The organism is Nonomuraea cavernae, from assembly GCF_040655715.1.
Taxonomy (GTDB): Bacteria; Actinomycetota; Actinomycetes; order Streptosporangiales; family Streptosporangiaceae; genus Nonomuraea; species Nonomuraea cavernae_A.
Window position 1 is genome coordinate 395,556 of the sequence record NZ_JBFAKL010000001.1, and the last position, 56,978, is coordinate 452,533.

Genomic DNA, 56,978 nt, shown 5'->3' on the forward strand with positions numbered 1-56,978 from the left:
GCTTCCCTCCGAAGACGACGATTCCCTCATCGATGAGGTGTGGGGGAGCAGCAGCGAGCACCCCAGCGGGCCTTCTGCCGAAGGGCACGAGGAGTTGCGCTTCTCATTGGCCGGCGTCGCGCTGAAGTTCTCCATGCTCGCCGAGAACGACCGCCTCACCTTGCCTGCCTTTGGGCAGGGCGGTGATTGGATCGTGAAACTGCCCGACCGGACTTATGCCGAAGTGCCACGCAACGAGCACGCCATGATGTCCCTTGCCGCAGCCGTGGGGATCGACGTTCCGGAGGTGCGGCTCTACCAGCGCGACGAGTTGGATACGCTGCCGTCACGAATGTGGCCAGGAGCGGAGACTTTGGCCTACGCCGTGCGCCGCTTCGACCGCGACAACGATCGGCATCCCATTCACATGGAGGATCTCGCCCAGGTACGAGGGGTGTATCCGAATGAGAAGTACCTCGGCAACTACGAGACGGTGGCCGCGCTGATCTATCGCCGTCGGGATCTCGACGGGTTGCGTGAGTTCGCCCGGCGGCTCGCCTTCAACGTTCTGATCTCCAACGGGGACGCTCATCTCAAGAACTGGTCGCTCCTGTATCTCGATCCACGGGTGCCGAGCCTGTCTCCCGCTTATGACCTGGTGTGTACGTCTGCGTACATGGGAGGCAACGAGACTTTGGGGATGAAGTTCGCGGGCTCCCGCCGTTTCGACGCGGTCACGGTCCGGACCTTCGAACGACTGGAGCGCCGCCTCGGCGCCGAAGGCGCGGCACTCGCCGACGTCGTGTCAGATCTCGTGAAGAACATTTCCGTGGCCTGGGCACAGCAGTCCGAATCCCTTACCGAAGCACCTCTGATCCGGGAAGCCGTCTCCGCAAGCATCCAGAGGCGGAGTCGAACACTGCTGAAGACCTGAGGCTGACCGCTGGAGTACGTGAGCACGGGGGCCGGCGGCGGACCGGGGATCAGGCCCGGATCTGAAACTGCGCGAAGCACACCACGGCGTTCGTGTGGTCACGCAGGCCGGCGGCCAGAAGCAGATCCCGCTGGGTGTGCAGGATCCGGTAGCGGGGATGGGCCGGCACCACGCCCGGGATGACCACGATGAGCCATCTGCCGGACGTCTCCTTGCGCTTGACGTACTCGATGACGGGGCGGACCACCGTGTGGCGGGGGCTCTCGATGACCTCCAGGTTGACGCCCGGGTGCCAGTCGTCCCATTTCCTGCGGATGTCCTCGGTGGTCTCGGAGCTGTCGGAGGCGGCGACCGCGATGACCTCGTGGCCGAAGGCCAGCGCCGTGCTGAGCGCCTTCTCCGTCAGAGCGCTGACCGTGTGCGCCGGGCTGATCGGGACGATGACCAGCGCGGACGCCGGATCGGGAGCGTGCGGCACCGGCTGGGGCCTGCCACGTTGGAGCGCCTCGTCGACCTTGGTGTAGTAACCCTCGATCCGGCTGAACATCAGCATGAGCAGGGGCACCACCACCACGACCACCCAGGCGCCCTCGGTGAACTTCGAGAAGAGCAGCACCAGGGCGGCGATGGCGGTGATCACGGCGCCCACACCGTTGAGCGCCACCTTGCCCACCCACCTCGGCGGGCGCCGTATCGTCCAGTGGCGGACCAGTCCGACCTGACTGATGGTGAACCCGATGAACACCCCGATGGCGAACATCGGGATGAGCCGCTGAGTGTTGGCATCGACGGCGATCAGGAGCACCGCGGCCGTGATCGCCACCGCGGCGACGCCGTACCGGTGGACGGGCCGCTCGGCGCGCAGCGAGAACAGATGGGGCAGGCGGTTGTCCTTGGCCAGCAGGCTCATCAGCACCGGCAGGCCACCGAAGCTCGTGTTCGCCGCCAGCCCGAGCGCGAACGCGACGATGATGTTGGCCGCGTAGTACAGCCAGCCCGTGCCGTAGGCGCCGGCCGTGAGCTGGGCGAGGATGGTGACGTCCGCCCGGGGGACCACGCTGTCACGCCGGATGAGGACGGCCAGCCCGACCAGCATCGTGGCCAGCAGCGCGCCCAGCATCAGCTCCGTCCGCTGGGCACGCCGGACCCTCGGCCGGCGGAACATCGGCACGCCGTTGGCGATGGCCTCGACCCCGGTCAGGGCCGAGCATCCGGAGGAGAACGCCTTCAGGATCAGCAGCACGCTGACCGCCTCGTAGGCCGGCAGCGGCTCTGGTGTCCCGACCACCGCCGCCGGTTGGGTCCGCAGCAGGCCCACGACCACGATGCCGAGGATGGCCGCGATGAACAGCAGGGTGGGCAGCAGCAGCACTTTCGCGCTGTCCGCGAGGCCGTAGAGGTTCACCGCGGTCAGCACGGCAAGCCCGACCAGGCAGGTTTCGAGGAGGTGCGGGGCCAGGACGGGGAACGCGGAGGCGAGGCTCGCGGCGCCCGCCGTCAGGCTGACCGCCACGGTCAGGATGTAGTCCACGATGAGCGCGGCGGCGGCAAGCAGGCTGACCCGCTGACCAAGGTCCTGCTTGGCCACCGCGTACGAGCCGCCGCCGTTCGGATAGGCGGCGATCACCTGACAGTAGGACGTCACCAGGATGACGAGCAGGAGGGCGATGACGATGGTGATCGGCAAGGTGTAGCCGATGGCCGCGCTGCCCGCGGCGACCAGCACGATGGCGATCGCCTCTGGACCGTAGGCGACGGAGCTGAGCGCGTCGAGGGACAGGGCCACCAGCCCCTGCAGGCTGGTCAGATGCGCCCGGTCACCCTCGCCATGCCGAAGCTGGACCTTCGGCCCCCGCCTGCTGGCCAGCGGCCCGCTCGTTGTGGCGACCGCGCGGCCAGCCGGCAGAACCCGGTGTCCCGCGTGGCCGGCCGGATCCCCCGTCCGCAAAGCCCCGCCCGATCCATATTCGTACGCCCCGAACTCCCCCGAGGCCCTATACCCGCCTTCCGACCTTGGCTACCAGCGGAAACGTGGTCCGGCGACTCCGGCGACCGCGCCGATCACCTCTCGCAGCGAGCCGAACGTGTGGGCGGGCACCATCAGGTCGCAGTACGGCAGAGCGGCCGCCATGCTCGCCACGCGCGGTTCGAAGCCGGGGGCCGCGGCCCGGGGGTTCATCCAGATGACCCGGTGCGCCCGGCGGCTCAGCCTGGCCATCGCGACGCCCAGTTCCTCGGGCGGGTCGCCGTCCCAGCCGTCCGAGCCGACCAGCACGATCGCGCCCCTGACCTTCGCGCCGTGGTGCGACGACAACAGCGCCCGCACGTTGGTGGCGATCCGCGTCCCGCCGAACCGGTCGGTCACCCGCTCGGTGGCCAGCTCGACCGCCGAGGCCGCCGAACGGTGCGCGAGCACGGGCGTCAGCCGGGTCAACGTCGTCGCGAACGCGAACACCTCCGCGTCCACGGTCACCGCCAGCGCTCGCATCAGATGCAGGTACGCCGATGCCTGCGCCCGCATCGACTGGCTCACGTCACAGAGCATGACGACCCGCCTCGGCCGTACGACCGGCTGCTTCCTGGCCAGCCGGAACGGCTCCCATCCGGTACGGCGCGACCGGGCCAGCGTCGCCCGCACCGCGATCGCGCGCCCCCGCGGCGACACCCGGAACCTCCGGGCCCGCCGGGTCGGCCAGTTCGCCACCGCCTCCTCCAGCCAGCGGCCGAGCAGCTCGCACTCCCGCTCGTCGAGCTGCTCGAACGGCACGTCGGCCAGCCCCTCGGCGGCGCTCGGCAACAGCTCGGGCACGCTCGCCGGGCCGTCCGAGTCCTCGGCCCCGGCAACCACCGCGGGCAGCGTCGTCCACGGCAGGCCGCCCGCGTCGTCGCCTCCGGCGTTGGCGTCCGGCAAGGGGACGAACGCGTCGTCCGCGCCGTTCGTCCTGGCGAGCGGCCGACGCCGGGCATGCGGGTCGAGCGCGGGGCCCGTCGCCTCGAAGATCGCCGCGAACGCCTCGTCGAAGAGCTCGATCTCGGAGTGTCGCCGGACCAGGCTGATGCGGGCCGTCCAGTACAGCTCCGGCAGCGACCTGGGCTGCGCCACGTCGATCGCGCGGACGAAGTCCTCGACGCCGGTCAGCCCCACGGGCACGCCCCGCTGCCGCAACCGCGCGGCCAGCGAGGCGGCGAAGGCGGCCCGATCGACGCCCGGCAGCATCGCCGGGCGCGTGGGGCGGCTACTCGACAAGGGTCCAGACGACGATCACGGCCACGATGACGACCACGATCCCGACGACGAGCGGTATCACCCTCTTGTACACGGACCCGCCCGCGACACTCATGATGTCGAGCGGCTCCACCTCATCCTGATCGATGAACCGCCTCCCACCCGCACCCTGCGCGGCGGCGTCCTCACCCCGCGCGGCGGCTGGCGCGGCACCTTCACCCTGCGCGGCGACAAGGGCCGCCGGGGAGGCGGTCGCGGGCCTTCGGAGCCCGGCGGCGGAGGGCGACTCCGCAGCCGACGCCGCAGCGGTGTCACCCGACGCGGCGGACGACTCGGCGACGGGCGCCGTCGCGCTGTCGGCGGCGGCCAACGCCGCCGCGTCGTCCGCCGTCGCCGACACGGCGGCACCACCGACCGGGTCCGTAGCAGAGGCCGGGGCCGTGACGGGAGCCGGGTCCGTAGCGGGAGCCGGGTCCGTGACGGGGGCAGAGGCGGTGAGTTTGGATTCGAGGCAGGTGACGAACTGGCCGAGGAGTTTGGTGGAGACCTCCTTGATCATGCCGCTGCCCAGCTGGGCGATCTTGCCTGAGATCTTGAGGTCGGTGTTCACGGTGACGACGGTGTGGTCGCCGTCTGCGCGGAGGTGGGCGGTGATGACGGCGGAGGCGTTGCCCGCGCCCCGGGAGTCACGGCCCTTGGCGTCGATGATGGCCCGGTGGTTGACGGCATCCTTCTCCAGGAACCTGGCCGTACCCGCGTACTGCGAGACGACTGGGCCGACCTTCACCTTGATCTTGCCCGTGTAGACCTCGTCCTCGACGCCGGTGAGCTGGGCGCCGGGCATGCAGGGGGCGATCGCCTCCAGGTCCGTGAGCACCTCCCAGGCTCGTTCGACGGGCACGCCGACCGTGAACTCGTTGTCGATCTTCATCTGGTGTCTCCTCAGGTCAACTGGTCGAGCGCGGCGGTGATGACATCGCGGTCGTCCAGGGTCTTCGCGACGGTGCTCAGCGTGCGCAGGACGTCCTCCCTGACCAGTTCGGTCGCGCCGAGCGAGGACAGCGCCGAGACCCAGTCGATGGTCTCCGCCATGCCCGGCGCCTTGTCCAGGTCGAAGCGGCGGATCCGGCCGACGAAGTCGGTGGCCGAGCGGATGAGTGCCTCGTTCGCGCTGGGCACCGTACGGCGCAGGATCTCGACCACGCGCTCGGGGGCCGGGAAGTCGATCCAGTGGTAGAGGCAGCGCCTGCGCAGCGCGTCGTGCAGGTCGCGGCTGCGGTTGGAGGTCAGGACGGCGATCGGGCGGCGTTCGGCGGTGAACGTGCCCAGCTCGGGGATGGTGATCGACGCCTCGCCGAGGAACTCGAACAGCAGCGCCTCGAACTCGTCGTCGGCGCGGTCGATCTCGTCGATCAGCAGCACGGGCGGCTGCGGGCCGCGGTGCCTGATGGCCCGCAGGATCGGGCGTTCCTGGAGGAAGTCCTCGGTGAACAGGTCGGCGTCGTTCAGCCGGTCGTGACGCGCCTCGGCCAGGCGGATGGCCAGCATCTGCCGCTGGTAGTTCCACTCGTACAGGGCTTCGCCGGCGGTCAGTCCCTCGTAGCACTGCAGCCGGATGAGCGGGGTGGACAGGGCGCGGGCCAGTGCCTTGGCGGCCGTGGTCTTGCCCACGCCGGGTTCGCCCTCCAGCAGCAGCGGCCGGCCGAGGCTGAGCGCGAAGAACAGCGCCGCCGCGGTGCCGTCGTCGACCAGGTAGTCGAGCTCGTCGAGGCGATGCCTGATGTCGTCGGCCCCGGTGAACGCAGGGCTCGTGAGGCCGCCGCTTTCCGCCACTTCCTTACCGCCCTGCCGCCCGCGCGAAATGATCACGGCAGCCGGTGCCGCAGAACCAGACGTCCTCGTCGTCCACGACCAGATGCGGCGTGCCCGCTGAGACGGTCACGCTCATCCCGCACACGGGATCGACCACGAGCACAGGCGCCCCGATGGAGCCCAAGGGCGCGTCCCCACCGACCGCCCCGGACGCCCCGGACGGACCGGACCCGACCGACCCGGGTGAGCCGGGTGAGCCGGGTGAGCCGGGTGAGCCCGGCGGGCCCGGCGGAGCGAGGTCGCCGGTGCGGACGGTGGCGACGATCTCGGCGAGGATCGACAGGGCGATCTCCGGTGCCGTGCGGGCGCCGATCCGAAGACCGGCCGGTGAGTGGACCCGCCGCCGTTCGTCGTCCGTCAGCCCCATCTCGTCGAGCACGGCGGTGCCGCGCCGGTGGCTGGCCACGAGACCGATGTAGTCGGCGCCCGCGTCGAGGGCGGCCCGGATCGCGGCCTGTTCGTCGCGACCGTGGCTGGCCACCACGACCGCCGAGGCGCCATCGGGCGACTGCCCCTCCGCGGCCCGCCGTACCGTGAAGTCGACCGTCGCGGCGAGGTCGGCGAGGCTCATGGCGATCGGCGAGTCGCCGGACACCCAGAGCACCGGCGGTGGCAGCAGCGGCTGCAGGAAGATCTCCAGGGCGCCGCCCGACAGGCAGGGGTTCACCACGACCCGCGCGCCCGGCGAGTCGGGGAAGTCCTGCTCGTCGGAGGGCAGGACGCGCAGCAGGACGGTACGCCCGTCCTGGAGCGCGCCCAGGGCGGCGGTGCGGACCGAGCTCTCGGCGCACTGCCCGCCGACGAACCCCTCGATGGACCCGTCAGGCAGGATGATCGCGTCGTCGCCCGGGCTGACCGCCGTCGGCAGCTGCGCCCGGACCACGACCGCGTGGACGAAGGGAACCCGGTCGGCGACCAGTTCCTCCATCCGTTTGCTGGACCGCATCGCGTCTTTCCTGTCAGATCGGCGGCGCCGGCACGCCGCGCATGGCGTCCCACACCCGCGAGGGGGTGAGCGGCATGTCGGCGTGGCGGACGCCGTACGGCTTGAGCGCGTCGACGACCGCGTTGACGATGGCAGGCGGGGAGCCGACGGTGGCCGACTCGCCGACCCCCTTGGCGCCGATCGGATGGTGCGGTGAGGGGGTGACGGTGAAGCCCGTCTCCCAGTCGGGCACCTCCAGCGCGGTGGGGATGAGGTAGTCCATCAGCGAGCCGCCGAGGCAGTTGCCGTCCTCGTCGAACGCGATCATCTCCATCAGCGCCATGCCCACGCCGTCGGTGAGGCCGCCGTGCACCTGACCTTCGATGATCATCGGGTTGATCCGGGTGCCGCAGTCGTCGACCGCGATGAACCGGCGCACCTTGACGTGGGCGGTGCCGGGGTCGATGTCGACCACGCAGATGTAGGCGCCGTGCGGGTAGGTGAGGTTGGAGGGGTTGTAGCAGATCTGCGCCTCCAGGCCGCCCTCGATGCCTTCGGGCAGGTCTCCGGCGCCGTGCGCCCGGAACGCGATCTCCTGGATGGTGACCGACTTGGACGGGTCGCCCTTGACGTGGAAGGAGCCCTTGGTCCAGTCGAGGTCGGCGACCGACACCTCCAGCATGCCCGAGGCGATGATCCGCGCCTTGTCGCGGACCTTGCGGGCGACCATGGCCGCCGCCGCGCCCGACACCGGCGTCGAACGGCTGCCGTAGGTGCCGAGGCCGAAGGGCGTCTGGTCGGTGTCGCCGTGGACCACCTCGATGTCGTCCGGCGGGATGCCGATCTCCTCGGCCACGATCTGCGCGAACGTGGTCTCGTGGCCCTGTCCCTGGCTCTGCACCGACAGCCGGACGACCGCCTTGCCGGTGGGATGGACGCGCAGCTCACAGCCGTCGGCCATGCCGAGGCCGAGGATGTCCATGTCCTTGCGCGGCCCGGCGCCGACGGCCTCGGTGAAGAACGCGACCCCGATGCCCATCAGCTCACCCCGGGCCCGCCGCTCGGCCTGCTCCGCGCGTAGTTCGTCGTAGCCGGCCAGGCGCAGGGCCTCGCGCATGGTGGGCTCGTAGTCGCCCGAGTCGTACACCCACCCGGTCTTGGTCGTGTAGGGGAACTGGTCGGGCTGGATGAAGTTCTTCATCCGAAGCTCGACCGGGTCCATCTCCAGCTCGTACGCCAGGCAGTCGACGATGCGCTCGACCAGGTAGACGGCCTCGGTGATGCGGAACGAGCAGGCGTAGGCCACCCCGCCGGGCGCCTTGTTGGTGAAGACGGCCGTCATCTTGCAGTAGGCGGCCTCGATGTCGTAGCTGCCGGTGAAGACGCCGAAGAAGCCCGCCGGGTACTTGGTCGGCGCGGCGACGCCGTTGAAGGCGCCGTGGTCGGCCAGCACGTTGGTGCGGATGGCCAGGATCCGGCCTTCCCTGGTGGCCGCGATCTCGCCGCGCATGATGTAGTCGCGGGCGAAGCCGGTGCTGGTGAGGTTCTCGGCGCGGTCCTCGACCCACTTCACCGGCTTGCCGGTCACGATCGAGGCGACGATCGAGCACACGTAGCCGGGGTAGATCGGCACCTTGCCACCGAAACCGCCGCCGATGTCGGGCGAGATGACCCGGATCTTGTGCTCGGGCAGGCCGGCGACCAGCGCGTACAGCGTGCGGTGGGCGTGCGGCGCCTGGGTGGTCGACCAGAGGGTGAGCCTGCCCTCGACCCGGTCGTAGTCGGCGACGGAGCCGCAGGTCTCCATCGGCGCGGGGTGCACGCGCGGGTAGACGAGGTCCTGGCTCACGACGACGTCGGCCGAGGCGAACACCGCCTCCGTCGCCGCCTCGTCGCCGGTCTCCCAGTCGAAGCAGTGGTTGTCGGTCTTGCCCTCGAGGTCGTCGCGGATGACGGGGGCTCCGGGGTCGAGCGCGGTGCGGGCGTCGATCACCGGGTCGAGGAGGTCGTACTCGACGTCGATCAGTTCGAGGGCGTCGCGGGCGGAGTAGCGGTCCTCGGCCACCACGAAGGCGACCTCCTGGCCCTGGAAGCGGACCTTGTCCGTGGCGAGCACGGCCTGCACGTCGTTGGACAAGGTCGGCATCCAGGCCAGGCCCTGCTCGGCCAGGTCGGCGCCCGTGACGACGGCCTTGACCTTGGGGTGCGCCTGCGCCGCGCTGACGTCGATGCTGACGATGCGGGCGTGCGCGACCGGGGAGCGCAGGATGGCCAGGTGCAGCATGCCGGGCAGCTGCACGTCGTCGACGTAGCGGCCCCGGCCGCGGATGAAGCGCGGGTCCTCCTTGCGCAGCATCCGGCCGTAGCCGAGCGGCTTCTGGTCGTTGTTCTCGAATCCGGCGGGCCGGTGGTCGGTCGCGGTCATGGGGTCGCTCCGCTGGTGACGTCGGTGGCGGGCACCTGAGCGGTGGCCTCCTGATCGGCCGCCCCGTGGGCGGCGGCCTCGTGGGCGGCCGCCTCGTGGGCGGCCGCCTCGTGGGCGGCGGCCCACCGCACGGAGCGGACGATGCTGGCGTAGCCGGTGCAGCGGCAGATCTGGCCGGAGATCGCCTCGCGGATCTCGCCCTCGGACGGGTCGGGGTTGCGGTCGAGCAGCGCCCTGGCCGTCATCATCATGCCGGGGGTGCAGAACCCGCACTGCAGACCGTGACACTCCATGAAGCCGCGCTGGACGGGGTCGAGCTCGCCGTCGCGCTCCAGCCCTTCGACGGTACGCACCTCGTGGCCACCCGCCATGGCCGCGAGCACGGTGCAGGACTTGACCGGTTCGCCGTCGAGCCACACGACGCAGGTGCCGCAGTTGCTGGTGTCGCAGCCCCAGTGGGTGCCGGTCAGTCCGAGGTGGTCACGCAGGAAGTGGATGAGGAGCAGCCGCCCCTCGATCTCCCTGGTGACCTCCTCACCGTTGACGTTCATGGATACGTGCATGTCACACCCTCCCGTTGAGCCGGGCGACGGAGCGGCGCAGGGCCCGCCTGGTGAGCTCCAAGGCGAGATGGCGTTTGTAGTCGGCGCTGCCGCGCATGTCGGTGGCGGGGTCGCAGTGCCGCGCGGCGAGGTCGCCGGCCAGCTGGTAGACCTCTTCGGACGGCTCCCGGCCGCGCAGCGCCTCGGAGACGGCGGGCAGCCCGGTGGTGTTGGGGCCGACGGCGGCGAGGCCGACGCGGGCGTCGGAAATGACGCCGCCGTCCAGCCAGACGGCCGCCCCGGCGGACACGATCGCCCAGTCGCCCGCGCGCCGCTCGACCTTCTCGTACGCGCTGGACCCGTTGCCCCGGATGGGGACGCGGATCTCGACCAGCATCTCGGCGTCGCCGACCGCGGTCTCGTAGGGGCCCCGGTGGAACTCCTCCATCGTGACGACCCGTTCGCCGCCGCTGTTGCGGATCACGCAGCTGGCCCCGAGCGTGGTGCACACCGCGGACAGGTCCTCCGACGGGTCGGCCTGGCAGAGCGAGCCGCCGAGGGTGCCCCGGTTGCGGACGACGGGGTCGGCGATGACGCGCTCCGCGTCGCGGAAGATGGGGAACGTCTCGGCGAGCGCGTCGGACTCCAGCAGCTCGCGGTGCCGGGTCATCGCGCCGATGCGGATCTGGGCCGGCTCCACCTTGATGTAGCCGAGCTGGGCGTGCAGATCGTTGATGTCGATCAGATACTCGGGCGTGGCGAGCCGGAGCTTCATCATCGGGAGCAGACTGTGGCCGCCCGCGACGAGTCTCGCGGAGTCTCCGAGCCGCTCCAGGAGCCCGATCGCGTGATCGACGCTCGTGGCGCGTTCGTACTCCAATGGCGCTGGAACCTGCATCCAACACCCCTTCGCTGGTCGTGGAGGCCAAGTGGACCGCCGCGAACCGGGGATGTCAACGCCCTCCTAAGGTTTCACTTAATGAGGTCGTTCAGCGCCTTACTCGGTTCCGACATAGCGGGAAAAGTCGTCACATAAAAGCACTTCAAACCGTGATAAACCAGGCGCCCGTCGGAGTTAGAGATCCTTGTAGGCTCTCGCGCGTGACAACGGCCCCCTCCCGACTGCCGCCCCGGCTCTGGACCGCGGTGATCGTCCTCGGCTTCGTCGGTCAGGTGGCCTGGACCGTCGAGAACATGTATCTCAACGTGTTCGTCCACGACACGATCAGCGACGACCCGCGCGTCATCGCGGCCATGGTGGCGGCCAGCGCGGTGGCCGCGACGCTGGCGACGCTGGTGATCGGCGCCTCCTCCGACCGGACCGGCAGGCGCAGGGTGTTCGTCTCGGCCGGATACGTGCTGTGGGGTCTGTCCACCGCCGCGTTCGGACTGGTCACCGTCGACGCCCTCGCGGAGGCCGGCCCCGTGGCCGGCGCCGTCACCGCCGCCGTGCTGACGGTGATCGCGCTCGACTGCCTGATGTCCTTCCTCGGGGCCGGCGCCAACGACGCCGCCTTCCAGGCGTGGGTCACCGACGTGACGCGGCCCGACAACCGCGGCCGGGTCGAGTCGGTCCTGGCGATCATGCCGCTGGTGTCGATGCTGGCCGTCTTCGGCGCCCTCGACCCCCTCACCCGGGCCGGCGAGTGGCAGCTGTTCTTCCTGCTCGTCGGCGGTGCCATCACCCTGGTCGGCCTCGCCTCCTGGTTCCTCGTCCGGGACCGGCCGCACCTCGTCCGCCAGCGGGGCGGCTACCTCGCGTCCGTGGTGCACGGCCTGCGCCCCTCGGTGATGCGCGCCAACCCGCCGCTCTACCTCGCGCTGTCCGTCGCGGCGCTCTTCGGCATCTCCACGCAGATCTATCTGCCGTACCTGATCATCTACGTCCAGCGCTACCTGCACATCGAGGCGTACGCCGTCGTCCTCGGGGTGGTCCTGACCGGCGCCTCGATCGTCAGCGTGGTCGCCGGCCGGTTCATCGACCGCGTCGGCAAGGTGCGCTTCCTGCTGCCGGCGATCGGGGTGTACGGGCTCGGTCTGCTGCTGATGTGGGCCGTGCGCGGCATGGTCCCCGCCATAGCCGCCGGGCTGGTGCTCATATCCGGCCTGATGCTGGTCATGGCGCCGGTCGGGGCGATCATCCGCGACCACTCGCCCTCCGACCGGGCCGGACACGTCCAGGGGCTGCGGATGGTCTTCGGCATCCTCATCCCGATGGTCGTCGGCCCCTTTCTGGGCGCGCTGGTGATCAGGGGCGCCGACGAGTACTACGAGGACCTGGGCGTGCTCAAACAGGTGCCCACCCCGGCCATCTTCCTGGCCTCGGCCGCCATGCTGGTGCTGGTCGTGCCGATCGTGCTCGCGCTGCGCAGGAGGCAGGCCACGTGAACCCGCCCACGCCCTGGGGCGCCGGCCTCGACCCCGACGCGATCCTGCCCGAGTATCCCCGGCCGCAGCTCGTCCGCGACAGCCACCTCAACCTCAACGGCCGCTGGGAGTACGCCATCACTCCCGCCGGCACCCCCGCCGGCCAGGAGCCGGCCGAGTACGACGGCGTCATCCTGGTGCCGTTCTCGCCGGAGTCGCCCCTGTCGGGCGTCGAGCGGCAGCTCCAGCCCGACCAGACCCTGTGGTACCGGCGCACGCTCACCCTCCCCGACGGCTTCCGGCCCGGCGACGGCCGGCCGGTCCGGGTGCTGCTGCACTTCGGCGCGGTGGACCAGACCTGCCGGGTGCTGCTCAACGGCGTCGAGGTGGGCGCCCACACCGGCGGCTACCTGCCCTTCACCTGCGACCTCGGCGACGCCCTGACCGAGGGCGCCAACACCCTGGTCGTGGAGGTGCGCGACCTGTCCGACACCGGGCACCACGCGCGCGGCAAGCAGCGGCTGAAGCGCGGCGGCATCTGGTACACCGCCCAGTCGGGCATCTGGCAGACCGTCTGGGCCGAGTGCGTGCCGGACCTGCACGTGGAACGGCTGACCCTCATCCCGCACCTCGACGACTCCTGCGTCGAGGTGACCGTGCACGCCTCGGGAGCGGGCGACGCCGACGTCGAGCTGCGCGCCGCCGGGACCACCGTGGCGCGCGTCACCGTCCCGGCGGGCAGCCCTGTCCGCCTGCCCGTCCCCGACCCGAGGCCGTGGACCCCGGAGGACCCCTTCCTGTACGACGTGACCGTACGCCTCGGCGACGACCGGGTGGACGGCTACGTCGGGCTGCGTTCGTTCACCGTGGGCCCCGACGCGAACGGCGTGCCCCGGCTGATGCTCAACGGCGCCCCCTACTTCCACGCCGGCATCCTGGACCAGGGCTACTGGTCCGACGGCATGTACACCGCGCCGTCGGACGAGGCCATGGTGCACGACATCGCCACGATGAAGCGCCTCGGCTTCACCATGCTGCGCAAGCACATCAAGATCGAGCCGCTGCGCTGGTACTACCACTGCGACCGGCTCGGCATCCTGGTCTGGCAGGACCTGGTCAACGGCGGCGGCCACTACCACCCACTGGTGATCACCGCGCCCGCCGTCACGCCGCTGCGGCTCAGCGACCGGCGGCACCGGTGGTTCGGCCGTGCCGACGAGGACGGCCGGGCCCGGTTCCGCGCGGAGCTCCACGAGACCGTGGAGCACCTGCGCAACGTGGTGAGCCTGGCCGTGTGGGTGCCGTTCAACGAGGGCTGGGGCCAGTTCGACGCGGCGGAGATCGCCGCCGAGCTGGCCGAGCTCGACCCCACCCGTACGATCGACCACGCCAGCGGCTGGCACGACCAGGGCGCGGGCGACCTGCGGAGCCTGCACGTCTACTTCCGCCGCTTCCGGGTGCCGCGCCGCCGCGACGGCCGGGTCCTGGTGCTGTCGGAGTACGGCGGCTACGGCCTTCGGGTGGAGGGCCACACGTTCAACGACCGCACCTTCGGCTACCGCAGGCACGACACGGCCGAGGAGCTGGGCGAGGCGTTCGAGCGGCTGCACGAGGAGCAGATCGCGCCGGCCATCCCCCTCGGGCTGAGCGCGACCGTCTACACCCAGCTCTCCGACGTCGAGGACGAGCTGAACGGCCTGCTCACCTACGACCGCACGGTGCTCAAGCTCCCGGAGGAACTGGTCCGCCGGGTCAACGCCCGCCTCCGCCTGAGCTGACGGCCCGGCCGTCCACGAAGGACCACCGGGCCCGGCGACCGCGAGGGGCCGCCGGGCCGGGCTCCGTGCTACACCACGGCTCCGCTGCCCTCGCGGGACCGCGACACCCGCGGCTTGGGCGGCTCGGGCGGCGGCTGCTTGCTGAACCTCTCCAGCTCGATCGCCAGCGGTCCGGCCACGAACGACGAGGACGCGGTGCCGGCCACGATGCCGATGATGAGCGCGATGGCGAAGTCGCGCAGCGAGTCACCGCCGAAGACGGCCAGCGCGGCCAGGATGAACAGCGCGCCCAGGCCGGTGTTGACGGTACGCGGCACGGTCTGCAGGATCGCGCCGTTGACGACCTGCCCGAACGGCGCCTTGCGTTGGGCCGCCCACATCTCCCGCACCCGGTCGAACACCACCACCTTGTCGTTGACCGAGTAGCCGATGATGGTCAGCATCGCCGCCAGGAAGACGCCGTCGATCGGCTTGCCCATCCAGGCGAAGGCGCCGACCACGGCGGCCGTGTCCACCACCAGCGCCAGCACCGCGGCCGTGCCGAACGTCCACCTGAACCTGACCGCCAGATACAGCAACTGGGCGGCCAGGGCCACGCCCAGCGCGATGAGCGCGTTGCGGCGCAGCTCCTCGCCAAGGCTGGGGCCGATCAGCTCGTCGCGCTGCTTGTTCACGTCGCCCACCTCGGCGTCGAGCGCCTTCTCGATGGCGACCACGTCGTCGGAGGTGATCTGCCCGGTGCGCACCGAGATGGCGTCGCCCGACGACTGCACGACCGCCGTGGGATGCCCGGCGTCGGCCACGACCTGCCGGGCCGTCTCGGCGTCGACCGGCTGCTGGGTGGCGAACTCGACGATCCGGCCGCCGGTGAACTCGACCCCGAAGTTCAGGCCCTGGAATGAGAGCCCGGCGACGGCGGTGGCGAGCACCGCGACGGAGACGGCCAGCCAGAGCCGGCCGCGCCGCATCAGGTTGAAATTGTGCTTGGTGATCCAGGTCCTGACCCGGCCGACGTCGCCGAGTCCCGACATGCGCGGGCCGACCCGGTTGATGATCAGCTGGGTGAGGGCCCGGGTGATGATCATCGCCGAGATCAGCGAGGCGAGCACGCCGATGGCCAGCGTCACGCCGAAGCCCCGTACCGGCCCCGAGGCCAGCCAGAACAGCAGGCCCGCCGCCACCAGCGTGGTGATGTTGGAGTCGGCGATGGCGCTCCAGGCGTTCTTGAACCCTCGGTCCAGGGCCGATCTCAGCCCCCGCCGTGGCGACGCGGCGTACTCCTCCCTGGCCCGCTCGAAGACCAGCACGTTGGCGTCCACCGCCATGCCGATGGCCAGCACGAAGCCGGCCAGACCCGGCAAGGTGAGCGTCGCCCCCAGGGCGATGAGCGCGGCGTAGGAGATCAGCCCGTACGCGGCCAGCGCGATCGCGGCCATCAGCCCGACCAGGCGGTAGATCGCGATGATGAACAGCGCCGTCAGGATCACCCCGGCGACGCCCGCCTTGGCGCTCGCCTCGATGGCCGCCGAGCCGAGCGTGGGGCCGACGGTCCGCTGCTCGATCATCTCCAGCGGCACCGGCAGCGCGCCGCCCTTGATCAGGATGGCCAGGTTCTGCGCCTCCTCCGAGGTGAAGGAGCCGGTGATCTGGGTGGAGCCGCCGGGGATGCCGCCACGGCAGGGCACGGACGGATCGACCTGCGGCGAGGAGATGATCTCCTTGTCGAGCACGATCGCGACCCGGCGCTTGGGATCGCCGACCGCCTCGCAGGCGGCGGCGCCGGTCAGCTTCTGCCAGGCGCCGGCCTCACGGAAGTTGACGGTGACGAACCAGCCGGGCCCCATCTGGGGGTCGGTCCCCCCGGCGGCGTCGGTCACCCCGTCACCGGTGATCGCGACAGGGCCGAGCGAGAGCCGCTGCCCGGACTCGTCCGCCAGTGCCTCCTTGTCGTCGGCCTTCGCCTCGCCGGTGACCGAATGGAAGGTGAGCTGCGCGGTCCGGCCGATCACCTCGGCGGCCTGGCGCGGGTCGAGCACGCCGGGCAGCTCCACGATGATCCGCTGCTCGCCGGACCGGACCAGCGTCGGGTCGACCACGCCGAGCGCGTCGGCCCGGCGCCGGAGCACGTCGAGAGCACGGTCGGTGGCCTCGGAGTCGGCCTTGACCGTCGGAGTGTCGCGGGTCTCGAAGACCAGCTGGGTGCCGCCGCGCAGGTCGAGGCCGAGGACTGGCGACATGGTGAAAGCGATCAGAAATGCGGTGGCCACGATGACGCACGCGGCCAGCGCGCGCCACAAAGGCGCACGTGACATGGGAGCCTCCACGGGCTTCGGATGAGAAAGGGGACGTCAGAGCGTCGTGGAGGGTGGTGCGCGAGCGGGGGCGACCCGGTGGCCCGGTTGTGAGGGGACGACCTCGCCGACGCGCCCGGCCGGCACGGACCGGAGGTCAATGCTGAGCCAGGAGGTGACGGGCAGCACGGCGATGGCGCCCGCCACTGCGTGCCCGCCCGTGTGGGCGTGTATCCGGGGCACGCCGTCGTCCGGGATCAGGCCGCCGAACGCGAAGTCGGTCTGCCAGAGCCCGATCGGAGCGGAGACGACCTTGCCGTGACCGGCGGCGTCGGCGGTGTGGCCGCCGACGAACACGAACATGGACAGCAGAAGGAGCAGCGCGGCAGACAGCCTGATGCGCATGATCCCTCCCTCGACCGGTCCGGCCAACCGTACCCCTGCCGTCAACCTACCCGGGGTATTAGCACATGCCTTTCCGCGCAGGCTGGGCTATGGTCGAGCTCATGGGCAGGTCGTGGCGGGTTCCACGCCGGTCCACCGCCTTCACGGTCGCGGTGGGCCTCCTTCTGCTGTCCATGTTCCTGGCCGTGTCCACCCCTGCCTGGGCCGGGGGTGATCCCTCGCGCCGCTCGGCCGACGTGATCGGGTCCGGAGACTGGATCGCCCAGCCGTCGGGCATGCCGTCGGCCTTCGCCGGCGCGCGCGAGCACCTGCCCTCCCTGTGGCCGCCGATCCGCCGCGCGTCGCGATCGGAGGCGCCCCACCTTCCGCTGCCGGCCGCCACGGACACCGGCTCGATCCGCAGCCCTCAGCAGTTCGCCTACCGCTCGGCCGACTCGCGCAGTCCTCCGCTGACCTAGCCGTTTCCCGCACATTTCCCTGCCCGCGCAGGCCCATGGCCGGCGGGCGCTTCGCGCATGCCCGCACCCGATCACGAACGGCTCCCGCGAGCGCCCGCCTCCACGTGCTGCCCTCCCTCGCGGCGCGGGTGACCACCGGCTGAGACGTACCTTCCGGAAGGACCTCACATGATCACCGAACTCAGCAGCATCCAGATCCAGACCCTGCGCGAGGAGCTGCGGGAGCAGCTGCGGCGCCGGGAGACCCAGCTGGACAGCCTCAAGTCGTCGGCGGACAGCGGCAACGGCGCCGATCTGGGCTGGCAGGACCTGATGGCCGCCATAGCCGCGGCCGATCGGGCGATCAACGAGACCCAGCAGGCCCTCGACCGGCTGGACGACGGCGGCTACGGCCGCTGCGCCCACTGCGAGGCCGCCATCCCCTACGAGCGGCTGAAGATCCGCCCGCTGTCGCGCTACTGCATCACCTGCCAGCGGCGGCACGAAGCCGCCTGACCGAGCCGGCCCGGCCGCCCGCGAGCGGGGCGGCCGGGGAGCCGGCGCGCGAAGATCACCGGCCTGGCCCGGACCCACCGGACCGTTCCTAGACCGTTTGCATGGACTACGCCTAGTCACCGCAGGCAAGGCCTCAAGGCATCCGACTTCATTTGGGGTGTTCTGCGATGATCTCTGCCCGGCGAGTTCTCGGCCGGCTGGCCTACGGTTCCCGCTACGACCGCCTGCCCTTGGGGCAGCGGGTCTACGTACGTCCTGGCGAGCGGTTCGCCCGCCAGGTCCAGTGGCGGTGGCGGCTGCGCCGGGCGCCGGTCCTGTCCCTGGAGGACTACGCGGCGACGCGGGAGCTCGGCGAGATCGAGGAGTTCCTGAGCTGCATGATGTGCGGCGAGCCACGGCAGCAACCGCTGTTCGAGCCGACGGGCGACAAGGGCTGGCGCTACCACGTCGTCCGGTGCCCGTCGTGCGGGTTCCTCTACCGCAACCCCAACGTGCGGCCCGAGCGGCTCGGCGATCTCTACTCCTCCGGCTACAGCGGCTTCCTCACCGGCGCCTACGCGGCCAACCGGCAGCGCCGCTACCAGCTGACCATGGAGGCGTTCTCCCCCGTGCTCGACCAGGGAGAGGGGCGGCGGCTGCTCGACTTCGGCTCGGGGGTGGGACTGTTCCTGGAGCTGGCCGAGCAGCGCGGGTTCGACGCGTGCGGGGTGGACCTGTCGCCCGACTCCGTCGAGCGGGCCAACGCGCGGCTCACCCGGGCGCGGGCCTACCACGGCGCGCCCGAGGACGTGCCGGAGATCGCGGCGGGCGGGTTCGACGTCATCACGCTCTGGTCGGTGCTCGCGCACCTGCCGAGGCCGCTCGACGACTTCCAGAGCTTCCGCGACCTGCTCGCGCCCGGCGGCGTGCTGCTCATCCTGACCGTCAACGCCCGATCGCTGCAGCTCAAGACGTTCGGGTCGGCGTGGAGCGGCTTCACCAAGAACCACCTGATGTTCTACTCGTCCGAGACGCTGCCGACGCTGCTCCGCCGTACGGGATTCGCCGGGGTCGCGTACGTCCCGCACTACGGCGACACGATCGAGGCGGGCACCGCCCGGATGCCGGGCCCGCTGCAGTGGCGCCTGCGCCGCGCGGTCGACGCGACCGACGGCGGCAACATGATGCGCGCCCTGGCCTTCGCCGACGAGGAGGCGATCGCCCGCTGGGGCGACGGGCTGAAGGTGCACCGGCTGCGGCGGGCCGGCCTGCCGTCCGCGCCGGCGGGTCCGCGTGACCTGAGCGACTCCAGCGAGATGGCCACCTGAGGGGGGCCGCCGAAGGACTCAGAGCCGTAGCCGGTCGGCGGCGGGGCCGTGCCATTCGGTCAGCAGGACCGTGGCGTCGTCGTCGAGCTGGTCCTGGTGATACTTCATGACGCTCTTGACCAGCCGTCGCAGGGTCTCGGGCACGGGCAGGCTGGCGGAGCTGTGGCGGATCATGAAGTCGATGAACCTGTGTAGGCCGAACTCCCCGCCGATGCGGCCGCCCGCCTCGATGACGCCGTCGGTGAAGAACAGCACCCGGTCGCCCGGCTCCAGTTGTTCCTGGCAGAGGGTGATGGGCAGGCCCAGGTCGAGCCCGAGCGGGTGGGAGGGCGGGCACTCCAGGACGGTGGCCCACCGGCCGCCGCGGATGACCACCGGCGGGTGGTGGCCGCGGTTGATCCAGGTGAGCTGGCCGGTGCGCACGTTCAGCTCGGCCATGATCGCGGTGACGTAGCGGGGCATCCGCCCGAACTCCTCGATCAGCACGTGCTCGATCGCCTCGCTGTTGGCGACCAGGCCCATGTACTGGCGGCGGTGGTTGCGGCAGGCCGCCATGGCCAGGTTGGCGGTCAGCCCGGCGGCGACGTCGTGGCCCATGGCGTCGAAGACCGCCAGGTGCGCGATGTCGCCGGCCAGGGCGTAGTCGTAGGCGTCGCCGCCCACCTCGTAGGCCGGCTCCATCACCGCCGCGATCGTCACGTCCTCGGTGGCGAACGTCAGCGGCGGTGTCAGCTGCCACTGCATCTCGGCGGCGACGTGCATCGGCTGCGAACGCACCAGCCGGGCGTAGGAGTCGCTGTGCGTGCGCATGCTGACCAGCATGAGCGCCACCAGGGAGGCCAGGTGGCGCATGACCTCCTCAACGCCTTCGTCCGCGTCGGCGACGGTGACCCGCAGCAGGCCGAGCCGTTCGGTGCCGTCCAGCAGCGGCACCCACCAGCCGGCCGGCCCCTGCTCGGTCGCCGGCGTGGGGAGCACCCGCACCTCCTGGAACGCCCGCCCGGCCAGCGTGGCCTCGACCCGCAACTCGGCCAGGGGCCCTCCGGCTTCCTGGTGCGCGTCGTCGCCGCGCCCGGTCACCAGGCGCAGCACGCGCTGCTGCAGGTCCACCAGGTAGACGCTCACCTCGTCGAGGCCCGCGAGCGCGGCGTGCTTCTGGACGAGCTCCGGCAGCTGTTCCAGCGTGGCCAGGTGGCTGTCGTCCAGCAGCCCGGTGAGCATGCGGAGCACGTCATGGTCGGCGATCATCGCCTGGTCCTCCCGATGGTCGTACAACCTCGGTCCTCTACCCGACGCGGCGACGTACCATCCCGTAACACACCGCGAGAGACGTCCGTTTTGCCCCCATACAGGAAGATATTGGGTGAATCTTTCCATCAAGCGATTGACCGGGAATCGGCTCGGCAACTACCTTCTGCGACATGACATCCGCCGACGACCACGGGCAGGCCACTCTCATCCTGAAGGTCGCCACACAGCTGTTCGCGGCACTGGGCTACGACGGCACCTCCACCCGGGTCATCGCCGACGCGGCGGGCCTGAACATCGCCACCGTCAACTACCACATGGGCGGCAAGCGCGAGCTCTACCTGGCCGTGATGGAGCGGGCCCACCGCGCCGAACGAATGATGCTGGAGGCGTCCCTGGCCGACCTGTCGGGCGCGAACCCCGTCATGGCGATCCACCAGGTGGTCGACGACTACCTCGACTTCTGCGTGGAGAACCCAGAGGTGCCCGCGCTGTGGATGCACCGCTGGCTGTCCGACGCCAGCGACCTGACCGAGCTGGAACACCAGTACGTGCAGCCGCTGATGTCGGCGGTGCTGGAGGCACTGCGGCCGGTGGTCGCGGCCGGTGTGATCGACTCCTCGGCCGACGTGGAGTACGCCGTGTGGACGGTCGTCTGGTGCGTCCACGGCTTCGCCAAGGGCGGCGTGCTCGACGGGCAGGGCAACCGCCACGGCCCCGATGACCGGGTCGAGCTGCGCCGCTTCCGCGCCCACCTGCACCAGACGGTGCACCGCATGCTCCGCCTGCCGGGCGACGCCCCGTGAGCACGGAGCGGCTAGTCAAGGAGAACGTGTGAACCTGCCCGAAACCGGCGCGACCGTCGAGGAGCTGCTGGCCGAGGTCGCCCGGCTCAAGGAGCACGACCTGCCCGTACGAGGCGGCCAGGTCACGGCCTACGTCTACGACACCGGGCGCGGCGAGGTGCACGAGGCCGCGGCCCGTGCCTACTTCGAGATGCTGGAGGTCAACTGCCTGGACCCGACCGCCTTCCCGAGCATCGTCGAGATGGAGAAGCAGGTCGTCGGCGCGGTGGCCGGCCTGCTCGGCGGCGGCCACGGCATCTTCACCAGCGGCGGCACCGAGTCGATCATGCTGGCGGTGAAGGCGGCCCGCGACGCGGCCGGACGCGAGCGGCCCAACCTGGTGCTGCCCGTCACCGCCCATCCCGCCTTCCACAAGGCGGCCCACTACCTCGGGGTGACCGTCCGCCCAGTGCCGGTGGACCTCGGCACCTACCGGGTGCCGGTGCCCGGGGTCAAGGAGGCGATCGACGAGGACACCGTGCTGGTCGTCGCCTCCGCGCCCTCCTACCCGCAGGGCGTCGTGGACCCGATCGAGGAGGTGGCCGCCGTGGCCGCCGCCGCGAACGTGCCCTGTCACGTCGACGCGTGCGTGGGCGGCTGGCTGCTGCCGTGGTTGCGCGAGGCGGGCGCGGACGTGCCGCCGTTCGACCTGTCGGTGCCGGGCGTCACCTCGCTCTCCTGCGACCTGCACAAGTTCGGCTATGCCCCGAAGGGCGCCTCGGTCCTGCTGTTCGCCGACCCGGCGATGCGCCGCAAGGCGTACTTCGCGTCGGCCGCCTGGCCCGGTTACACGATCATCAACGCCACCGTGCAGAGCTCCAGATCGGCCGGTCCGCTGGGCGGCGCGTGGGCCACCCTGCGCGCGCTGGGCCGGGAGGGTTACGTGGAGCTCGGCCGGTCCACGCTGCGGGCGGCCGCCCGGTTACGTGAAGGGATCGCCGAGATCCCCGGCCTGGAGGTGCTCGGCGAGCCGGACTCGTCGCTCATCGCCTTCCGCGGCACCGACGTCGACGTGTTCACGCTGGCCGACGAGGCCCGCGCCCGGGGCTGGTTCCTGCAGCCGCAGCTGTCCTACGCCGGCATTCCGGCCAATCTGCACATCACGGTGACCGGGGTGACGCTGGCCGGGGTCGAGGCGATGCTCCAGGTGATCGCCGAGTCGGCCGAGGCGGCCCGGCTGCGCGGCCCCGCCGAGCTGCCCGAAGGGCTGGTCGACCTGATCGCCGGGCTCGACCTGGAGTCCCTGGACGACGCCACCTTCGCCGAGCTGGCCGCCTCCGTCGGCGTGGACCTCCGGCCGGGCGCCGGCCAGCCGGAGATGGCCGTGGTCAACGCCGTGCTCGACGCACTTCCGGCCGCGACCCGCGAGGCGGTCCTGGTGAGGTTTCTGTCCGTGATCTACCAGTAGGGCGGCCGGGCCGGTCATCGGGACCGACTCCGGCGAGCGGGTGCCGCCCGGCCCGGTCGCGCGGATGGGTGGCCGCACCTCGGTGAGGTTCGGCCACCCATCCGCTTCGGGTGACGGTCAGGTGCGGCGCCAGCGCGACTCGCCGAAGCAGTAGCCGGCGAAGAGCACCAGGCCGAGGGCGATCAGCACCAGCAGCCACGGCCCGACCGGGGTGTCGGCGAAGGCCCGGAGCGCGTGGTCCATGCCGCCGGCCTTGTCCGGGTCGTAGGTGATCGCCGCCTGGACGACGAAGATTCCGGCCAGCCCGGCGATGGCGCCGCGGGCGATGTAGCCGGCCATGCCGAGCCGCTCCATGACCGAGCGGGCGCGCGCCGACATCTGGCCGAGGTTGAGCTCCTCGAGGAACTTCTTCTTGATCCCCGAGTAGATCCAGTAGACGCCCACGCCGATGACGGCGAGGCCGACGACGCCGACGATCAGCTGGCCGCCCGGCAGTTCGAGCAGCTTCGCGGTCACGTCCTGGGACTTCTCGTCGTCGGACGTGGCCTTGCCGGACAGCAGCATCGTCAGCAGCGTGACGAAGACCAGCACGTACACACCGGTCCGCACCGCCGCCTCGGCGCGGTCAGCGGTTTTGAGACCGCCGAACAGCGCTTCCGTGGCCTGCCACAGCGCCAGGGCGGCGAAGCCCACCACCATGATCCACAGGATCACCTCCCCGAACGGCAGGTCCGCCACGGCGGCGATCGCGCCGCCCTTGTCGGCCTGCTCCTTACTGCCGCCGCCGAGGGCGATCTGCACCGCCAGCACCCCGATCAGCGCGTACAGCACCCCGCGGCACGCCAGGCCGACCCTGGCGAGCCGGTCCAGTGCCGGATGGTCGGCTGCCCGGCGCGCCATGGTCTGCGCCTGGCGCCCCGCCTGCTCCGCAGTGCTCACCGTTCCTCCTCAAGTGTCGGTCAAGGAATGGCAAAGTGCCCTGAAACAGACGTTGTAGGCCTCCGGTGACCGCATCCGGCCGCTGACCACGACGGGAACCCTTCCGGCAGCCGGCGGAAAGCGGATCGGCGCGGGCTCGCCACCGCGCGAAGGAGGGCGGCCACCGGGGTGACCGCCCTCCTCGGAGCCGGGATCAGCCGGCGGACTTCACCGCGACGCGGGCCGCCGCGGCGGCGTCGTCACGGGCCGGGATGGACCGGAGGTTGAAGGCGAACCTGGCGGTCGAGTCGGCGATCGCGTCGGCGTTGACGTCGAGCGCGGTCGCGTTGACGTTCGCGATCGTGTCGCACGCCTGGTGGTAGCAGACGTCGTAGGCGACGCCCGCGGTCCCGCCGAACAGGGCCGCTTCCTCGGCCGTCTTGATGCCCTCGGCGCCGGTGAAGATGCCGCCAGAGGGGATGCCCACGGCGATGAACGGACCGTAGTCGGAGCGGCCGTCGAAGTCGGTGCCGACGTGGGCCAGGCCGCGGCTGTCGAAGAAGGCTTCGAGCTGCTTCTCGATCTGGGCCGATCCGGGCGGGCCGGCCGGGCTGCCGGCGCCGTCGGAGTCGTCGCCGTCGTACAGCTTGTAGGCGTAGTTGGGCGAGGCCACCATGTCGAAGTTCAGGTAGACCTTGATCCGGTCACGCTGTGCCTGGGTGAGCTCCTCGACGTACTGGTCGGAGCCGAGCAGGCCGATCTCCTCCGCGGCCCAGAAGGCGAACCGGACCTTGTTCTTGACCGGGAAGTGCTTCATCTGCAGGGCGGTCTCCAGGATGGCCGCGGTGCCGGAGCCGTTGTCGTTGATGCCGGGCCCCTCCGTGACGCCGTCGAGGTGGGCGCCCACCATCACGACCTTGCCCGGGTCGCCGCCGCGGGTCTCGGCGATCACGTTGTGGTTGGTGCCGAGCTGGAGCGTGGCGTCGACCTTGAGGCGTACGGTCGTGCCCGGCGTGGCCGCCAGCTCGTTGCCCACCGCGAAGTCGGCGAAGACCATCGGCACGCCGGCCCGCCACTCGCCGATGTTCAGCGGGTTGGCGTCGGTGCGGCCCGGCTGGCCCTCGTTGAAGACGATGACGCCGGAGGCGCCGGCGAACCCGGCGTTGCGGATCTTGGCGGCGAACGCGCAGGTGCCGCGTTGGATGAGCGCGATGTTGCCCGGGACGAATCCCGCGAAGTCTGACGTCTCGCACCCACTGGTGGAGGTCGGCGTGGGCGTCGGCGGGAGGGTCAGGTCCACCCCCTGGACCTGCGCCGTCACGTCACCGGCGGGTGAGGGCTCGAAGGTGTAGAAGTCCTCGTTCGGGACGTAGGTCTTCTGTCCGGGTGTCTCCAGGGTGGGCGGGTTGTTCTCGGTCCAGCCCTGAACGAAGTCGATCGGGTCGAGGGTGACCTTGTAGCCGGCCTTGCGCAGCTTGTCCGCCACATAGTCGCGGGAAGCGTCGTAGCCGGGCGTGCCCGCCGCACGGGTGCCACCGTTGGCGTTGGCGATGGCCTGCAGGGCGTTCAGGTGCTTTGTCACGTTAGCGCCCTTGACCTGCTTCGCCAGGAGCTTGGCGAAGACGTCATCGACCGGGCCGGCGCTGGCCGGAGTGGCCAGCGCCAACGGAAGGGCGAGTGCCGCGATCACGGCAGTGACGCCCTTCATCAGGGAAACGCGCATGTGGATCCTCCAACGACACCAAATGCGCTGCAAGATCCCCCGAGACAGCGCCTATTGGAACTTAACCCCACAATCAAGGCCCGACTAGGGCCCAACCCTGTGAGTGGCGACCAATGGACGAATCCCGAACACTAACGACGACCCGGACATCGGTGAGGAGTTCTTCCCCTCACCAATAGATCCGGCAAACCACCCCTAGGCAGATCAGAACCACCGCGGCCCCGGTCAGCTGACCACGCGGTAGTAGGTCAGCAACCGGCCGCCGTCGAGGATGTGGAAGGCCAGCGACGGCGGGGCGTCGTAGTCGATGTCGTCGGCGAGGTTCTCGCCCGACTCCCACGGCAGCTTCAGGCTGGAGACCACGCCCGGAGCCGCCCGCAGCGGACGCCCGCCGAAGTCGGAGGCGACCGCCGCGTGGCAGTGGCCGCACAGGACCGCCGCGATGTTCGGATGCCGCCCGACCAGCTCGGCGAGCCGATCGGGCTCGCGCAGGCCGATCTCGTCGATGCCCGGGTGGTGCAGGACGACGGGCTGGTGATGGAAGGCCACGAACACCGGGACGTCGGCCGGGGTGTCGTCGAGCACGTCGCCGAGCCAGTCGAGCGTCTCGTCGGCCAGGAGCCCGGCGTCCTGACCCGGGATGGTGGAGTCGCACAGCGCGTAGACGGCCTTGGGCGTGCGGTGCACCTGGTTGATCGGGGCCGTGCTGGGTGGCTCGCCCAGCAGCACCCGGCGGAACTCCGCCCGGTCGTCGTGGTTTCCGGGGCCGATGAGCGTGGGGTGGCGGAAGTCCAGCAGCTTGCGCGCCTCCTCGTACTCCGAGGCCCGGCCGTGGTCGGCGATGTCTCCCGTGACCAGCACCGCGTCGAAGTCGTAGGGCAGGCGGTCGAGGAACTCGGCGACCCTGCGCGTCCGCTCGATGCTGCGCGGGGTGTCGTCGAGGTGCGTGTCGCTGAGATGGGCAATCACGATCATGACCAGATCCTTTCATCGCCGAGTCATCCGGCCAAGGTCTGCAACTCGCGCAGGTACTCGCGCAGCTCGCGCGGGGCCGCTCCCAGGGAATGCCCAGGATTTCTGGGTAGCCTTCATCCGCATGACCTGGCAGACGAAGCTCAACTCGGCGCTCGGCAGATATGCGGGGGTCCGTTTCGAGCGGGTCAGGAAAGCGGCTCCACCGCCCGAGAGCACTGTCCGACCGCCCGCCGATCCCGCCACCGACAGACTCCTCACCGAGCCGGTGTTCATCCTGTCACCGGTCCGGTCCGGCTCCACCCTTCTGCGCGCGATGCTCGACGCCCACCCGCTCCTGCACGCGCCGCACGAGCTGCACGTACGCCGCCTCAGCGTCGGCTTCGGCACGCCCCTGGCCCGCAAGGCCATGGAGGCGCTCGGCCACAACCAGGCCGACCTCGAACATCTGCTGTGGGACCGCGTGCTCCACCGCGAGCTGGTACGAAGCGGCAAGCGGCACATCGTGGACAAGACCCCGGCCAACTCCTTCGCCTACCAGCGCATCGCCACCTGCTGGCCCGACGCCCGCTTCGTCTTCCTGCTGCGCCACCCCGCCTCCATCGCCACCTCCTGGTACGAGGCCGGCCCCGACAAGCGCACCCGTGCCGAGGCCGCGGCCGACGCCCTGCGCTACATGAAGGCGGTGCAGCGTGCGCAGAAGGGACTGACCGGCCTGACCGTGCGCTACGAGAGCCTGACCGCCGATCCCGAGCGCGAGACGCGGGCCATCTGCGAGTTCCTCTCCATCCCCTGGGCACCCGAGATGCTCGACTACGGGCAACCGGGCGTCATCCGCAAGGGGCTCGGCGACTGGCAGGACAAGATCCGCTCGGGCACGGTGCAGCCCGGCCGTGATCTTCCGGCGCCCGAGGAGATCCCTGAGATCCTCAAACCGATGTGCCGGAGCTGGGGCTACCTGTGAAGATCCGCTATCTGCTGTTGCACGCCTACGGACTGGGCGGCACGATCCGCACGGTGTTCAACCAGGCCGGCGCGATGGTCGAGCTCGGCCACCAGGTGGAGATCGTCAGCGTCATCCGCCGCCGGAACGCTCCACAGTTCGGCCTTGACTCCCGGGTGAAAGTCGTGACGCTGGTCGACCAGCGGGAGCGGGTTCTCGCCGACTCGCTGGGCCGCAAGGTGTGGCGGCGGCTGCGGGGCAAGATGGTCCCGTGGGGCGAGTTCGCCGCCGAATACTTCACCGAGCGGGTGGAGAAGGCGGTCATCGACTACGTGTCCGGTCTCGACGACGGCATCCTGGTGACCACCCGGCCGGCGCTCAACCTGATCTCCGCCCGCCGCGCCCCCAAGAGCGTCATCCGGGTGGCGCAGGACCACATGAACCTGGCCGCCTATCCCGAGCCGGTCCGCAAGGAGATCGCCCGCTACTACGGCCGCTTCGACGCCGTGGTCGTGCTCACGAAGACCAACCAGCGCGAATACCGCGCCCTGCTGCCCCGCACCCCCATCGTGCGCATCCCCAACGCCGTCCACCTTTCCCACGAGCTGTCCCGGCAGACCGACCCGATCGTGGTGACGGCCGGCCGGCTGGTCCGGCAGAAGGGCTACGACCTGCTCATCCCCGCGTTCGCCGCGGCCGCCGAGCGACATCCCGGATGGCAGTTGCGCGTCTTCGGCTCGGGTCCGAAGAAGGACAGCCTGGCCTCGCTCATCGAGGAGCACGGCATGGGCGACCGGATCCGGCTGATGGGGCGTACCGAGCGGCTGGACGAGGAGCTCGCGAGCGCGTCGATCTACGCGCTGTCGTCACGCTTCGAGGGGCTGCCCATGGTGATGATCGAGGCAATGGGGCACGCCCTGCCGGTCGCCGCGTTCGACTGCCCGACGGGGCCGGCCGACGTGCTGACGCCCGAGGTCGACGGGCTGCTCGTGCCTCCCGAGGACGTCGACGGGCTGGCCTCGGCCCTCGACCGGCTGATGGGCGACCGCGCGCTGCGTCTGCGCATCGGCGCAGCGGCCGCGCAGACCGCCCGAAACTACGCGCCCGACGTCATCATGCCGGTGTGGGAGGACCTTTTCTCCGAGCTGCTGGCCCGGGAGCCGATCATCGACAGCCATTGGACCAATTAGCCGATCACAACGCTGCCGAGCTGGCAATACGCTTAATATGTGCACTGTCCATGCAAAGTTATCTCCATTAAGAGTAGACATCTGCACATTTGAGGTTTTAGTACACTTTTGAGGAGACTCCTCAACGAAACGGTGACCGCGACCATATGACGGCAACGCTGATCGACCCCGACGTGGAGACGGCGAGACTGGCGGCCGTGCGCCGTTACCGACTTCTGGACATGCCACCCGACGGCACGTTCGACCGGATCGTCTCGCTCGCCGCCCGGTCCTTCGACGTGCCCATGGCCTCGGTGACGATCGTGGGCGAGGACCACATCTGGTTCAGGGCGCACACCGGCCTGCCGGAGGGCCTCTCCCAGATCCCTCGCCACCCGGGGCTCTGCGCGTCGGCGATCCTGCAGTCCGCCCCCTACAGCGTGTCCGACGCCCTGACCGACGCGCGGACCGCCGCGAACCCCCTGGTGAGCGAGCTCGGGGTGCGCTTCTACGCCGCCGCCCCGATCATCACCGCCGACGGCCACCGGCTGGGCACCGTCAACGTGCTGGGCGACCGGCCGCGCGAGACCACCTTCCAGGAGATGCAGACCCTGACCGATCTCGCCGCCGTGGTCGCCGGCGAGCTGGAGCTGCGCCTGTCGGCCATGAACACCCTCGCCCTCGAACGCAGGCTGCGCGAACAGGCCGAGGCCGAACGCGGGCGGCTGGAGCTGCTGACCTCGACGCTGCGCAGAGTGCTGCTGCCGCCGTCGCCGCCGAAGGTGCCCGGACTGGACATCGCCACGCTCTACCACGTGGCCTCGGCCGACCAGGTGGGCGGCGACTTCTACGACGTCTTCCGCCTGGACGAGGACCGCTGGGCGTTCTTCCTCGGCGACGTGTGCGGCAAGGGCGCCGAGGCGGCCGTGGTGACCGCCCTGGCCCGGCACACCCTGCGCGCCGCCGCCGTCTACGACGGCGACCCGCGCGCCGCGCTGGCCAACCTGAACGCGGTGCTGCTCGACGAGTATCTCGGCGCCGACCCCTGCTACTGCACGGTCGTGTACGGCGTGCTCACGCCCGGCCCCGACGGGGTCGAGGTCAGCCTGGCGGGGGGCGGCCATCCACCCGCCCTGGCGGTGCGGGCCGACGGCGCCGTCGACGCCCTGCACACGGAGGGCGGCATGCTGGTCGGGCTGCTGCCCGAGGCCCACTTCGCCGTCGCGAACACACGGCTGGAGCCCGGAGACGGGCTGCTGCTCTACACCGACGGGCTCACCGAGGCCCGCACCCGAGCCGGGCACATGTACGGTGAGGACAGCCTGATGGGTCTGGCCGCCAAGCTCGCCGGGCGGCCCGCCGAGGCCATGGTGGAGCAGTTCGAGGACACACTGGCGACCTTCGGCCCCGGCCTGACCGACGACACGGCCGTCCTGGCCCTGACCGTACCTCCGATCGCGAAAAGGCACTCCCGGTGACCGCACCCGTTCACATGACGCAGGTCTCGGCCGACACCGGCGCGGGCGTCTGCGTCCTGTCCCTGACCGGCGAGCTCGACTACATCAACGCCGCGGAGCTCCGCGCCGACATCGAGGGCGTGCTCGCCCCCGAGCACCGCAACCTCGTGCTCGACCTGAGCGGCCTGGAGTTCTGCGACTCCACCGGCATCCGCGTCTTCCTCATCTTCCGCAAGCTCATGCTGGAACGCGGGGGCTCGATCGCGCTGGCCGGGCTCACCTCTCGACTCGAACGCATCTTCCGGATGACGGGTCTGTCCCAGGCGTTCCCCTTGTACCCGAGCGCCGACCAGGCCACCGCCGCCGTCGCGGAGAGCGACTGAGCGGCCCCGGCGGGTCGCGGCCGAACCGGGACCCGGCACAGGGCGATCGGCGCGCTCCGAAGGGCTATCGTTCGTCCATGGCGACCTACAGTCCAACGCCGCTGCCCGACCCCCGGGGCACCAGATGTCGTGGCTGACCTACGCCTGCCAGCACCTTCCGGGCGTCACGGTGATCGCTGTGGGCGGCGACCTCGACGCCACCAACGCCGGCCGTCTGGAGAGCTTCATCGACGAGTCGCGCCAGCGGCCCGATGACCATCTCGTGTTCGACATGACCGAGGTGTGCTTTCTCGACAGCTCGGGGCTACGGGTGCTGCTCAACGCCTACACCCACTGCGTCCGGCACGGCGGCAGCATCCGCCTGGCCGCGCTCCGCCCGATGCCCGCCCGGATGGTGCAGATCACCCGGATCGACGCTCACCTGCCCGTGCACGCGACGGTGGAGGAAGCCCTGACCATCGTCCTCGCCCCGCCCGCGCCGGCCCCCGGCAACGACGACAGCGCCGCCTGACCGGCCCCTACGGCCACACTCCCACTCCGGCGGGGATCTCCCCGGCCGGCTCGCCACGCGGCGCGAGCGGCGGCGTGTCCAGCCCGGCTCCGTCGTGCAGCCCGTCCATGAGCTCCTGTACGGCGTCGCCCGCCGTGTGCCTGGGCGTCCACCCCAGCACGTCGCGGGCCCGGTCCACGTTCATGACCGGGATCTGCAGCACCAGCTCCAGCAGCCCCGGCGAGGCGGGCAGCAGCCGCAGATGCCAGCCCGCGGCCATCGCGCTCCTGGCCACCCAGGCGGAGACCGGCACCGTCCGGGCACCGAGCAGCCGGGCCAGCTCGGCCGGGTCGAGCACCGGATCGGCCGCCAGGTTGAACGCCCCGCTCACCGGCCGCGTGACGGCCAGCCGGAAGGCCTCACCCGCGTCGTCGGCGTGCAGGGCCTGCAGCCGAAGCCCCGGGATGTCGGGCACGAACGGGATCCGGCCGGGCCGGATCAGCCGCCGGGGCACGAGAGGGCCGGCGAACAGGCGGCGCTGCTCGGTCGCGGCCTCCCGCTTGAAGATGAAGCCGGGCCGCATCCGCACCACCCGGATGCCCGGATGGTCGTTCTCGAAGACGTCCAGCACCCGCTCGACGTAGGCCTTCTCGCGGCCGTACGCGGCTCCCGGCCAGCCGTGGGTCGGCCAGCTCTCGTCCACCGCCCGGTCCTTGGGCCCCGGCGAGTACGCCCCGACCGACGACGCGTGCACCAGGGTGGACACCCCCGTCTCGGCCACCGCCCGGAAGACGCGCATGCTGCCCAGCACGTTCGCCCGCCAGGTGACGGTGGCGTCCCTGGTCGGCTGGAAGAGCCAGGCGAGGTGGACCACCGCGTCCGCGCCGTCGAAGATCCGCGTCAGGTCGTCGGTGACCACGTCGGCGCGCCGCCACTCGGTACGCCCGCCACGCCAGCTCGGCATCCGCCGGGCGACCCCGACGATGGAGGTCACGTCGCCGTCGGCCTCCAGCGCCCGCACCACACTGGTGCCGACGTTCCCCGTCGCCCCCACCACGACCACTTTCATGCGTCCCCCGCTGCCCCAGCTCAGTGGCCCGAAACCGGCCGTTTCCCGTGGTGTCCCGATGCCCCTGCGGCGACCGGGACCCGCCTCAGGAACCCGCCGCCTTCTCCAGCAGTGACAGGTGGTCCTCCAGAGCGGGCAGCGCGGACTTGGCCAGCGCCACGACCTCCGGCGAGGAGCCCCGGTCGATCTCCTGCTTGGTGGCGGCGATCGCGGCCTTGTGCGCCGCGGTCATCTCCGTGACGAACTCGCGGTCGAACTGGGCCGACGAGGCGTTCGCCAGCTTCTTGGCCTGCGCCCGCTGGTCCTCGGACAAGCCTCCCGGCAGCTTGACCCCCAGCTTGCCGGCGAGCTCCACGACCTGCTTGTCGAGCTCGCTGTGGTCCTTGACCAGCAGCTCGCCGATCGACTTGACCTGCTGTGAGGTGCCCTTCTGCTCGGCCAGCCGGCCCGCCCCGATCTCGGCCAGGTTGCCCCGGTGGGTCTTGCGCAGCCACACCTTGTCACGGTCGGATGGCTGCACCGCGCTGGTGGCGGTCGGCGAGGAGGCGGCGAGGCCCGTGCCGGCGGTGGTGACGGAGCCTCCGCACCCCGCGGAGGCGGTGACGGCGAGGACGGCGGCGAGCAGGCCCAGGTATGAGCGGCGCATGGACATGGGATCCCCATCAGTCTGAAGCAGGCGACGATCGACTACGACTAGGCACACTGCCTATACGCCGGGTAGTCGTCGCGTCCAGCGCTTCATCCGCCTGCCGCACCTCTCATGGGCGGACGTTGGCGTTGCGACCGAAGAGGTTGCCCGCTCATGGACGCGCTTGACCACCGTTCGCACATCTCCTGCGGGGCAGGCCGGAGCCGCTTTCGCGATTCAGCCAGATCCCTGGCGCCCCTCCGGCTCCTGTGACCCGTGGGACCGATCATTACTCCAGTGACGCCAGAGGCTTTACACACTCCGTATTGAATGAGTAACTACACGTAGTGAAAGCTTTGCGGGAGGAGTGGTGTGCCATGACGGTCGGCTTCACGCACAACCTTGTGGGACCACGCATCGACGATCGGCTGGGCCGGTTCCTCGAGTCGTGGCGCGCCCCCATCAGCGACCCGGACGTGGTGGCGGCCTACCAGCTGCTGACCGGCTTCATCCTCAACGGCGGCAAGCGCATCCGGCCGCAGTTGTGCTACTGGGGCTGGCGCGGCGCCGGCGGCGACGACTGTGACGAGATCATCAGCGCGGCGGCCGCGCTGGAGTTGTGCCACGCCGGGCTGCTCATCCACGACGACATCATGGACGGCAGCGACCTGCGCCGCGGCCAGGCGACCGTCCACCGCAGCCTGTCGCGACTGCACGAGGGGCCGGGGGCCGAGAGCTTCGGCCAGGCCGGCGGCATCCTGCTCGGCACCCTCAGCCTGGCCTGGTCCGACGCCCTGCTGTCCTCCTGCGGCGTGGAGCCCGGGCGGCTGCGCGCCGCCCACCATCTGTTCGACGCCATGCGCAGCGAGGTCATCAGCGGTCAATATCTCGACATGCTGGCCCAGCTCAGGTCCGGCGCCACCGTGCGTGAGGCGCTCACGGTGATCCGCTACAAGACGGCCAAGTACACCGTCGAGCGCCCGCTGCAGATAGGCGGCGCGCTGGCCGGCGCGCCGCCCGCGCTGCTCGACTCCTACTCCCGCTTCGGCCTGCCGCTGGGCGAGGCGTTCCAGCTCCGCGACGACGTGCTGGGCACGTTCGGCTCGTCGGCCGAGACGGGCAAGTCGGCACTCGACGACCTGCGCGAGGGCAAGCACACGGTGCTGTTCGCGCACGCCGTGCAGCGGGCGACGCCCGCCCAGCAGTCCTACCTGCGCGCCTGGCACGGCCATCCCGAGCTCACCGAGGAGCACGCCGCCGAGCTGCGCCAGATCATCCGCGTGACCGGCGCGCTGGCCGAAGTCGAGGACATGATCGACGACCGCGTCCGGAAGGCCACCGACGCGCTCGCGCTCGCGCCACTCGCCCCCGAGGCGCGCAGCGCGCTGACCGTGCTCGCCGTCCAACTCGCCCACCGCGACCGTTAGAAGGAGCAGCTCATCGCCCGAGCGCCACCGGTGCCTCCACGCGCCCTGGAACGTTCCAGCAACCCCCCGGCCAGGCCCTACAAATGAAGATGGGTGATGCAGCATGACCGAAACGACCGAATCAACCGTGCCAAACGGCCAGCAGCAGCTCAGCCTCGGCACCGACGCCGCGCGCAATCTCGCCACGACCACCAAGACCGCCCCGCAGATGCAGGAGATCACCTCCCGCTGGCTGCTGAAGCTGCTGCCGTGGGTGCAGACCGCCGGTGGCGTCTTCCGGGTCAACCGGCGGCTCACCTACACCCTGGGCGACGGCCGCATCACATTCACCACGACGGGCGCCGAAGTGCGGGTCATCCCCGCGGAGCTGACCGAGCTGCCCCCGCTGCGCGGCTTCGACGACATGGAGATCCTCGAAGCCCTCGCCGACCGCTTCACCCAGCGCGAATGCGAGCCCGGTCAGGCGATCGTCGCCGAGGACGGCCCGGTCGACCAGCTCGTCCTGATCGCGCACGGCAAGGTGGTCAAGGTCGGCCACGGCGCCTACGGCGACGAGCAGAACCTCGGGGTGCTGGCCGACGGCGACTATGTCGGCGAGAGCCTGCTGACCGACCCCGGCCGGTTCGGCTTCACCGCGAAGGCGGTGACCTCGTGCACCGTGCTCACGCTGTCACGCCAGGACTTCCAGCAGATCCTCGACCGGTCTCCCGAGCTGCGCGAGCACCTCGACCGGCTGCGCGACAGCGGCGGCAAGGCCCAGAACGACTACGGCGAGGCCGCGATCGAGATGTCGTCCGGGCACTCCGGCGAGCCGACACTTCCCGGCACGTTCGTCGACTACGAGTCGAGCCCCCGCGAATACGAGCTGAGCGTCGCGCAGACCATCCTGCGGGTCCACACTCGGGTCTCCGACCTCTACAACCAGCCGATGAGCCAGCTCGACCAGCAGCTCCGGCTGACCATCGAGGCGCTGCGCGAGCGGCAGGAGCACGAGCTGATCAACAACCGCGAGTTCGGCCTGCTGCACAACGCCGACTTCAGCCAGCGCATCCGCACCCGCACCGGCCCGCCCACCCCCGACGACCTCGACGACCTGCTGTCCAAGGTGTGGAAGGAGCCGGCCTTCTTCCTGGCCCACCCGCAGACCATCGCGGCCTTCGGCCGGGAGTGCTCCAAGCGTGGGCTCTACCCGCAGGCCAGCGAGGTCAACGGGCACCGGGTGCCGGCCTGGCGGGGGGTGCCGCTCTTCCCCTGTAACAAGATCCCGGTCACCGACACCCGCACCAGCTCGATCCTGCTCATGCGCACCGGTCAGGAGAACCAGGGAGTCGTCGGCCTGCACCAGACGGGCATCCCCGACGAGTACCAACCGAGCCTGTCGGTCCGGTTCATGAACATCAACGAGCAGGCCGTCATGTCCTACCTGGTCACCGCCTACTACTCGGCCGCCGTCCTGGTGCCCGACGCGCTCGGCGTCCTTGAGGACGTCGAGATCGGTCGCGAGGACTAGACAACCGAGGTCTGGAGATTGGCGGTGTTCGGTGTGACGGAGCAGGACCAGAGAGACACACGGCTGAGCTTGGACACCGCGGCGGCGCGTACGCTCGCCACGACGACCAAGACGGTCGCGCAGATGCGGGAGATCTCCCCGCGCTGGCTGCTGCGGGTGCTTCCCTGGGTCGAGGCGACCGGCGGAAGCTACCGGGTCAACCGGCGGCTCAGCTATCCGGTGGGCGGCGGCCGGGTGAGTTTCACGAGTGCGGGCTCCCGCGTACGGGTGGTCCCGCCGAGCCTGACCGAGCTGCCGCTGCTGCGTGGGTTCGACGACGCCGCGGTGCTGGAGACGCTCGCCGGGCTCTTCGAGCAGCGGGAGTTCGACCGGGGCGAGACGATCGCGCGGGCCGGCGAGCCGGCCGGCAGCCTGCTTCTGATCGTGCACGGCCGCGCCGCCAAACTCCAGACCGGCCACTACAGCGACAGCGTCGTGCGGGCGACACTGTCCGACGGCGACCACGCCGGGGGCGATCCCCCGTCGCCGCACGCGCGCTGGCGGTTCACCCTGGAGGCCCGCACCCCGTGCACGGTGCTGGCGCTGCCGTGGGAGGTGTTCCGGGTGGCGGCGGACCGCTCGCCGTCACTCCGTGACCACCTCGCACGGCACCGCGCCGCGATGGCCAGACCACGCAACAAGTACGGCGAGGCGGCCATCGAGCTGGCCGCCGGCCACCGGGGCGAGCCCACGCTGCCGGGCACGTTCGTCGACTACGAGCTCAGCCCGCGCACCTACGAGCTGAGCGTCTCCCAGGCGGTGCTCCGGGTGCACACCCGGGTCGCCGACCTGTTCAGCGAGCCGATCGACCAGACCCGGGAGCAGCTCCGGCTGACCGTCGAGGCGGTGCGCGAGTCGCAGGAACGCGAGCTGCTCGTCAACCCCGACTTCGGGCTGCTGCACAACGTCGATCCCCGGCAGCGGCTGTCCACCCGCGGCGGCCCGCCCACTCCCGACGACCTCGACGAGCTGCTCACCCGCCGCAAGAAGACCCGTTATCTGCTCGCCCACCCGCTCGCCATCGCCGCTTTCGGCCGCGAATGCAGCCGCCTGGGCGTCTACCCGCAGCCCGTCGACGTCGAGGGCAGGATGGTGCCCGGCTGGCGCGGCGTGCCGATCCTGCCGTGCGACAAGCTCCCGGTCACCCGCCACGGCACCACCTCGATCCTCGCGTTCAGGACGGGCGAGGCCGACCAGGGCGTCATCGGCCTGCGGCAGACCGGCCTGCCCGGCGAGCACGAGCCCGGCCTCAGCGTCCGCGACATGGGCATCGACGAGCGGGCCATCGTCACCTACCTGGTCAGCGCCTACTACTCCGTCGCGGTTCTGGTGCCCGACGCGCTCGGCATGCTGGACCACGTCGAGATCGGAGCCACCTCTTGAGCGGTCAGCCATTCGAACTGCCCGACTTCTACCAGCCGTATCCCGCTCGGCTCAACCCCCACGTGGAGGAGGCCAGAGAGCACTCCGAGCGCTGGGCCCGTGACATGGGAATGCTGGAGGGCTCGGGCATCTGGGTCCTCGACGACCTGCGCGCCCACGACTACGCCCTGCTGTGCGCCTACACCCATCCCGACTGCGACGGCCCCGAGTTGAGCCTGGTCACTGACTGGTACGTGTGGGTGTTCTTCTTCGACGACCACTTCCTGGAGACGTTCAAGCGGTCGGGCGACCGCAAGGGGGGCAAGGCCTATCTCGACCGGCTGCCGGCCTTCATGCCCATGGAGCTGACCGGCGGGCTGCCCGAGCCGACGAACCCCGTGGAGGCCGGGCTGGCCGACCTGTGGGCCCGCACGGTGCCCGCCCGCTCGCCCGAGTGGCGGGCCCGCTTCGCCGAGAGCACCAGGCACCTGCTCAACGAGTCGCTCTGGGAGCTGTCCAACATCAACGCGCACCGGGTGCCCAATCCGGTCGAGTACATCGAGATGCGGCGCAAGGTCGGCGGGGCGCCGTGGTCCGCGGGACTGATCGAGCACGCCGTGGGCGCCGAGGTGCCCGCCCGCATCGCCGGTTCCCGGCCGATGCGGGTGCTGCGCGACGCGTTCTCCGACGGGGTCCACCTGCGCAACGACCTGTTCTCCTACCAGCGGGAGGTCGAAGAGGAGGGCGAGCTGAGCAACGGCGTCCTGGTCCTGGAGACGTTTCTCGGCTGCTCCACCCAGGAGGCGGCCGACGCCGTCAACGACCTGCTCACCTCGCGGCTGCAGCAGTTCGAGCACACCACCCTCACCGAGCTGGGCCCGCTCTTCGTGGCGCACGGCCTCGACCCGCTCTCCTGCGCGGGCGTGATGGCGTACGTGAAGGGGCTGCAGGACTGGCAGTCGGGCGGTCACGAGTGGCACCTGCGCTCCAGCCGCTACATGAACGAGCGGGCCAAGACCGACGGCGGCCTGGGCCCGGCGTCGATCGCCGGGCTCATCGGCGCCCAGCGGATCCGCTCGTTCACCCACGTCCCGCACCAGCCCGTCGGCCCCTCACGCATTCCCGAGCTGCCCATGCCGTTCGAGCCCCGGCTCTCACCCCACCTCGACCGCTCGCGCGCCAACGTCATCACCTGGGCGCACGAGATGGGCATCCTGGAGGCGCAGCCCGGGGTCACCGGCTCGGCCGTCTGGGACGAGCAGAAGATGGCCGACTACGACCTGCCGCTGTGCGCGGCCGGCATTCATCCCGACGCCTCCCTGGAGGAGCTCGACCTGTCGTCGGCCTGGCTGGCCTGGGGCACCTATGGCGACGACTACTTCCCCGTCGTCTTCGGTCACCCCCGCAGCCTGGCCGCCGCCCGCGTCACCGTCGAGCGGCTCCGCCTGTTCATGCCGCTCGATGGCTCCGCGCTGCCCGCTCCGGCCAGCGCGCTCGAACGCGGCCTCGCCGACCTGTGGTCCCGTACGGCCGGGCCGATGGAGCCCCCCGCTCGCCGCAGGTTCCGCACGGCCATCGAGGACATGATCGACAGCTGGCTGTGGGAGCTGGACAACCAGGCCCAGAACCGGATCCCCGACCCGGTCGACTACATCGAGATGCGCCGCAAGACGTTCGGCTCCGAACTCACGGCCAGCCTGTGCCGCCTCAGCCACGGTGACCAGGTGCCCCGGGAGATCTACGAGAGCGGGCCGATGCGGTCGCTGGAAAACTCCGCCATGGACTACGCCGCGCTGCTCAACGACGTCTTCTCCTACCAGAAGGAGATCGAGTTCGAGGGTGAGGTGCACAACTGCGTGCTGGTCGTGCAGAACTTCTTCGACTGCGGCTATCCGGCCGCGCTGGACGTCGTGGCCGACCTGATGGCGTCGCGGATGCGGCAGTTCCAGCACGTGGCCGAGCACGAGCTACCCGTCCTGTACGACGACTTCGAGCTGTCGGAGGAGGCCCGGGGCGTGCTGGGCGGCTACGTGCGCGACCTGGAGAACTGGATGTCGGGCATCCTCGTCTGGCATCGCGACTGCCGGCGCTACGACGAGGCCTCCCTGCACCGCCACCACCAGCCGCCGCGTTGGCGGCTCGGCGGGCCGACCGGTCTCGGCACCTCGGCCGCGACCGTCGTCTTCGGGGCTATGGGAAGGCCCACAGCGTCGGGTCGCCCGCTTCCGGGTGCGCCCGGTAATACCAGCCCATCAGGGTCAGCAGTCGCCGTTGGTACGCCGTGACGTTGTGCAGCCTTATCCAGGACTCCGCCGGGGGCACCGAGGGCATGATCAGCACGCGCAGACCGGACAGGTCGATGAAGGCCAACTCGCCGGTGTCGACGTCCACCTGCCCGCGGTCCTGGCGGCAGCACGTCAGCGCCCTCCTCAGCGCCTCGCTGTTGGTCACGTCGATCTCACCGGCGAGTGTCAGGAGGGGAGGGTCCACTGCCTCGCTCAGGGTGATCCGGACGAGGTCGTCCTCGTAGATCAGTTGTCGCGTGACGTCCGCGTCATCGCTCACCGGCCTCACACCCCCTCTTCTACGAGCGTGGGGGTTGTCTCTGGACCGCCCAGTGGCCCGGCCACTGGCGAGGATGACCGCCATCAGCATCTGGCGATAACCCGCAACCAGATTACACGAAAGGCGTTTTGTTTCGTGATATTCGCAATAAAATAGTGGTATTAGAGCGCACAGTTAAGTAGATCCGGCCCGAACGCCAGAACGCCCGGCTGATCGAGATCGATCTCGATCAGCCGGGCGTCGCTTGCCCTGTGGACTTCCTTGTCCGGCCGCCCTGAACACAGGCCTGGCCGCTCCGGCGGCTGCGTCGCCGACACCACCCGCCACTGTGGTGCTCGTCGCCGCCGGCGTCCCGGGGCTCTCACATTCGCGATGATCTTCACTGGCCGGGGCTCGGGCGGCCTATTGAAAGCCGCCATCGCCGACCTGCGCCCGCCGGGGTTCGCTCCTGGGAACACCGCCGCCATCAGGCGGTGCCTCCCAGAGCGATCCGCTCTTTACTGTTCGCCCCTGGCCGCTGGACGCGGGCGCGCGCTCATGCCCCCGCGGAGCGCGAGCACCGAGACCCTGCGGCATGGAACCGCGGTCGTCCTAGTAGCGCGAGTTCGGCGTGCGGACCGGCGGCACGCGGGTGCCCGGGGTACGGACGGGCGGGGTCACGGTGCAGGGCACGCAGGTGCGAGGGGTGGTGCTGGTGCTGGTGCTGGAGGTGGTGGTGCAGGGCACGACGTTCGGGACGCGGACCGGCGGCACCTCGACGCACGGCAGAATGATGTCCGGGGTACGCGGGGTGCACGTCGGCGCGGGCGTGCACGTCGGCGCAGGGGTGCACGTCGGCGCAGGGGTGCACGTCGGCGCGGGCGTGCACGTCGTGGTGGTGTTGCACGTCCTGGTGGTGGTGCACGTGCCGGTGGTGGTGGTTGTTCCCGGCGTGCGGACCGGCGGAGTGGTGGTGGTCGAGTCGCAGATCCGCACCCCGCAGGTACGGGTCGTGCCGACGCCACGGTTGTTGTTCAGCGCCGAGGCCCGGACGTTCTCCAGGTGCGCGATGCTGAGGACATCGATGTTCTTGAGGGAGTTGTTGCCCACGTTGTTGAGCAGCGCGAGGTCGTCGATGACCGACAGCTGGCTTCCCAGCTGGTTGCCGGTGTTGACGGGGTTGGGGCCGACGTCCGCCGAGGCGCTCGCGGCAGAGAGCCCGATCACGAAGCCGGCGATGGCTGCACCGGCGAGAATGCGACGCATCATTTTACTTCCCCTTCGTTGGAATCGGCGCTGAAATGCGCGTCATCTAATTCACCCTCACAGGGTTGCGAGAGGCGCGAATAACGATCCACCGCGCGGCCGAACGGCGCAAGCTAAAAGAGCTAAGCCAAAGTCAAATGCGCGCCCCAATTCTCTGTAGGGGGTTCGACTTGGAGTGATTGGTCCAGATTTGCGAGATGTCGTCGGCGTTAAGCAGCGATAATTCCACTGAGGTGGTATAAAAAGCAGCGTCGGCAATACGACTCACGCCCGCTCCGCAGTCCCGCGGGCGACTCTCACCCCCGGTTCTGGCCGCCGCTTCTCACCGCCGGTTCTCACCGCCGGTTCTCACCGCCGGTTCTCGCCGTCGCTTCTCGCAGGCGGGAGCACGGACCTCCGCGTCATACACCCGAGTCGCCCGGCCAGCGCGAACCGCCCGCCGAGCGCGGACAACACTCACGGACGGTTCTCGCGGGCCAGAGCATGGGCCGCCGCTCCCTGGCCCGTCGCCCGGCCAGCGCGAACCCCTCGCCCAGCGCGGACGGCTTCTCGCGTACGGCTCTCGCCGAGCACGGACGGCTTCTCGCGTACGGCTCTCGCCGAGCGCGGACGGCTTCTCACAGACGGCTCTCGAGGCCCCGGGAGCCGGCCGCGACGTTATGCGCCCAGGTCGCCCGGCCACCGCTAACCCCTCGCTGACCGGGGTCGGTTGACCATGAGCGGCGTTCGGAATGCCCTGCCTGGGTCACTCAGCGATGGCTCGAGATGGCCGACAAGAGCGGACGAGAAGGACCACCGGGAACGGCCGACGACAGCGAGCGAGAAGGGCCGCTGAGGCCGGCGAACGTTGACGAGCGAAGGCCCCGGCCAGGAACGGCGGGTGGACCCGAGTGAGAAGACCTGGTCAGAAACGGCCGACGACAGCGAGCGAGAAGGACCGCTGAGGCCGGCGAACGTTGACGAGCGAAGGCCCCGGCCAGGAACGGCGGGTGGACGCGAGTGAAGGCCCGGGCAGAAACGGCCGACGACAGCGAGCGAGAAGGGCCACTGCGGCTGGCGAGCGAAGGCCCCGGCGAGCAACCGCGGGGTGGCCGCGAGCGAGAAAGGCCCGGCGGGGACGGCAGGTAAGACGAGGCTACGGGGACAGCGGGTGAAGACCCGGCGGGGACAGCGGATGCGAAGACCCGGCGGGGACGAGTTACCAGCGGGAGGCGAAGGGGCCAGGCCGGTGGAGTGGTTACGAGCGGGAGGCGAAGAGGTCAGGCCGGTGGAGTGGTTACGAGTCGGGAGGCTCGGAAAGCGAAACGGGGCTGTGGGCCCGGACGGACCGGTCTCGAAAGTCGCCGTTCCCGGCGGCCGTGACACCGGCCCGCAGGTGACGGGGCGTGGTGCGGGTGACGGGGCGTGGGTACGGCCTGGGGGCGGCCGTACCGGCCCTGAGGGAGGAAACGCGGCGGCCCGGGGCGGGGTCCGCTAAGGGAGCGGGCCGCCCCGGGCCGAAGACGCGTCGTGCTCGGTGCGCACCGAGCCCGTCCGTGGCCTCGCGAGAATCCACGGTCGATCCAGCAGTCCGCACATGGACGTGCCATGTGCACCCCGGCCCGGAGAGCGAAGGGATGGCGGCCTCGGCGACTCGTACGGCTATGCGGCCGACGAGCCGGCGACGCGCCTTCGCGTCCGTGCCACGCCAGAACGTCAGTAGTTGTTGTTGGCGACGTCGACGGCGACGTTCTCCAGGTGCGCGATGGTGAGGACGTCGATGTTCTTGACCGAGTCGTTCAGCACGTTGTTGAGCACGTAGGCGTCGTCCACGACGCTGATCTGGCTCAGCAGGCTGTTGCCGGTGTTGACCGCGTTGGGGCCGACGTCGGCGGAGGCCGCGGAAGCGGAGAAACCGAACGCGATGCCTGCCAGGGCTGCGCCGACGAGAATGCGACGGATCATGATTTGTTTCCTCCGTTTGTTGGGCGCGGAATTTCCAGCGCCATTGTCGTTTGTGCAGGGCGGTGAGGTGCCGTCAATAACGATCCCGACACTCGACGAGGTCCGCAACCCAAGAAGATCTGGCCGGAGTCAAATAGCCGCCTCGTTTTCTTGGCACACGAGTTTCGCGCTGCCGAAGAAGCCGAGTCATATACAGAATGTATGGCCCGCTCCACCGCGCGGTTTAAGCACGATCACCCGAAGCTTGGCTAACTCCATCCGGGCCGGTGGACGTTCGCCCGGATCGGCCGGTGTGGCGGGTGAAGGCGTGGCGATCGCCTGGCGCTTTCCCCATGTGGCCGTGACCGGCTCCGGCGCGGACAGGTCCGGCGCGCGTGTCCGGCGACCGGCGCGCCGGTGTCGTCAGTCCGTGTGGCCGGTTTCGCCGTCCGCGCCAGGTTCGGCGAGACGGTCGAGGGCGGCCGAGAGCCTGCGCAGCGCCTCCAGGGACTCCTGGGCCCCGGCGACGCCGAGCTCGGCCACGAGGCGGTCGGCGAACGTCTGGTGGCCGGGGTTGATCTTCTCGATCGCCGCCAGGCCGGCCGTGGTGGGCTGGAGCAGCTTGGCGCGGCGGTGCGCGGGGTTGGGCCGGTATTCGGCCAGCCCCTTCTCCACCAGCAGGTCGGCGATCCGTTGCACGCCCTGGCGGGTCATGCCCATGGCGCGGGCGATGCCCGCGACCGGCAGCGGCTCGGACAGGACGGCGCCGAGCACCTGCCACCAGGCCGCCGTCAGCCCGGCCGGCCGGGCCAGCTTCTCGGAGACGTCCAGGAACTGGCCGTTGAGCCGGAAGGCGGTCAACGCGGTCGCCGAGAGCAGGTCGGCTGACTCGCTCATGCCGTCATCAGCACCTCGTACGCCGACGCGTCGCTCCTGGAGTGCAGCCGGAACCAGGCGTCGAGCACGTCCGGCCGGCAGACGTCGAGGCGGCGGAGGATCTCGCGGGCGAACGCGACCGGCTCCGTCGGCCCCGCGGTGATGAGGTCGCCGCCGGTCACCGCGTCCTCGTCGAGGTAGCGCCCGGCGCCCGCGTAGCCGTCCTGGGCCGCCAGGTAGTGGACGACGGCGCTGGTGTGGTCGCGGTCGTCGAGCAGCCCTTCGCGGGCGAGCCCGGCGGTGGCCCCGCAGATCGCCGCCACCGGGACGCCGGCGTCGAGGAACTCGCGAGCCTTGCGGGCGAACGGCGCCAGCTCGTCGCCCTGGTCCCACAGGTCGGCCCCGGCCAGGATCAGCAGCGCGCTGCCGGCCGGGTCGAGCCGGTCGAGCGTGAGGTCGGGGGTGACGCGCAGGCCGCCCATGGTGGTGATCGGCTCGGCGGTCAGCGCGACCGTGACCAGCTCGTAGCCGCCGGGCTCGCGGTGGAAGCGTCCGCTGCGGAGGTGGGCGGTCGCGTGCCCGGTCTCCCAGTCGGCCATCGTGTCATAAATACCTACATGCACCGTTTTCTTCATGACCACATGCTGTCATAACGACAATATGCTGTCAATCGGATCACGTGCGAGGATAGCTCCATGGCAGAGATCGTCGGCGGGGGACGTCCGGTCAACGACGCCGAGCGCCGGGTGATCACATACCTGCGAGACCACGCGCCGGCCGAGTGGCTGCTCCTGCACAACGTGGAGGTGCCTCGCGGCGAGGACGTGTTCGAGGTCGACCTGCTCGTGCTGACCGGCCACGCGCTGGTGGTCGTCGACGTCAAGGGCACGCGGGGACGCATCGAGGTGTCGGGTTCGCGGTGGTTCCCGCCGCGCAGGGAGGCGTACGGCTCACCCGTCACCAAGTTGAGAGGCACCGCGCGAGCGCTGAAGGGCCTGCTCGTCTCCAGGGCCACCCAGCTGGAGCGCGTCTACGTCGACAGCCTCGTCGTGCTCACCTCGCCCGACGCCACGCTCGTCGACCCCGCCGGGCGCGACGTGGTCAACGTCACCGACCTGCCCGGCCTGATCCCCACGCTGAGCGACGTCTCGCGGGTCAGGCGCGGCTGCAGCCCCGACATCCGGCCCTACCTCACCGCGATCCTCGACGCGCTCAACCAGACCGTACGACGCAGCACCGCGCCCCCCAGGTTCGGCAACTGGGAGGTCGAGGAGCAGTTGGGCGGCGACGCCAAGGTCACCGAATACCGGGCCTTCAACGCCACGCTGCCCGGCAGCGAGACCGTGCTGCTGCGCGTCTACCAGGCCGACCCGCTCGCCGACCACCAGTGGCGGGCCGCCGAGCGGCAGCGCATCGCCAACGCCTACCAGACGCTGACCAGGATCCCGCCGCATCCGTGCGTGGTGCGCTCGCGCGACTTCTTCGCCATCGACGACGAGAGCCGGTTCGTGCTGGTGCTCGACGACGTGCACGGCGAGACGCTGCAGCTGAGCCTGGGCCGGGGCGTCCGGCTGAGCGTGATCCAGGACCTGCTCCGCGGGCTCGCCCACGCCCATGCCCACGGCGTCATCCACCGGGCGCTGACGCCGGCCTGCGTGCTGGTCACCGACGACGGGCACGCGGTGCTGACCGGGTTCGACTACGCGAAGCCGGGGCCGCGCGACTTCACGGTGGCCCACGAGCTGAGCAACGTGCTCGACGCCCACTACGTGGCGCCCGAGTGCCAGGACCGGTCCGACCGGATGTCGGCCGCCTCCGACGTCTACGCGGCCGGGGTGATCGCCTACCAGCTGCTCACCGGCGAGCTGCCGACCAGCGCCGACGCCCACGGCCCCGACGTTCCCGAGGTGGTGCAGCGGATGCTCGACCACTCCCCCGCCAAGCGGCCGACCGCCGCCGAGTCGCTGGAGGCTCTCCAGGGCATGCAGCAGGTGTCCCGCCTGCGGCGTCTGGTGCGCCGCATCGTGTCGGGATCATGACGTTCGGACGGGCAGGTCGCGCCGCAGCTCGCTGGCGTGCTTGAGATAGTCGCGGGCGAGCACCGTGCGACCGGCCGAGCGGTGCAGCTCGCCCAGCAGCTGGGTGGTCGAGGCCGCACCGCTCCGGTCGCCCAGCTCCTGGAAGATCTCCAGTGACCGTTCGAGCGCGGCCGAGGCGGGCGCCAGCTCGCCGCGCGTGACCTGGAGCCCGGCCATGCTCTGCAGGGTGTAGGCGCCGCAGTGCCGGTCGCCGAGCGACTCGAAGATGTCCAGCGCGTGCCGGTGGAAGGACATGGCCCCGTGCAGGTTGCCCATCTGCAGGCAGACGCAGCCCTCGCGGTGGGAGTCGCCCAGCTCCTGGGCCAGTCGCATGGCCTGGCGGAGCGACTCCGACGCCTGGCCAGCTCGCCCGCCCTGAGATGGGCCCGGCCGATGGCCTGGCGGACGAACGCCTCGCCGTGCGGGTCGTCCGCGGCCAGGAACATGGCCAGCGCGCGCTGGAAGTGGCCGAGCGACCGAGCCGGCCGGCCGCTGAACTGGTTGACCGCGCCGAGCCCGCAGATCGACGTGGCCTCGGCCCGGACGTCGCCCAGCTCGTGGAAGAGCCGGCGGGAACGGGTGAAGCCTTCGGCCGACTCGTCGTAGCGGTCCTGGTAGAGGGCGACCTGGGCGAGCCCCCGGAGCATGGCGGCCTCGCCGTACGTGTCGCCGGAGGCGCGGGCGGCGGCCAGGGCGAGCGTGTGGGTGCGCTGCCAGGTGTCGAGCCGGCAGTGCAGATCGAGATAGGGCACCATCGCGGCGGCCAGGCCCCAGGCCGACTCGGCGAGCCCCGCCTCGGCGGCCACCGCCACGGCTCCGGCCAGCGAGTCGTGCTCGGCCTCGAACCAGCCGAGCGGGTCGGCGGTCAGCCGGTCGAGCGTCTGGTCCGGCAGCCGCCAGCGCGGCGCACGTGCCGCGGTGAGGCTGAAGACGGTCGTGGGGAGCCTGGCCATGGCGTGTTCGGTGGTGGCGGTCCAGGCGGCCAGCACCCTGGACAGCGCCTCCCGGTCGTGGCCGCGTTCGAGGGCGTGGTGACGGATCAGGTCGGGCAGCCGGTAACGCGGTTGCCCGACCGGGTCGGTGCCGGCCAGCTCCAGGAGGTTGACGTCCACCAGCAGGTCGGTGACGTCGTCGGCCCGGTGCCGGTCGAGCGCCGCGTCGATCACCCAGCCGGGCTGCGCGGGCGCGCCGAGCAGGCCGAAGGTGCCGAGCGTACGGGCCGCCTCGTCAGGCAGGCGCAGGTAGCTGCGGTCGAGGCAGTCCCGCACCTCCTTGAGCTCGTTCAGCCGGTCGTCCTCCAGCCGCTGCCGGAGCACCGCGAGCGACCAGCCGGAGCGCCCGGCCAGGCGGGATCCGGCGCTCCTCACGGCCAGCGGCAGCCGGGCGCACGCCTCGACGATGGCCAGCGCGTCCTCTCGCTCCCGGGCCACCCGGTCGGCTCCGGCGATCCGGCCGAGCAGCAGCAGGGCCTCGTCCTGTGGTGGCGCGGCGAGGTCGATCTGCACCGCGCCGGGCAGCTCGGTGATCCGGCGCCTGCTGGTGACGATCACCGAGCAGGCGTTGCCCGGCAGCAGCGGCCGTACCTGCGCGGCGTCGAGCGCGTCGTCCAGCAGGAGGAGCATGGGCCGCTCGGCCAGCAGCGACCGGAGCAGCGCCGACCGCTCGTGCGGCGTGGGCGGCGCGGTCTCGACGCCGAGCGCCCGGAGCGCCTCGGCCAGCAGCTCGGCCGGTTCGCGGCCGTCCAGGTCGAGGTAGAGCTGGCCGGCCGGGAAGCGTTCGCGCAGCGCGTGGGCGGCATGTACGGCCAGCGCGGACTTGCCGACCCCCGGCGGGCCGGACACGACGGCCAGCTGGAACGGCCCGGCCAGCGCGGCGAGGGCGCCGGCCCGGCCGGTGAAGTCGGGCAGGTCGGGCGGCAGCTGCCGAGGGGCGGCGGGGGCCGGCGCGTCGTCGGCGAGGATCGACTCGTACACGCCGCGCAGGTCGGCGCCCGGCTCCACGCCCAGCTCGTCGACCAGCTGCGCCCTGATCGTGGCGTAGGAGCGCAGCGCCTCCGCCTTGCGGCCGCTCCGGTGCAGGGCCAGCACGAGGTGCCCCCACAGGTCCTCCCGGTAGGGGTGCTCGGTCAGCAGTGCCCGCAGTTCGGTGATGGCGGAGGCGTGCTCGCCCCGGTCCATCCGCCTGGCTATCAGCTGCTCGGCGGCGTGGAGGCGTACGTCGTGCAGGTGTTCGAGATGGCGCTCCCAGAGCGGGCTGCCGGGCAGGTCGGCCAGCGGGGCGCCGCGCCAGAGGGCGAGGGCCTCCTCGTAGCGGGCCTGGCCGACCAGGTCGGTGAAGACCTGCAGGTCGAGCGCGCCGTCGGGCACGTCGATGGCGTAGCCCGACCCGTCGCCGCGCAGGTCGCCGCCGGCCTCGGCGAGGTCTGACCTGAGTGAGCTGACGTAGGTGCGCAGGTTGGCCTGCGCCGAACGCGGCGGGCGCAGCGGCCAGAGCACCTCGACGAGCTGGTCGCTGCTCACCACGCGGCCCGCGTCGAGCAGCAACGTGGCCAGCAGGAGCCGCGGCTTCCTGCCGGAGATCCGCACGGGCCGGCCCGACGAACGGACCTCCAACTGCCCGAACACGTGGTACGTGACCGTCACCATCGCATCAGCTCCCCTATGGAGGCATGACAGCTCTTTGTATCGGTTCTGGACGTTTCTTGTGCGGCTAATTCGGACTCTGGTCTCACGGATCTCACCAGAAAGGATCTCCTCATGAAACTCACCGGAGCATTCGTGGCCGGCCTGGCCCTGCTGTTCGGTCTTGGCTCGGCGACCGCCGCCGCCGCCGATTCCGCCTCCCGGTCGGAACAGGCGCAGACCATGGCCACGAACTTCCAGTTGCCGTTCCCCTGTGGACAGACGTGGACGGGCAACTCCAGCGCCAGCAGCGCGCACCAGGCGTGGGAGATCGACTTCAACCGCGGCAGCAGCGCGGACGCCGACCTGGGCGACACGGTCGTGGCCGCCGCCGCGGGCACCGTGACGATCTCGGCGCACCAGGGCTCCACCAACGGTTTCGGCAACCTGGTCAAGATCGACCACGGCGGCGGGTGGGCCACGTACTACGCGCACCTGAACGCCCGCTCGGTCAGCGCCGGGCAGACCGTGACGCAGGGCCAGAAGATCGGCACCGTGGGCAAGACCAGCAAGCCGGGCAACAACATCAGCGCGCACCTCCACTACGAGGTACGGCTGGGCGCCGGCTACCCGTCCAACATCCAGAAGGCCGTCTTCAACGGCAGCACGTTCGGCTACCCGGCGGCGAGCGTGACCTCGCGCAACTGCGGTGGCTCGGCCAACCCCTACACCCCGCAGGAGGTGTGCGGCTCCGGCTACAACGTGGTCGACTCGGCCGCGCTCGGCGGCAGCGGCACCGCCTACCTGCTGTACAACAGCGCGAACGGCAACAACTGCGTCGTCACGCTGAAGGCGACCTCGCTCGGCACCGCCACGGCCACCACCGCCTACCTGGAGGTGCAGGGCAGCACCAGGAAGACGGACTCGGGCAACTTCTCCTACTACGCGGGCCCGGTCTACGCCAACGCCCCGGGCAAGTGCGTCAAGTGGGGCGGCAAGGCCGGCTCGTCCGCCTACGACAGCCCTTTCGAGCACTGCGGCTCTTGACTTCCTCCCCACGTCTGAAGCGCGGGATCTCCAGCAAAGGAAACCCGATGAAACTGAGACTCCTGCTCGTGGCCGGGCTGCTCGCGGTCTCCGGCCACCAGACGGCACACGCGGCCACCACCGCCGGTCCCTTGTCCGCTGCCTTCGACAAGGCCGCCGCGACCTACGACGTGCCGCGCGACCTGCTGGTCGCGCTCGGCTACGCCGAGACCCACCTCGACGGGCACGGCGGCCGGCCCAGCGCCAGCGGCGGCTACGGCGTGATGCACCTGGTCAGCAACCCGACCACGCGCACGCTGGAGGACGCGGCCAAGCTCACCTCGCAGCCGGCGGCCAAGCTGAAGTCGGACGACGCGGCCAACGTCCTCGGCGGCGCCGCCGTGCTCCGCGCCCGCGCCGACGCGCTCAAGCTCGACGCGAAGGCCCGCAAGGACGTCGCCCGCTGGTACTCGGCGGTCGCCGCGTACGGGCACGCTCCGAACGACGACGCGGCCAGGGTCTACGCCGACGCCGTCTACGAGACCCTGGCCGCCGGAGTCGACGCGGCAGGCGTGAAGGTCGCCCCGCGGGCCGTGCAGCCGGATCGCGGCACGTACGCCGACGAGCCGCGCACGCTCGCCGCGGCCACCGACTACGCCGGCGCGCTGTGGAAGGCGGCCGGCACGTCCAACTACGCGGTGTCCAACCGGCCGGCCAGTGACAAGATCGACCGGATCATCGTGCACGTGACGCAGGGCTCGTACGCCGGCACGATCTCGTGGTTCCAGAACTCGTCGGCCAAGGTGTCGGCGCACTACGTGGTCCGCTCGTCCGACGGCCAGATCACCCAGATGGTCCGGGAGAAGGACCGGGCCTGGCACGCGGGCAACAGCGACTACAACCGGCGCTCGGTCGGCATCGAGCACGAGGGCTACGTCAGTGACGCCTCGTGGTTCACCGACCAGATGTACCGGGCCTCGGCGGCGCTCACCCGCGACATCGCCGACCGCCACGGCATCCCCAAGGACCGGACGCACATCATCGGGCACGTCCAGGTTCCCGGGTCCGACCACACCGACCCCGGCTCGTACTGGAACTGGACGAAGTACATGAGCTACGTGACGGGCGGCGGCAACCCGCACAGCCCGGAGGAGGTCTGCGGCTCCGGCTACCGCGTCATCGACTCGCAGGGCCTCGGTACGGCGGGCACCGTCTATCTGCTCTACAACAGCTCGACCGGCGCCAACTGCGTGGCCACCATGAAGGCGACCTCGCTCGGCACGGCCACCGCCACGAGCGCGTTCCTGGAGGTGCAGGGCAAGACCCGGGTCACCGACTCGGGCAACTTCGGCTACTACGCCGGCCCGGTCCGCGCCACGGCCGCCGACACCTGCGTGAAGTGGGGTGGCAAGGCGGGCTCGACGAGCTACGAGAGCCTGTTCGAGCACTGCGGCTGATCCCCCCTTGGTCCAGGCGGTCCCGGCTTCCTCCTGCCGGGGCCGCCTACGGCTGTCCGGCGGGGTCGAGCGCGTCCAGGACGTCGACGACGTACATCCTGGCCTCTTCGGGGACGCCGAAGGCGAGCCGGGCGCCGACCCGCCGGCCCGGGAGCGCGTCCGGCCAGCCGGCGGGCGCCGTCCCAGGCGCGAGGCCGAAGGCGGCGGGGCCGCCGCGGCGGTAGGACGAGTCCACCACCCGCCGGCTGGGCCATTCGGCCGCGACGTACTGCACCACCACCTTCGAGCCGGGGCCGACCTCCGCGCCGGAGCCGTCGATGAGGACGCGCACGGCGGCGGTGGGCGTGAGGTCGGCGGGAACGGCCGGCAGCGGGCGGCCGACGAGGCGCGCGTCCGGCGGGTAGCCGCCGATGATGTCGAAGACCAGCACCACCACGTCCCGGGGCGCGATCCCGGTGAGCGGCACGCCCGGCCCGGCCGCGTGGTCCGCCGGGCTGATCAGCATGACGCGCGAGCCCGCCGGGTGGCCGATGAGCGCCTCGTGCCAGGTGCCGGGGAGGTCGCGGCCGTCGAAGGCCACCGCGATGGGCTGGAGACCGTCGTACGTGCTGAGGTACGGCCGGTCGCCCGGCCACAGGTGGACGGAGACGTCCGTCAGCACCACGTCGCCCGGGATCGTGCGCCGGCCGTCGCCCGCCGAGAGCACCATGACCCGGGGCGTGTGTCCAGGCTTGGCGTCGGGGACGGCGATGATCGGCTTGCCGCCGAACCCACCCGTCACGATCGGCACGTCACCGGCCTCGGGCGTGCCACAGGAGGTGGCGAGCATGAGCACGGCAGGCCAGAACAGACACACGATTTCCCCCAGGTAGCCCGGCCTGTTCCCTCCAGGTAGCCGGATCCGGCCTGGTTCCTAGCCCCGATCGGCAAAAGGAAAGCCGATCGGACCACAAAGAGGCGGCACACTGAGGGGCGTGGGAAAGCCGAATCTGGCGCGCAGGGTCGCGGAGGCGGCCGAGATCGCGTTGACCAACCAGAAGTACGTGACGTTCATCGACGTGGTGACCGGGCTGCGCTGGCTGCACACCCGGCACGTCGAGCTGTGGCGGCAGGGCCGGGTCGCCACGCTGGCCGACCTGGCCGCGGTCGACGACGACCGGCTGCGCACGACCGCCGCCCTGCTGCGGGACTGGGCCGAGGCCAGGGGGCTGCGGCCGGTGGCCACGCCCTACCTGGCCGGCAGCCGTGACCGGCGTGAGCTGCGCTTCACCGCCTCGCCGGAGCAGGAGCAGGAGCCGTTCCGTGTGCACTGGCTGTCGCCCGATCTGAGCGAGACGCGGGTGAAGCGGCTCACCGAGCGCCAGGCCAAGGCTCCCGACCTGGTGGTGATCGCCCCTCTCAACGCGTGGACGTGCGCGACCTGCCGCGACACCGGCCCCTATCTGATCATGGAAGAGGACCAGCCGCACTGCCTGACCTGCGCGGACATGGACCACCTGGTCTTCCTGCCGGCGGGCAATGCCGCGCTCAGCCGCCGGGCCAAGCAGGAGAGCGGCCTGTCGGCGGTGGTCGTCCAGTACAACCGGCGGCGCAAGGTCTACCAGCGCCAGGGCCTGCTGGTCGAGGAGCGCGCGCGAGAGGCGGCCGAGGAGCGCTGCCTGGCCGACGAGGAGGTACGCCTGCGCCGCCGCGAGCGCGACAGGGAGCGCAGGGCCGAGCAGGACGTCGAGTTCCAGACCCGGATGGCGGCCGAGATCGCCCGGTTGTTCCCGGCCTGCCCGGCCGAGCGGGCCCAGGAGATCGCCGCGCACGCCGGTCAGCGAGGCAGCGGCCGGGTCGGCCGCACGGCGGCGGCCAGGGCGCTCGACGCGGGCGCCATCACCCTGGCCGTCGTCGCGTCGATCCGCCACCTCGACACCGACTACGACACGCTGCTGATGTCGGGTGTCCCGCGGGTGGAGGCGCGCGACCGGATCAGGCACCGGATCGACGCCAAGCTCGCCGAGTTCCGAGGAGAGGCATGAACGACTGGCACGACGTACGCGAGGGGTTGCGGGCGTTCGCGCTCGGACTGCCCGAGACCCACGAGGACCACCCGTGGGGCGAGACCGTGATCAAGGTGAACAAGAAGGTGTTCCTCTTCCTCGGCCTGGACGAGCCGACCGAGAAGTGGGATCCCACGTTCGGGGTGAAACTGCTGTCGGAGTCGCACGGGCACGCGCTGACCGTGCCCGGCGCCAAGCCCAGCGGCTACGGGCTGGGCAAGGCCGGGTGGGTGACGGTGCCGTTCCTGGCCGAGCTGCCGGAGACCGAGGTGCTGATCGACTGGGTGGAGGAGAGCTACCGGGCGATCGCGCCCAAGCGGGCGATCAAGCTGCTGGACGGCCCGGTCACGTGACGGCCGGTCGCCGGGCGTGCCTCTCGTCCTTCCACAGCTCCTTGTCCAGCACCTCGACCAGGGTGCGGGCGGCGTCCCACACGTCCACGTAGCGGGTGTAGAGCGGCGCGAGGCCGAAGCGGAGGATGTCGGGCGCCCGGAAGTCGCCCTGCACGCCCCGGTCGATGAGGGCTCGCATGACCGGGTAGCCGTCGGGGTGACGGAAGCTCACGTGGCTGCCGCGCCGTTCGGCGTCGGCCGGCGAGGCGAGCTCCAGCGCGTCGCCGACGAGGTCGACGAAGAGCGAGCCGAGCGCCATGCTCTTGGCGCGCAGCAGGTCGAGCGGCACCCGCTCCCAGATGTCGAGCGCCGCGTCGAGCGCCGCCATCGACAGCACGTGCGGCGTGCTCACCGCGAACCTCCTGATCCCCTCGGCCGGCCGATACCCCTCCTCGAACGCGAACGGCTCCGCGTGACCGTGCCAGCCGGACAGCACGTTCACCGCGTCGGCGTGGTGGCGCGGGTTGACGTAGAGGAACGCGGGCGCGCCCGGCCCGGCGTTGAGGTACTTGTACGTGCATCCCACGGCGAAGTCGGCGGCCGAGACGTCCACGTCGAGGGCGCCGACGCTGTGGCACACATCCCATGCCATCAGCGCGCCCGCCTCCCGCACCCGCGCGGTGACGGCGGGCACGTCGTGGCGTTCGCTGGTGCGGTAGTCGACCTCCGACAGCAGCACCACGGCCGCGTCGTCGAACCGGCCCTCGGCGAAGTCGCGGATCTCGTAGCCGCCGAGCGCCTGCGCCAGCCCCTGGATCATGTAGTGGTCGGTCGGGAAGTTACGCGTGTCGGAGACGATCACCCGCCGATCGGGACGCAGCCTGACGGCCGCCGACACCGCCTGGTGCACCGCGATGGACGTGGTGTTGCCGACGACCACCTGACCCGGGCCCGCGCCGATGAGCGGCGCTATGCGGTCGCCGAGGGTGAGGGGCAGGTCGTACCAGCCGGCGTCGTTCCAGCCGCCGACGAGCTGACCTCCCCACTCGTCCTCCACTGCCCGCCGCACCCGTTCGGGGGTGTGACGGGGCAGCGCGCCGAGGGAGTTGCCGACGAGGTAGACGACCCCCTCGGGGAGCACGAACTCCGCCCGGAACTCTCGCAGCGGGTCTTCGGCATCGAGGGCGAGGCAGCGGTCGCGGTCGAGCATGCGGTCACTCTTTCAGGGCGATGGCGGCTAATCACCCCATTTTCATCCCTCTTGTCCGCGACAGGCGCACGAGGGCCACCCTCAGCTCAGGAACCGCTCGGCGTTGCCGCCGAGCAGCTTGGCACGGGCCTCCTCGGTGAGGAAGGCCGCCTTCCTGATCAGGTCGCCCGCCGGAGACTCCCCCAGCGGGTACGGGAAGTCGGAGCCCAGCATGACGCGGTCCTCGCCCAGCGTGTCGACGAGCAGCCGCAGCGCCCGCTCGTCGAAGACCACCGAGTCGACGCTGAACCGGTCGAGGTAGCCGGAGGGGGGCAGCTCCGACGTACCCACCACGTCGCCCCTGCGGTGCCAGGCGTTCTCGACCCGCCCCAGCCAGAACGCGAACGAGCCGCCGCCGTGGGCGAAGCAGACGCGCAGCGTGGGCGGCACCCGGTCGAAGACGCCGCCGAGCACCATCGACAGGATCGACAGGTGGGTCTCGGCGGGCATGCCCACCAGCCACTGCGCCATCCACCTGCCCATCCGCGCCCCGCCCGGCAGGTCCCAGGGGTGCACGAAGACGGGCACGTCCCTGGCCGCGCAGTGCTGCAGGAACTGCACGATCCCGGCATCGTCGAGGTCGCGGTCGCCGACGTGGTTGCCGATCTCGACCCCCCGGTGGCCGCTGTCGACGCACCGGTCGAGCTCGGCGCAGGCGAGGTCGGGGTCCTGCAGGGGCACCTGACAGAACGGGATCAGCCGCTCGTCCGCGCAGATCTCCAGGGCCAGGTCGTTGAAGATCTTCGAGACCCGTACGGCCTGCTCCGGCGGGCGCTCGTAGGCGAAGAACACGGGGGTCGGCGAGACCACCTGCCGGTCGACCCCGTCCTCGTCCATCTGCCGGAGCCGCTCCCCGGCATCCCAGCAGTCATCCTGAATTCTCCGGAACTCGCGGTCGTTGACGAGGATCATCGCCTCGCGCTCGGACTCGACCCGCAACCGGGGCGCCCCGGGCCAGCCCAGCTCGGGCCAGCCCTTGGGCACGTAGTGCGTGTGGACGTCGATGACCACGGGCTAGCCCTTACCGGGGTGGAGGGCGCCACAGCCGCCGCAGGTGCGGGCGGCCGGGTCGGCGTAGAACGCCTCGAACACCGGCGGCAGGTCCTTGACGATGTCACGCACCTGCAACTCCACCTCGTGCACCAGGGCCGCGCACTCCGCGCAGTACCACTGGAACCTCTCCAACTCGCCCTCCGGCCGGATCCGCTCCACCACCAGGCCCACGGACCCGGCCTCCGGCCGCTGCGGCGAGTGCGGCACCCCTGGCGGCAGCAACCACATCTGCCCCTCGCGGATGTGCACGGTGTCGGGCCCGTGCTCGGTCATCACGTTGACGTGCATGTTGCCGCGTACCTGGTAGAAGAGCTCCTCATAAGGATCGACGTGGAAGTCGGTGCGGGCGTTCGGCCCGCCGACGACCATGACGATGAAGTCGCTCGCGCCCTCGAAGACCAGCTTGTTGCCGACAGGCGGCTTGAGCAGGTGGGCGTGCTCGTCGATCCACTTCGTGAAGTCGATGGGGGGCATCATGATGGCTCCTGGGGACGGTAGGCGACAGCCTGTATCTCTATCAGCAGATGCGGATGGGGCAGCTGGTGCACCGCCACCGTGGTCCGCGTAGGTCCGGCCACGTCGAAGAACTCGGCGTAGACCTCGTTGTAACCCTCGAAGTCGGACATGCTCACCAGATAGGTCGTGATCTGTACGAGGTCGGCCAGGGAGCCGCCGGCGGCTGTGAGGATGTCGCCGATGTTCTCGATCACCGCCCTGGTCTGCGCCCGGATGTCGAGCGTGACGGCCCCGCGCTCGTCGACCTCGACGCCCACGTACGTGTCGTCCGGCCTGCGCGAGCTGGTGCCCGACACGTAGAGGACGTCGCCGGCCCGCTTGACGTGCGGGAACGCGCCCCTCGGAGTGGCCTTGCCGGGCACCAGGAGGGCATCGCCGGAGCCCGTCACGGCGCGAACACCGCCCGCACCGACCCGAGCCCGGCGATGCGCGCCTCGAACACGTCACCCGGCTCGACGGGCGCCACGGGCCCGAGCGCGCCGGTCAGCACCACCTCGCCGGCCCGCAGCGGGCGGTCGGTACGGCCCAGCCGTCCGGCCAGCCAGACGAGGGCGTTGACCGGATGCCCCATGCAGGCGGCGCCCGAGCCGGTCGAGACCTCCTGCTGGGGAACGGCCTGGGGAACGACCTGAGGGACCGCCTGGGAGACGACCTGGGGGGCGGCGCCGCGCGTCATCGTCATCGCGGCCTGCCGCAGGTCCAGCCCGGTGAGCGGGACGGGCGTGTTGCCCAGCACGAACGCGCCGCTGGATGCGTTGTCGGCGATCGTGTCGACCGGCGTGATGTCCCAGGCGGCCACGCGGGAGTCGGCGATCTCGATCGCGGGCAGCGCGAACTCCACGGCCCTGATCACCTCGGCCGCCGTGAACGGCCCGCCCTCCAGGTCGCGGCCGAGAACCAGCGCGATCTCGGCCTCGGCGCGCGGCTGGAGGAACCCGTCCAGCGGCACAGGCAGCCCGTCGAGATGCGACATGTCCGCGAACAGCATCCCGAAGGACGGCCCGTCGGCTCCGAACCGCCGCCGGCTCTCGACGTTCGTGAAGCCGATCTTCCACCCGACGGGCCGCCGCCCCTCGTCCAGCGCCCGCCGCGTGTTGATCTCCTGTACGGCGTAGGCGTCGTGCTCGGTGCCGATCAGGTCACGGACGGGCGGGCACGGCTCACCGGAGCGCGCGGCGTCGAGCAGCCGGTCGGCCGCCTGGGTGCGGGTGTCCACCGCCTCCGACCATTCGTCGTACATCACGCGGCTCCAGGGATCGTCAGGGGATCCAAGCAAGGGGTCAGCATCACCACAGTTTCCCGGTTTCCCGCATTTCTGGGTAGAACATGACGAGCGGCTGGAGCAACCGGCCGCACGCCCGCAACAGAGCAGACATTCTGGACATCATGCAGACACG

Annotated in this window: 51 protein-coding genes and 1 pseudogene (2 of these 52 cut by a window edge); 23 read left to right on the forward strand and 29 right to left on the reverse strand. The window is 70.9% G+C overall.

From position 1 onward, the window contains the following. On the forward strand, positions 1 to 913 hold the 3' portion of the coding sequence (locus tag AB0I38_RS01820; RefSeq protein ID WP_358460779.1) for a type II toxin-antitoxin system HipA family toxin. It extends 263 nt beyond the left edge of the window; 913 of the gene's 1,176 nt are visible here — the last part of the coding sequence; its start codon lies beyond the left edge, outside the window; it ends in the stop codon at positions 911 to 913. A 49-nt stretch (positions 914 to 962) separates the two neighbouring features. On the opposite strand, the gene AB0I38_RS01825 is transcribed toward AB0I38_RS01820, so the two are convergent. From AB0I38_RS01825 to AB0I38_RS01860, 8 genes are all read right to left on the reverse strand, one after another. Further along, on the reverse strand, positions 963 to 2,861 hold the full coding sequence (locus AB0I38_RS01825) for an APC family permease (RefSeq protein WP_358460257.1): 1,899 nt from the start codon (positions 2,859 to 2,861) through the stop codon (positions 963 to 965). 69 nt (positions 2,862 to 2,930) lie between these two features. Then, positions 2,931 to 4,160, reverse strand: coding sequence for a vWA domain-containing protein (locus AB0I38_RS01830; protein WP_358460260.1), 1,230 nt, complete (start codon positions 4,158 to 4,160; stop codon positions 2,931 to 2,933). Then, positions 4,150 to 5,070: an SRPBCC family protein gene (locus tag AB0I38_RS01835; RefSeq protein WP_358460263.1), complete on the reverse strand. Its 921-nt coding sequence runs from the start codon at positions 5,068 to 5,070 to the stop codon at positions 4,150 to 4,152. Before AB0I38_RS01835 ends, AB0I38_RS01830 begins: the two co-directional genes overlap by 11 nt. An 11-nt stretch (positions 5,071 to 5,081) precedes the next feature. Then, positions 5,082 to 5,972 carry an AAA family ATPase gene (locus AB0I38_RS01840; protein ID WP_358460266.1) on the reverse strand — a complete coding sequence of 297 codons (891 nt, stop codon included), beginning with the start codon at positions 5,970 to 5,972 and terminating at the stop codon, positions 5,082 to 5,084. A 4-nt stretch (positions 5,973 to 5,976) separates the two neighbouring features. After that, positions 5,977 to 6,957, reverse strand: coding sequence for an XdhC family protein (locus tag AB0I38_RS01845; protein WP_358460269.1), 981 nt, complete (start codon positions 6,955 to 6,957; stop codon positions 5,977 to 5,979). A 13-nt stretch (positions 6,958 to 6,970) separates the two neighbouring features. Further along, the gene (locus AB0I38_RS01850) at positions 6,971 to 9,361 is read right to left on the reverse strand and encodes an aerobic carbon-monoxide dehydrogenase large subunit (RefSeq protein WP_358460272.1); all 2,391 of its coding nucleotides are present in this window, start codon (positions 9,359 to 9,361) and stop codon (positions 6,971 to 6,973) included. Next, the gene (locus tag AB0I38_RS01855; protein WP_358460275.1) at positions 9,358 to 9,924 is read right to left on the reverse strand and encodes a (2Fe-2S)-binding protein; all 567 of its coding nucleotides are present in this window, start codon (positions 9,922 to 9,924) and stop codon (positions 9,358 to 9,360) included. The genes AB0I38_RS01850 and AB0I38_RS01855 overlap by 4 nt, the downstream gene beginning before the upstream one ends. Position 9,925: 1 nt before the next feature. Further along, a complete protein-coding gene (locus AB0I38_RS01860) occupies positions 9,926 to 10,801 on the reverse strand; it encodes an FAD binding domain-containing protein (protein ID WP_358460278.1) in 876 nt (291 codons plus the stop codon). A gap of 203 nt (positions 10,802 to 11,004) precedes the next feature. Here AB0I38_RS01860 and AB0I38_RS01865 point away from each other — a divergent pair, with 203 nt between their 5' ends. Continuing rightward, the gene (locus tag AB0I38_RS01865) at positions 11,005 to 12,291 is read left to right on the forward strand and encodes an MFS transporter (protein ID WP_358460281.1); all 1,287 of its coding nucleotides are present in this window, start codon (positions 11,005 to 11,007) and stop codon (positions 12,289 to 12,291) included. Continuing rightward, entirely contained in the window at positions 12,288 to 14,048 is a 1,761-nt protein-coding gene (locus AB0I38_RS01870) for a glycoside hydrolase family 2 protein (RefSeq protein WP_358460284.1), read from the forward strand. Before AB0I38_RS01865 ends, AB0I38_RS01870 begins: the two co-directional genes overlap by 4 nt. Before the next feature lie 68 nt (positions 14,049 to 14,116). Here the strand turns inward: AB0I38_RS01870 and secD are convergent, their stop codons facing one another. After that, positions 14,117 to 16,360: a protein translocase subunit SecD gene (gene secD / locus AB0I38_RS01875; protein WP_358460287.1), complete on the reverse strand. Its 2,244-nt coding sequence runs from the start codon at positions 16,358 to 16,360 to the stop codon at positions 14,117 to 14,119. Positions 16,361 to 16,396: 36 nt separating this feature from the next. Beyond that, positions 16,397 to 16,744 carry a hypothetical protein gene (locus AB0I38_RS01880; protein WP_358460290.1) on the reverse strand — a complete coding sequence of 116 codons (348 nt, stop codon included), beginning with the start codon at positions 16,742 to 16,744 and terminating at the stop codon, positions 16,397 to 16,399. 101 nt (positions 16,745 to 16,845) lie between these two features. Here AB0I38_RS01880 and AB0I38_RS01885 point away from each other — a divergent pair, with 101 nt between their 5' ends. The 3 genes from AB0I38_RS01885 to AB0I38_RS01895 all read left to right on the forward strand — a co-directional run bounded on the left by AB0I38_RS01885 (position 16,846) and on the right by AB0I38_RS01895 (position 19,004). After that, positions 16,846 to 17,202, forward strand: coding sequence for a hypothetical protein (locus AB0I38_RS01885; RefSeq protein WP_358460293.1), 357 nt, complete (start codon positions 16,846 to 16,848; stop codon positions 17,200 to 17,202). 168 nt (positions 17,203 to 17,370) lie between these two features. Next, positions 17,371 to 17,697: a TraR/DksA family transcriptional regulator gene (locus tag AB0I38_RS01890; protein ID WP_358460296.1), complete on the forward strand. Its 327-nt coding sequence runs from the start codon at positions 17,371 to 17,373 to the stop codon at positions 17,695 to 17,697. Between the two features lie 167 nt (positions 17,698 to 17,864). Continuing rightward, entirely contained in the window at positions 17,865 to 19,004 is a 1,140-nt protein-coding gene (locus AB0I38_RS01895) for a class I SAM-dependent methyltransferase (protein ID WP_358460299.1), read from the forward strand. Positions 19,005 to 19,022: 18 nt separating this feature from the next. Here AB0I38_RS01895 and AB0I38_RS01900 read toward each other — a convergent pair whose 3' ends face one another. After that, the gene (locus AB0I38_RS01900) at positions 19,023 to 20,279 is read right to left on the reverse strand and encodes a PP2C family protein-serine/threonine phosphatase (protein WP_358460302.1); all 1,257 of its coding nucleotides are present in this window, start codon (positions 20,277 to 20,279) and stop codon (positions 19,023 to 19,025) included. A gap of 146 nt (positions 20,280 to 20,425) precedes the next feature. On the opposite strand from AB0I38_RS01900, the gene AB0I38_RS01905 reads away from it, so the two are divergent. Further along, positions 20,426 to 21,058 carry a TetR/AcrR family transcriptional regulator gene (locus AB0I38_RS01905; protein WP_358460305.1) on the forward strand — a complete coding sequence of 211 codons (633 nt, stop codon included), beginning with the start codon at positions 20,426 to 20,428 and terminating at the stop codon, positions 21,056 to 21,058. Positions 21,059 to 21,086: 28 nt separating this feature from the next. Continuing rightward, positions 21,087 to 22,505 (forward strand): pyridoxal phosphate-dependent decarboxylase family protein, encoded by a 1,419-nt coding sequence (locus AB0I38_RS01910; protein WP_358460308.1) that lies wholly within the window; start codon positions 21,087 to 21,089, stop codon positions 22,503 to 22,505. A gap of 117 nt (positions 22,506 to 22,622) precedes the next feature. Here AB0I38_RS01910 and AB0I38_RS01915 read toward each other — a convergent pair whose 3' ends face one another. From AB0I38_RS01915 to AB0I38_RS01925, 3 genes are all read right to left on the reverse strand, one after another. Beyond that, the gene (locus tag AB0I38_RS01915) at positions 22,623 to 23,444 is read right to left on the reverse strand and encodes a DUF1206 domain-containing protein (protein ID WP_358460311.1); all 822 of its coding nucleotides are present in this window, start codon (positions 23,442 to 23,444) and stop codon (positions 22,623 to 22,625) included. Between the two features lie 193 nt (positions 23,445 to 23,637). Next, complete coding sequence (locus AB0I38_RS01920) at positions 23,638 to 25,146, reverse strand: M28 family metallopeptidase (protein WP_358460314.1); 1,509 nt, start codon at positions 25,144 to 25,146, stop codon at positions 23,638 to 23,640. 225 nt (positions 25,147 to 25,371) lie between these two features. Then, positions 25,372 to 26,121, reverse strand: a complete 750-nt coding sequence (locus tag AB0I38_RS01925) for a metallophosphoesterase (RefSeq protein ID WP_358460317.1) — start codon at positions 26,119 to 26,121, stop codon at positions 25,372 to 25,374. A gap of 121 nt (positions 26,122 to 26,242) precedes the next feature. Here AB0I38_RS01925 and AB0I38_RS01930 point away from each other — a divergent pair, with 121 nt between their 5' ends. From AB0I38_RS01930 to AB0I38_RS01950, 5 genes are all read left to right on the forward strand, one after another. Then, positions 26,243 to 27,082, forward strand: coding sequence for a sulfotransferase family protein (locus AB0I38_RS01930; RefSeq protein WP_358460320.1), 840 nt, complete (start codon positions 26,243 to 26,245; stop codon positions 27,080 to 27,082). Further along, entirely contained in the window at positions 27,079 to 28,251 is a 1,173-nt protein-coding gene (locus AB0I38_RS01935) for a glycosyltransferase family 4 protein (protein ID WP_358460323.1), read from the forward strand. The genes AB0I38_RS01930 and AB0I38_RS01935 overlap by 4 nt, the downstream gene beginning before the upstream one ends. Before the next feature lie 146 nt (positions 28,252 to 28,397). Further along, positions 28,398 to 29,708, forward strand: a complete 1,311-nt coding sequence (locus AB0I38_RS01940; protein ID WP_358460326.1) for a PP2C family protein-serine/threonine phosphatase — start codon at positions 28,398 to 28,400, stop codon at positions 29,706 to 29,708. Then, positions 29,705 to 30,070, forward strand: coding sequence for an STAS domain-containing protein (locus AB0I38_RS01945; RefSeq protein WP_358460329.1), 366 nt, complete (start codon positions 29,705 to 29,707; stop codon positions 30,068 to 30,070). Before AB0I38_RS01940 ends, AB0I38_RS01945 begins: the two co-directional genes overlap by 4 nt. A 124-nt stretch (positions 30,071 to 30,194) precedes the next feature. Continuing rightward, a complete protein-coding gene (locus AB0I38_RS01950; protein ID WP_358460332.1) occupies positions 30,195 to 30,581 on the forward strand; it encodes an STAS domain-containing protein in 387 nt (128 codons plus the stop codon). A gap of 7 nt (positions 30,582 to 30,588) precedes the next feature. On the opposite strand, the gene AB0I38_RS01955 is transcribed toward AB0I38_RS01950, so the two are convergent. Beyond that, the gene (locus tag AB0I38_RS01955) at positions 30,589 to 31,629 is read right to left on the reverse strand and encodes an NAD-dependent epimerase/dehydratase family protein (RefSeq protein ID WP_358460335.1); all 1,041 of its coding nucleotides are present in this window, start codon (positions 31,627 to 31,629) and stop codon (positions 30,589 to 30,591) included. An 85-nt stretch (positions 31,630 to 31,714) separates the two neighbouring features. Then, complete coding sequence (locus AB0I38_RS01960) at positions 31,715 to 32,275, reverse strand: DUF4142 domain-containing protein (RefSeq protein ID WP_358460337.1); 561 nt, start codon at positions 32,273 to 32,275, stop codon at positions 31,715 to 31,717. A gap of 359 nt (positions 32,276 to 32,634) precedes the next feature. Between AB0I38_RS01960 and AB0I38_RS01965 the strand changes: the two genes are divergently transcribed. The 4 genes from AB0I38_RS01965 to AB0I38_RS01980 all read left to right on the forward strand — a co-directional run bounded on the left by AB0I38_RS01965 (position 32,635) and on the right by AB0I38_RS01980 (position 38,880). Beyond that, on the forward strand, positions 32,635 to 33,684 hold the full coding sequence (locus tag AB0I38_RS01965) for a polyprenyl synthetase family protein (RefSeq protein ID WP_358460340.1): 1,050 nt from the start codon (positions 32,635 to 32,637) through the stop codon (positions 33,682 to 33,684). 103 nt (positions 33,685 to 33,787) lie between these two features. After that, the gene (locus tag AB0I38_RS01970; protein WP_358460343.1) at positions 33,788 to 35,194 is read left to right on the forward strand and encodes a family 2B encapsulin nanocompartment shell protein; all 1,407 of its coding nucleotides are present in this window, start codon (positions 33,788 to 33,790) and stop codon (positions 35,192 to 35,194) included. A gap of 33 nt (positions 35,195 to 35,227) precedes the next feature. Beyond that, complete coding sequence (locus AB0I38_RS01975) at positions 35,228 to 36,616, forward strand: family 2B encapsulin nanocompartment shell protein (protein WP_358460782.1); 1,389 nt, start codon at positions 35,228 to 35,230, stop codon at positions 36,614 to 36,616. Further along, complete coding sequence (locus tag AB0I38_RS01980; protein WP_358460346.1) at positions 36,613 to 38,880, forward strand: terpene synthase family protein; 2,268 nt, start codon at positions 36,613 to 36,615, stop codon at positions 38,878 to 38,880. Before AB0I38_RS01975 ends, AB0I38_RS01980 begins: the two co-directional genes overlap by 4 nt. Here the strand turns inward: AB0I38_RS01980 and AB0I38_RS01985 are convergent. From AB0I38_RS01985 to AB0I38_RS02005, 5 genes are all read right to left on the reverse strand, one after another. Then, the gene (locus AB0I38_RS01985; protein ID WP_358460349.1) at positions 38,786 to 39,160 is read right to left on the reverse strand and encodes an STAS domain-containing protein; all 375 of its coding nucleotides are present in this window, start codon (positions 39,158 to 39,160) and stop codon (positions 38,786 to 38,788) included. The two genes, AB0I38_RS01980 and AB0I38_RS01985, sit on opposite strands and share 95 nt — an antisense overlap. A 591-nt stretch (positions 39,161 to 39,751) precedes the next feature. After that, the gene (locus AB0I38_RS01990) at positions 39,752 to 40,408 is read right to left on the reverse strand and encodes a hypothetical protein (protein WP_358460352.1); all 657 of its coding nucleotides are present in this window, start codon (positions 40,406 to 40,408) and stop codon (positions 39,752 to 39,754) included. A gap of 1,692 nt (positions 40,409 to 42,100) precedes the next feature. Then, a complete protein-coding gene (locus tag AB0I38_RS01995; protein ID WP_358460355.1) occupies positions 42,101 to 42,349 on the reverse strand; it encodes a hypothetical protein in 249 nt (82 codons plus the stop codon). A 402-nt stretch (positions 42,350 to 42,751) separates the two neighbouring features. Further along, positions 42,752 to 43,225 carry a MarR family winged helix-turn-helix transcriptional regulator gene (locus tag AB0I38_RS02000; protein WP_358460358.1) on the reverse strand — a complete coding sequence of 158 codons (474 nt, stop codon included), beginning with the start codon at positions 43,223 to 43,225 and terminating at the stop codon, positions 42,752 to 42,754. Then, the gene (locus AB0I38_RS02005; protein WP_358460361.1) at positions 43,222 to 43,839 is read right to left on the reverse strand and encodes a DJ-1/PfpI family protein; all 618 of its coding nucleotides are present in this window, start codon (positions 43,837 to 43,839) and stop codon (positions 43,222 to 43,224) included. Before AB0I38_RS02005 ends, AB0I38_RS02000 begins: the two co-directional genes overlap by 4 nt. 60 nt (positions 43,840 to 43,899) lie before the next feature. On the opposite strand from AB0I38_RS02005, the gene mads6 reads away from it, so the two are divergent. Next, the gene (gene mads6 / locus AB0I38_RS02010; protein ID WP_358460364.1) at positions 43,900 to 45,243 is read left to right on the forward strand and encodes a methylation-associated defense system protein kinase MAD6; all 1,344 of its coding nucleotides are present in this window, start codon (positions 43,900 to 43,902) and stop codon (positions 45,241 to 45,243) included. On the opposite strand, the gene AB0I38_RS02015 is transcribed toward mads6, so the two are convergent. Further along, on the reverse strand, positions 45,238 to 45,615 hold the full coding sequence (locus tag AB0I38_RS02015) for a tetratricopeptide repeat protein (RefSeq protein ID WP_358460785.1): 378 nt from the start codon (positions 45,613 to 45,615) through the stop codon (positions 45,238 to 45,240). The genes mads6 and AB0I38_RS02015 overlap by 6 nt on opposite strands. Positions 45,616 to 45,782: 167 nt before the next feature. After that, positions 45,783 to 47,927: pseudogene (locus AB0I38_RS02020) on the reverse strand (BTAD domain-containing putative transcriptional regulator); the annotation flags it as partial. 111 nt (positions 47,928 to 48,038) lie between these two features. Here AB0I38_RS02020 and AB0I38_RS02025 point away from each other — a divergent pair. Together AB0I38_RS02025 and AB0I38_RS02030 are read left to right on the forward strand one after the other, a co-directional pair. After that, the gene (locus AB0I38_RS02025) at positions 48,039 to 48,950 is read left to right on the forward strand and encodes a M23 family metallopeptidase (protein WP_358460367.1); all 912 of its coding nucleotides are present in this window, start codon (positions 48,039 to 48,041) and stop codon (positions 48,948 to 48,950) included. 47 nt (positions 48,951 to 48,997) lie between these two features. Further along, positions 48,998 to 50,386, forward strand: coding sequence for an N-acetylmuramoyl-L-alanine amidase (locus AB0I38_RS02030; protein ID WP_358460370.1), 1,389 nt, complete (start codon positions 48,998 to 49,000; stop codon positions 50,384 to 50,386). 46 nt (positions 50,387 to 50,432) lie between these two features. Here AB0I38_RS02030 and AB0I38_RS02035 read toward each other — a convergent pair whose 3' ends face one another. Beyond that, positions 50,433 to 51,242 carry an FKBP-type peptidyl-prolyl cis-trans isomerase gene (locus AB0I38_RS02035; RefSeq protein WP_358460373.1) on the reverse strand — a complete coding sequence of 270 codons (810 nt, stop codon included), beginning with the start codon at positions 51,240 to 51,242 and terminating at the stop codon, positions 50,433 to 50,435. Between the two features lie 118 nt (positions 51,243 to 51,360). Between AB0I38_RS02035 and AB0I38_RS02040 the strand changes: the two genes are divergently transcribed. Beyond that, positions 51,361 to 52,410: a DUF2293 domain-containing protein gene (locus AB0I38_RS02040; protein WP_358460376.1), complete on the forward strand. Its 1,050-nt coding sequence runs from the start codon at positions 51,361 to 51,363 to the stop codon at positions 52,408 to 52,410. Beyond that, positions 52,407 to 52,784 carry an MmcQ/YjbR family DNA-binding protein gene (locus tag AB0I38_RS02045; RefSeq protein ID WP_358460379.1) on the forward strand — a complete coding sequence of 126 codons (378 nt, stop codon included), beginning with the start codon at positions 52,407 to 52,409 and terminating at the stop codon, positions 52,782 to 52,784. The genes AB0I38_RS02040 and AB0I38_RS02045 overlap by 4 nt, the downstream gene beginning before the upstream one ends. Here AB0I38_RS02045 and kynU read toward each other — a convergent pair. From kynU to AB0I38_RS02070, 5 genes are all read right to left on the reverse strand, one after another. Further along, positions 52,777 to 53,973 carry a kynureninase gene (kynU, locus tag AB0I38_RS02050; RefSeq protein WP_358460382.1) on the reverse strand — a complete coding sequence of 399 codons (1,197 nt, stop codon included), beginning with the start codon at positions 53,971 to 53,973 and terminating at the stop codon, positions 52,777 to 52,779. The two genes, AB0I38_RS02045 and kynU, sit on opposite strands and share 8 nt — an antisense overlap. 81 nt (positions 53,974 to 54,054) lie before the next feature. Next, positions 54,055 to 55,023 carry an amidohydrolase family protein gene (locus tag AB0I38_RS02055; RefSeq protein ID WP_358460385.1) on the reverse strand — a complete coding sequence of 323 codons (969 nt, stop codon included), beginning with the start codon at positions 55,021 to 55,023 and terminating at the stop codon, positions 54,055 to 54,057. A gap of 3 nt (positions 55,024 to 55,026) precedes the next feature. Beyond that, complete coding sequence (locus tag AB0I38_RS02060) at positions 55,027 to 55,542, reverse strand: 3-hydroxyanthranilate 3,4-dioxygenase (protein WP_358460388.1); 516 nt, start codon at positions 55,540 to 55,542, stop codon at positions 55,027 to 55,029. Continuing rightward, entirely contained in the window at positions 55,539 to 55,970 is a 432-nt protein-coding gene (locus AB0I38_RS02065; protein ID WP_358460391.1) for a RidA family protein, read from the reverse strand. Before AB0I38_RS02065 ends, AB0I38_RS02060 begins: the two co-directional genes overlap by 4 nt. Continuing rightward, the gene (locus AB0I38_RS02070; protein ID WP_358460394.1) at positions 55,967 to 56,821 is read right to left on the reverse strand and encodes a 2-keto-4-pentenoate hydratase; all 855 of its coding nucleotides are present in this window, start codon (positions 56,819 to 56,821) and stop codon (positions 55,967 to 55,969) included. Before AB0I38_RS02070 ends, AB0I38_RS02065 begins: the two co-directional genes overlap by 4 nt. Before the next feature lie 146 nt (positions 56,822 to 56,967). Between AB0I38_RS02070 and AB0I38_RS02075 the strand changes: the two genes are divergently transcribed. Beyond that, positions 56,968 to 56,978 carry the start of a dienelactone hydrolase family protein gene (locus AB0I38_RS02075; protein ID WP_358460397.1) on the forward strand. Its footprint extends 694 nt past the window's final position, so only the first 11 of its 705 coding nucleotides appear in the window; its start codon is at positions 56,968 to 56,970; its stop codon lies beyond the right edge, outside the window.

Coding starts and splice junctions, on each gene's coding strand:
- AB0I38_RS01835 (WP_358460263.1), bottom strand. CDS start 5,070: ATGAAGATCGACAACGAGTTCACGGTCGGCGTGCCCGTCGAACGAGCC.
- AB0I38_RS01845 (WP_358460269.1), bottom strand. CDS start 6,957: ATGCGGTCCAGCAAACGGATGGAGGAACTGGTCGCCGACCGGGTTCCC.
- AB0I38_RS01850 (WP_358460272.1), bottom strand. CDS start 9,361: ATGACCGCGACCGACCACCGGCCCGCCGGATTCGAGAACAACGACCAG.
- AB0I38_RS01855 (WP_358460275.1), bottom strand. CDS start 9,924: ATGCACGTATCCATGAACGTCAACGGTGAGGAGGTCACCAGGGAGATC.
- AB0I38_RS01860 (WP_358460278.1), bottom strand. CDS start 10,801: ATGCAGGTTCCAGCGCCATTGGAGTACGAACGCGCCACGAGCGTCGAT.
- secD (WP_358460287.1), bottom strand. CDS start 16,360: ATGTCACGTGCGCCTTTGTGGCGCGCGCTGGCCGCGTGCGTCATCGTG.
- AB0I38_RS01880 (WP_358460290.1), bottom strand. CDS start 16,744: ATGCGCATCAGGCTGTCTGCCGCGCTGCTCCTTCTGCTGTCCATGTTC.
- AB0I38_RS01885 (WP_358460293.1), top strand. CDS start 16,846: ATGGGCAGGTCGTGGCGGGTTCCACGCCGGTCCACCGCCTTCACGGTC.
- AB0I38_RS01890 (WP_358460296.1), top strand. CDS start 17,371: ATGATCACCGAACTCAGCAGCATCCAGATCCAGACCCTGCGCGAGGAG.
- AB0I38_RS01895 (WP_358460299.1), top strand. CDS start 17,865: ATGATCTCTGCCCGGCGAGTTCTCGGCCGGCTGGCCTACGGTTCCCGC.
- AB0I38_RS01905 (WP_358460305.1), top strand. CDS start 20,426: ATGACATCCGCCGACGACCACGGGCAGGCCACTCTCATCCTGAAGGTC.
- AB0I38_RS01920 (WP_358460314.1), bottom strand. CDS start 25,146: ATGCGCGTTTCCCTGATGAAGGGCGTCACTGCCGTGATCGCGGCACTC.
- AB0I38_RS01925 (WP_358460317.1), bottom strand. CDS start 26,121: ATGATCGTGATTGCCCATCTCAGCGACACGCACCTCGACGACACCCCG.
- AB0I38_RS01930 (WP_358460320.1), top strand. CDS start 26,243: ATGACCTGGCAGACGAAGCTCAACTCGGCGCTCGGCAGATATGCGGGG.
- AB0I38_RS01940 (WP_358460326.1), top strand. CDS start 28,398: ATGACGGCAACGCTGATCGACCCCGACGTGGAGACGGCGAGACTGGCG.
- AB0I38_RS01950 (WP_358460332.1), top strand. CDS start 30,195: ATGTCGTGGCTGACCTACGCCTGCCAGCACCTTCCGGGCGTCACGGTG.
- AB0I38_RS01955 (WP_358460335.1), bottom strand. CDS start 31,629: ATGAAAGTGGTCGTGGTGGGGGCGACGGGGAACGTCGGCACCAGTGTG.
- AB0I38_RS01960 (WP_358460337.1), bottom strand. CDS start 32,275: ATGCGCCGCTCATACCTGGGCCTGCTCGCCGCCGTCCTCGCCGTCACC.
- AB0I38_RS01965 (WP_358460340.1), top strand. CDS start 32,635: ATGACGGTCGGCTTCACGCACAACCTTGTGGGACCACGCATCGACGAT.
- AB0I38_RS01970 (WP_358460343.1), top strand. CDS start 33,788: ATGACCGAAACGACCGAATCAACCGTGCCAAACGGCCAGCAGCAGCTC.
- AB0I38_RS01990 (WP_358460352.1), bottom strand. CDS start 40,408: ATGATGCGTCGCATTCTCGCCGGTGCAGCCATCGCCGGCTTCGTGATC.
- AB0I38_RS01995 (WP_358460355.1), bottom strand. CDS start 42,349: ATGATCCGTCGCATTCTCGTCGGCGCAGCCCTGGCAGGCATCGCGTTC.
- AB0I38_RS02000 (WP_358460358.1), bottom strand. CDS start 43,225: ATGAGCGAGTCAGCCGACCTGCTCTCGGCGACCGCGTTGACCGCCTTC.
- AB0I38_RS02005 (WP_358460361.1), bottom strand. CDS start 43,839: ATGAAGAAAACGGTGCATGTAGGTATTTATGACACGATGGCCGACTGG.
- mads6 (WP_358460364.1), top strand. CDS start 43,900: ATGGCAGAGATCGTCGGCGGGGGACGTCCGGTCAACGACGCCGAGCGC.
- AB0I38_RS02015 (WP_358460785.1), bottom strand. CDS start 45,615: ATGCGACTGGCCCAGGAGCTGGGCGACTCCCACCGCGAGGGCTGCGTC.
- AB0I38_RS02025 (WP_358460367.1), top strand. CDS start 48,039: ATGAAACTCACCGGAGCATTCGTGGCCGGCCTGGCCCTGCTGTTCGGT.
- AB0I38_RS02030 (WP_358460370.1), top strand. CDS start 48,998: ATGAAACTGAGACTCCTGCTCGTGGCCGGGCTGCTCGCGGTCTCCGGC.
- AB0I38_RS02045 (WP_358460379.1), top strand. CDS start 52,407: ATGAACGACTGGCACGACGTACGCGAGGGGTTGCGGGCGTTCGCGCTC.
- kynU (WP_358460382.1), bottom strand. CDS start 53,973: ATGCTCGACCGCGACCGCTGCCTCGCCCTCGATGCCGAAGACCCGCTG.
- AB0I38_RS02060 (WP_358460388.1), bottom strand. CDS start 55,542: ATGATGCCCCCCATCGACTTCACGAAGTGGATCGACGAGCACGCCCAC.
- AB0I38_RS02070 (WP_358460394.1), bottom strand. CDS start 56,821: ATGTACGACGAATGGTCGGAGGCGGTGGACACCCGCACCCAGGCGGCC.